This window comes from Oceanihabitans sp. 2_MG-2023, from assembly GCF_030547245.1.
In the GTDB taxonomy this organism is placed as follows: Bacteria; Bacteroidota; Bacteroidia; order Flavobacteriales; family Flavobacteriaceae; genus Oceanihabitans.
The window spans coordinates 115,343-173,013 of sequence record NZ_JAUOQT010000005.1; the positions used below are offsets into that span (position 1 = coordinate 115,343).

Sequence of the window (57,671 nt, forward strand, 5' to 3'; positions counted from 1 at the left end):
ATCTAATCTTGTAGGATCGTTTAATGTTGGTAAATCATATACATAATCGGTATTGTTTCTTGGGTCTGTATAGGTTGGCATGGCATCTAATTGTGTAAGATTAACAATTAGCATGGAAGCAGATAAAAAGTATTCTGGAGTACCAGCAAAATTATTACTTGGTGCGCCTTTATTCGTATTTCCCCCTTGTACTATTAATAGATAAGTGTTTCCAGAACGCTCAAAAATATCTAATCCATTTATGGCGTGATTTTCTTCACAACGCGGCAAACCTCTAATTAAATCTACTTTATCCCACGAGGTACCATTCCATTCTAATTTTGAGAGTATTCCAGAATTGGTATCTAAATTGGTGTCACTACCAGCACCTCCACCTCCAAATAAAAAATCGGAAGAGGTAACATAAAGAATAGGATTTGTTGCAGTTCCAGCAGTTGCTATTCCTGTGATTAAGCGTTGCTGGGTTGTGTTTGAAATTCCAGAATCATCATGATTAACAATACCTGTTTGTATTGTTGTAATTTCTTCTGTATTTGTAATAGTGTAAGTCCCGTTTCCAGATGTAGCAGCATCTCTAATAATAGTATATGCCCAAATTTTACCATCTTGTTGTGCAATATACAGTCTATTGTCTGGACCAAACTCTAGTGAAGTTGGATTAAGTACAGATTCTCCAACTAATCCAGAAGCTCCAAAACTAATTGTTTGAGCTAGTATTTTTGAAGAAAAAAGGACTGCGGAAATTAAGATAAATAGCACAAAATTTCGCTTTAATGCAAGATAAAGCTTCATAATTTTTTTTCGTTTTTTATTAAGTGCTATTAATCGAAAAAAATATAAGAGTTTTTTGTTATTTCTAACAACGAAATAAATTTATGAAATATTGAATAGACTACGTTACATCCTGAAGTATATTCGTTGAAAAGGAATAAAATCGGTTGTTTTGTTTATGGGAAAAAATGTCAATTATAAAGAATTAATTATTCTTCATTTAACTTGTTAATAGCAGCTATTCTTCCAACAAAAAAAGCTGCAATTACAGTGATCATTCCTGTAACAACAGACCAAGTTGGGTGCGACATAGCAAAAGAACCTCCTATTGAACCTATAATAATAATTGCAGAAACAATATATGCAGGAATTAGTGAGGTTTCTGAAACAGCAGTGGAAGCGATCATACCTCCAATAATACCAAAAAAGTGAGCAATAATCACTAAAATCATTGCTCCAGTTGGGATCAAGTGCATATTTTGCTTAATGGATTCCGGATCCATAGGATTTGCTCCTTGTGGAAAGGTGAAAAATTGTGGTCCTAAAATATACAATAAAAACACTACTAATCCAGAAACAACTAGACCTACTGCTATGGCAAACAAATTCCTCATATCTTCAATTTTGGTTAGGTATTTTTAAAGATACAAAAAAATATTTGTTAAAAAATTAAAGATTTATAAGTTAGTGATTGATGTGTGTGCTTTTTATCACTAGTTGTGCCTAATTAAAAAATTCAGTTTCAGAAGATAATTCAGATTAATGATTGTATCAAATGATAGTATCACGAATGAAACCGCCATACGAAATAACAACTTCTATTTTAAAGTTAATAACTTCAATTTCGAAAAAAGTAAAGTATACTACTTACTTACTTACTTACTTACTTACTTACTTACTTACTTTTTGTTTTATGTTATTTACTATATGGCATTATTGAATTCTATTTCTCTGTTAACATTTTGCTTTTATGGATTTCATAGTTTTTTTAAAGGATAATATAAAGTCCAATACACACTATTTAATATAAAAAATCCTGATAGGTTAATATCAGGATTTTTTGTGTGCATTTAAAAATCTATAGACTAATAATAGTCATGTATTTGGTTTCTGTTTTTAAAACATTATTTATTCTTCAATTAAAACCCATTCGCCTTTAGCTATTAAAGGTTCTGCTTGTTTGTATTTTACGGTTTTATTTTCACCACTCATAACGTGTTTAATAGTAACCTTGTCGTTACGTCCAATTTTTGGTTTGTCGCGTACAATAGTTTCAACAACTTCTGGTTGACGTTGTGTGTTACTAGCTGCTCTATTTTGAGCAGAGCGTTCATCTAGGTTAGGAATTTCTTCTTTTTGTGTTTGTAAGTTTTCCTTTTTACGTGTTTCTTTTGCTTCTTGAATGTTAGATTCTTGGGTTGGCAATTCTCCTTTAAATAAGAAAGAAATCACATCTTTATTTACTTGATCGATAGTCGTTTTAAATAATTCGAAAGCTTCAAACTTATAAATTAATAATGGATCTTTTTGTTCATGTACCGCTAATTGAACCGATTGCTTTAACTCATCCATTTTACGTAAATGCGTTTTCCAAGCATCATCAATAATTGCTAGAGTAATGTTTTTTTCGAAATCTGTTATTAATTGTTTCCCTTTTGTTTCATAGGCTTTTTCAAGATCTGTAACTACTTGTAAAGATTTCACACCATCTGTAAATGGTACTACTATTCTTTTAAATTTATCGCGTTGCGTTTCGTATACATTTTTAATAATAGGAAAAGCAATTTCTGCATTGCGTTCCATTTTTGCTCTATAGTGTTCGAAAGCAGCTTTGTAAACTCTTTGCGCAATTTCTTGAACAGGAAGTTTTGTAAATTCAGCTTCGGTAATTGGAGAGCTCATAGAGAAGTAACGAATTAATTCAAATTCAAAATTCTTAAAATCACTAGCAGCTTTGTTTGTTTCTGTGATGTTTTCAGAAGTATCGTAAACCATATTGGCTAAATCTACACGTAGACGTTCGCCAAATAATGCGTGATGTCTACGTTTGTATACTACCTCACGTTGGGAATTCATGACATCATCATATTCTAATAAACGCTTACGAACCCCAAAGTTATTTTCTTCTACTTTTTTCTGTGCTCTTTCAATAGATTTAGAAATCATAGAATGCTGAATCACTTCCCCTTCTTGTAATCCCATTCTATCCATCATTTTAGCAATACGTTCACTACCAAAAAGACGCATCAAATTATCTTCTAACGAAACATAAAATTGAGAGCTACCAACATCTCCTTGACGACCAGCACGACCACGTAATTGTCTGTCTACACGACGAGAATCATGACGTTCTGTACCAATAATAGCTAAACCGCCAGCAGCTTTAACTTCGTCACTTAATTTAATATCTGTCCCACGACCAGCCATGTTAGTAGCAATGGTTACTTGACCAGATCTTCCAGCTTCGTCTACTATTTCTGCTTCTTTTTTATGCTGTTTTGCATTTAATACGTTATGAGGCACTTTTCTAATAGAAAGCATTTTTCCTAAAAGCTCCGAAATTTCTACGTTAGTAGTACCAATTAAAACAGGTCTTCCAGCTTCGGATAGCTTGGTTACTTCATCGATTACAGAATTGTATTTTTCACGTTTCGTTTTGAATACTAAATCTTGTCTATCATCACGTGCTATTGGTTTGTTTGTCGGAATTTCTACAACATCTAATTTGTAAATTTCCCAGAACTCTCCAGCTTCTGTTACAGCAGTACCTGTCATACCAGAAAGTTTTCGGTACATTCTAAAGTAATTTTGTAGTGTTACTGTAGCAAAGGTTTGTGTAGCATCTTCAATTTTTACATTTTCTTTAGCTTCGATTGCTTGGTGTAAACCGTCAGAATAACGACGACCATCCATAATACGACCAGTTTGCTCGTCTACAATCATTACTTTATTATCCATTACTACATATTGCACATCTTTTTCAAAAAGCGCATATGCTTTAAGTAATTGGTTTAGGGTATGTATACGTTCGGATTTGATTCCGAAATCGCGAAATAGTTCTTCTTTTTCTTCTGCTTCCGCTTCTTTACTTAATCCTTTTGCTTCAATTTTTGCAATTTCAATACCAATTTCTGGCATTACAAAAAAGTCTGGATTATCTTTTCCAGAAAGGTATTCAATACCTTTATCTGTAAGTTCTATTTGATTGTTTTTTTCTTCAATTACATAGTACAATTCCGCATCAATTTTAGGCATTTCGCGATTGTTGTCTTGCATGTAAAAGTTTTCTGTTTTTTGAAGTAGTTGTTTTACTCCTTCTTCACTTAAAAACTTAATTAATGCTTTATTTTTGGGAATACCTCTATACACTCGAAGTAATTGAAAGCCTCCTTCTTTTTCATCACCAGAAGCGATTAGTTTTTTTGCTTCGGCTAAAACGCCTGTTAAATATTTTCGTTGTACCGAAACAATGTCATCTACTTTAGGTTTTAAGGCATCAAACTCATGTTGATCTCCTTTTGGTATTGGACCAGAAATAATTAATGGTGTTCTTGCATCATCTACTAAAACCGAATCGACCTCATCGACAATGGCATAATGATGTGGACGTTGCACTAAATCATCTGGATTGTGTGCCATATTATCACGTAAGTAATCGAAACCAAACTCATTGTTTGTACCATAGGTAATGTCTGCATTGTATGCTTTTTTACGCGCTGCAGAATTAGGTTTGTGATAATCTACACAATCTACACTCATACCATGGAACTCGAATATTGGAGCCATCCATGCGCTATCCCTTTTTGCTAGATAATCGTTTACTGTTACTAAATGTACACCACGACCAGCTAAAGCATTAAGATATACAGGTAGTGTTGCTACCAGTGTTTTACCTTCTCCTGTATGCATTTCTGCAATTTTACCTTGGTGCATTGCAATACCTCCAATTAATTGCACATCATAATGAATCATGTCCCAAGTAATAGGTTTACCTGCAGCGTCCCAAGAGTTTGCCCAAGTTGCATTATCTCCTTCTAAAGTTACATAATCATGCTCTCCCGAAATTAGTCTGTCAAACTCATTAGCGGTAACTGTTATAGAAGTATTGTTTGTAAAACGTTTTGCAGTTTCTTTTACTACAGCGAAAGCTTCTGGTAAGATATCGTTTAAAACGTCTTCAGTAATTTTATAGACATCATCTTTTATAGCATCGACTTCTAGGTAGATATCTTCACGTTTGTCAATATCTTCTTCTTTTTCGGCTGCTTCTATAAGTGCGTCTATCTTGTCTTGAAGTGGTTTACGCGCTTCGGCTATTTTTTCTTTAAAGAAAGTAGTTTTTGCTCTAAGTTCATCGTGAGATAAAGCTTCTAAAGCTGTTTCGAAGGTTTTAATTTTATTTACTAAAGGTGTTATGGCTTTTACATCTTGTTTAGACTTGTCGCCAACAAACACTTTTAATACAGAATTTAAAAAACTCATGTGTGGTATGTTTTTTACTTAAGCGACCTCTCGATTGTACTTGAGGTAACAATAAGTTTTTGATTGTTAATGTGTATTTTTTTTTGAAAAAATTAAAGAAATAAAAAAGCTTCTCGTTTTACGAGGATTACAATTTTAGATTGTTGCCTAAAAGCAAAGCCTTTAGGAATCTTTAATTAATATTCAAAGATACGTTATGTTGTTATTTTATTTTAATTATAGCCAATAAAAAAAGCCTCGATAAGAGACTTTTTTATTGGTAATTTTTTGATATTAATACTCGTCCTCATTCCAGAGGTAATCTTCATCTGTTGGATAGTCAGGCCAGATTTCTTCGATGGAGTCGTATGAATCTCCTTCATCTTCAATTGCTTGTAAGTTTTCAACAACTTCTAAAGGCGCTCCTGTTCTGATTGCGTAATCTATAAGTTCGTCCTTTGTTGCTGGCCAAGGTGCATCACTTAAATAGGATGCTAATTCTAATGTCCAATACATTTCTAAATAATTTTATTTTTGCAAAAATAAATTTTTAGTTTAAATAGTCAAGAAAAAAGTGGATTATTTTTTCAATAATTAAAAGAACGTCTACTTTACTGAAACTACTTGATACTAAAGTATTTTGCAGTGTTACTAATTGCAGGTTGTAAAATTATTGCTTTTCAGGAATCCATTTTACTTCGTCTGCCTGTAAATCATAAGACAACTTTCGTGCCAAGACAAAAAGATAGTCGGATAACCTGTTTAAGTACATTAAAGTAGTAGGTTCTATGGTTTCTATATCGTTTAAAGCCGTTGCTAAACGCTCTGCACGTCTACAAACACATCGTGCTATGTGACAGAATGACACGGTTTGGTGACCACCTGGAAGCACAAAGTGCGTCATTTGTGGTAATGCTTCATTCATGCTATCCATTTCTTTTTCTAGAAGTTCGATGTTTTGAGAAGAGATTTTAGGAATATTAAGTCGTTCTTTTCCATTTTTAAGGATGGCCTTTTCTGGATCTGTTGCTAAAACTGCTCCAACTGTAAAAAGGCGATCTTGTATATGTATAAGCACTTCTTTGTATTTGGTGTTTATTTCTTGGTCTCTAATTAATCCAATATGCGAGTTAAGCTCGTCTACAGTGCCATAGCTTTCTATACGAATATGGTGTTTTGGGACTCTTGTGCCCCCAAAAAGCGCTGTGGTGCCTTTATCTCCTGTTTTTGTATATACTTTCATTTTTATAATTGTAAAAGTTTGAAAGTTGAAAGTTAAAAGTTAAAAAGGAGAAGGCAAAAGTTATGTGGTTAAAAAGTTATAAAGTTAATACTTTTGAGGCATCGTGAATTTTAAACGATAACATCAAGCAAAAATATGGTCTATTTATTTGCTATTAAAAAATAACAGTAAGTTGGTGTGTGATAAGGATTGTAATGGTTGCTTTTGGTTTTTTACCAAAAGCAAATTACCCTAATAAAAAAAAATTGACAAGCGCTAAAGAACAATATTCTAAAAGCTAAAACTATCTATTTCTAGTATCGCTTTCTATAAGTCCGTCACGTAAACGAATTACTCGATGTGCATGATCTGCAATTTCTTCTTCGTGCGTAACCATGATTACGGTGTTTCCAGCTTTGTGGATTTCGTCAAATAAGCCCATAATTTCTTCTCCAGTTTTAGAGTCTAGATTTCCTGTAGGCTCATCGGCAAGAATAATGGAAGGCTTATTTACTAATGCTCTACCAACTGCTACACGTTGGCGTTGTCCACCAGAAAGTTGGTTTGGTCTATGGTCCATTCTATCTGCAAGACCAACATTGTCAAGAACTTCGGCAGCACGTGCATGACGCACAGATTTAGATGCTCCTGCATATACCATAGGAAGCGCAACGTTGTCTAATGCTGTAGTACGAGGTAAAAGGTTGAAGGTTTGAAATACGAAGCCTATTTCTTTATTTCTAATATCGGCAAGTTCATCATCACTCATTTTACTAACGTCTTGACCGTTTAGTAAATAGTTTCCTGCTGTTGGTGTGTCTAGGCATCCTAAAAGATTCATGAGTGTAGATTTACCAGAACCTGAAGGTCCCATGATTGCTACATAATCTCCACGTTCTATGTTTAAATCTATTCCTTTTAAAACGTGAACTATTTCTGTTCCTAGTTTAAAATCGCGAATAATATTTTTTATTTCTATAACGTTACTCATAAATTTAAGGTGTAAAATTTTAAGTTATAAGTGCCTTAGTTTGTAAAGGTATTGCAAGGTACATATTTCTAATATAAAGTAAGACGCTAAATAGCTTACGATGTTACAATCTAATTGTAAAATGTTCTTTTTCTTGTTCTTTTCGGAAAAATACAAATCCCCAAAAAAAGGTATCAATAGTTACAGTTACTTTAGGATGCTTTTGGATTAGGCTCCAAGCTTTTGTCATTTGTTGGGACCAATGAATATCATCAAAAATAATGACCGAATCATTATGAACGTTATGAAGTAAGGTTTTAAAGTAATTTAAAGTGGCTTCTTCTTGATGATTTCCATCTATATAGATAAGATCGAATTTTTGATTTTTTATAGCGGTTAATTCGGTTTTAAAATCATTGATTTTTAAGTCTATGTTTTTAATATGAAATGCTTCAAATTGTTGTTTTGCTATTTTACCTGTTTCTGGGCAACCCTCTATAGTTATAATGTTTCCGTTTTTATTTCCTAAACTTAAAGCAGTGGTTGCTAAACCTAAAGAAGTGCCTAATTCAAGGCTGTTTTTTGTTTGAAAATAATTTGCGATTCGGTAGAGTAACTGTGCTCTTTTTTTTGTTATACCTGCCGTTTTTGCGATTTTTGAAACTTGCCTTTGGTTGGTTTTAAAAATGCGACTTCCTGCACCAAAATCGGTTACAGATATTATAGTGTTGTTTTGATAGAGTTTTTCTCTGTGTTGGCTTAAAGTTCTGTAATCTTCTAATTTTGCTTTGTTATACAAGCATTTGGTTACCAAATTATACACAAAAGGAGAATGTACACCATGTTGGTTGGTGGATTTTTTTAAGAATTTTAGGTATTGTTTGGCTTGGTATAGCATTGTTTAGATGAAAAGGTAATAAGACAAAAGGCAAAAGTAGTGAGGTGAAAGTTATGTGGCAAAAGTTATTTTGGGTAATTGGATTGTTGTTCCTAGTGAGTAGTTTTTTAGCGGTGTGTTGTTGGGTGAAAAGTTTAAGGTGTGCTTGTATTTTTTTTATATGATTTTTAGGCAGGCTCGAAAGGATTATGTTTTTAAGAAAAGGATTTTGCTTTCGACTATGTTGGTTTAAGTTATTTCTTTTCTTCTCTTAAAATTTTCTCCATTTTACGGCCTTTAGCTAGCTCGTCGATAAGCTTTTCCATACGACGGCATTGTTTGTAAGTGTAAAATTCATCTTCAATTTCTTCAATGCGATAGCCACAAACCACTCCTTTAATCAGGTGGGCGTTAGGATGAATTGTCGCTTTTTGAAAAAAGGTTCTAAAAGTTACTTTCTCTTCTAAAAGTGTTTCTAACTCTTTATTGTTAAATCCAGTAAGCCATTCTATTACTTGATTTAATTCTTCTTTTGTTCTACCATTTTTCTCTAACCTATTTAAGTAAAGCGGATAAATGGTTGTAAATATCATATTAGCAACTTTTTCGTTTTTTTCAGTTGTAACTTTCATTCTTCATTGATTTAGGATTACTTGGTACTAAGTTAATAAATTACAAAAAAGTTATTCTTCCATTTTTTCCATAAGTTCAAACCATCGTTCTTCTTTGGTTTCCATTTCTGTAATAATATTTTGTAGTTTATCGGAAAGCTCTGTAATCTTTTCTTGTGTAAGTGTTTCGTCTAAAAATTTAGCTTCTAATTCTTTTTTATCGAATTCTAAAGATTTTAATTTGCTTTCAATGTTTTTATATTCTTTTTGTTCGTTGTACGATAGTTTTGTGTTACTATCTTTTTTCCAAGATTTCTTTTCTTTTTTATCTTCTGTATTTTCTGTTATTGCTGGTTGACTGTCTTCGTACGCTCTATAATCGCTATAGTTTCCTGGAAAATCTTCTACAACACCTTCTCCTCTAAAAACAAAAAGGTGGTCTACAATTTTATCCATAAAATATCTGTCGTGCGAAACCACAATTAAGCAACCAGGGAAATCTAATAAAAAACTTTCAAGAACATTAAGCGTTACAATGTCTAAATCGTTAGTAGGTTCATCTAAAATTAAAAAGTTTGGATTTTGAATTAGTACAGTACATAAGTATAGTCTTTTGCGTTCGCCACCGCTTAATTTTTCGACAAAATCATATTGTTTTTTTCTGTCGAATAGAAAACGTTCTAAAAGTTGTTGTGCACTTATTTGTCTTCCTTTTTTAAGAGGAATATAATCTCCAAATTCGCGAACTACATCAATAACTTTTTGGTCTGGTTTTACATCTATTCCGCTTTGGGTGTAATAGCCAAATTTCACGGTTTCACCGATGGTAATTTTACCAGAATCTGGTTGTATTGTTTGTGTTAGTATGTTCAGGAATGTAGATTTTCCTGTTCCGTTTTTACCAATAATTCCTGCACGCTCTCCTTTTTGAAAGTTGTATTCAAATTGATTGAGAATAGTTTTGTTTTTAAAGGATTTTGATATTTTGTGAAGCTCAATAATTTTGCTTCCAAGCCGTTCCATATTTAGCTCTAGCTGCATTTCATGGTCGTTTCTGCGTTGGTGTGCTCTGTGTTTTATTTCGGTAAAATCGTCTATTCTAGATTTCGATTTTGTAGTTCTTGCCTTTGGCTGTCTTCGCATCCAGGTAAGTTCTTTTTTATAGAGTTGTTTTGCTTTCCCAGTTTCTACGGTTTCTATGTTTATACGTTCCTCTCTTTTTTCAAGATAGTACGAATAGTTTCCTTTATATGAAAATAATTCGCCTTGGTCTAATTCTATAATTTCATTGCAAACACGTTCTAAAAAATAACGATCGTGCGTCACCATAAAAAGGGTGATGTTTTCTTTAGCAAAAAAGGTTTCTAGCCACTCAATCATTTCTAAATCTAAATGGTTGGTAGGCTCATCTAAAATAAGTAAATCGGGTTTGTTAATTAATGCATTGGCTAAAGAAAGCCGTTTTTTTTGTCCACCAGAAAGCGCGTTTACTTTTTGGTTTAGGTCTTCTAGATTTAGTTTAAAAAGTATTTGTTTGTATTGCGTTTCAAAATCCCAAGCATTATGCCTGTCCATGTTTTCAAAAGCTTTTTGATATGCTTCGGTATCTTCTGGATTTAATAGCGCTTCTTCATAAGCTTTAATGACTTTTAAAATTTCATTATCCGAACTAAAAATAGTTTCTTCAATGCTAAGGTTTTGGTCTAAATTAGGTTCTTGAGGTAAAAAGGAAACGACAATATCTTTTCTGAAAATTACTTGACCAGCATCTGGCTCATCCAGTTTCGCTAAAATATTTAGAATGGACGTTTTTCCGGTACCGTTTTTAGCTACAAATGCTACTTTTTGATCTTTATGAATACTAAATGAAATGTCTTGGAAGAGTGTTAATTCTCCATACGATTTCGATATGTTTTCTACGTTTAGGTAATTCAAATTTTGTGTTTTTTACAAATAACGTACAAAAAACCAAAAAAAGTTCTATAAGTTTTTATATTCCTATTGAAAACTTATATTTGTTACGTAACATTAAACTTCAAAAATGAAGAAATTATTTTTCGCTCTTTCTTTTATTCTTACTGTATTTGCTAGCTCTTGTATTCCTCATAAAGATACGTTATACATACAAGAAAAGGAATCTACCATAGATTCATTACAAACTATAGTAGAAAAGCAAAAACCATATCGTATTCAAATTAACGACATACTAAATATTCGGGTAAAAGCTTTAGATCAAGAAAACGTACAGATCTTTAACCCAATAGGGGAAGCCGATTTAAATGCTGGTAGTGTTGAACGCTCTTATTTTGATGGTTTTACTGTAGATGTACATGGTAATATACGAATTCCTACTTTAGGTAAAATGAATGTTTTAGGGTATACTACAGAAGAGATAGAGCAAATGATCGAAGAGAAGTTATTAGCAGAAGAATTTAAAGAAACGGCTAATATTTTTGTGACCGTAAAACTTACCGGTTTAAAATATGTAACTACGGGAGAAATAGGGAGTACGGGTACTAAAGTGTTATTTCAAGAACGTGTTAATATTCTAGAAGCAATTGCTAATTCTGGTGATATACCTGTAACTGGAGACAAGAAAGATGTTTTAATAATTAGGCAATATCCACAAGGACAAAAAATTCATCATCTTGACTTAACAGATATAAACGTTATGGATTCTCCTTATTATTATATTCAACCCAATGATATGATTTATGTAAAACCATTAAAACAGAAAGCTTGGGGTACTGGAACCAATGTATTGCAAAATATAGGAGCAGTTGCCACTGTTTTATCATTAATTACAACTACCGTTTTATTATTTCAACGTATATAAGTTATGGCCTACAACGAATTTGATGATATAGAAAATTTAGAATCTAATCATGTTGCTTTTGACTTTAAAGGCTTCCTGTTTAAAGTTATTAATTTATGGAAGTTTGTTCTTCTTTGTATTGGTGCTGCATTAATTATAGCGTATTTACTTAATGTTAGAAAGCAAAATGTTTATAAGTTAGATTCTTTAATAAGTGTAGAAAATGATCAAAACCCTTTTTTTACTGCCAATACTAGTATTTCTTTTAACTGGGGAGGAGTTTCTGGTAAGATGGGGAAAACGATTACGACATTGCAAACTAGGACACATAATGAAAAGGTAGTAGATTCCCTTCAGTTTTATATGGATTACTTAGTAGAAGGGAAGTATCGAAAAATTGATATTTACAAACAGGCACCTTTTTTTGTAGCATTAGACCTCACTAAGCCTCAAGCACATGGTAGATACATAGGTGTGCGTTTTGTTAGTGATACAGCATTTGAAATTTTCACAGAGTTTGAAGGAACTTCAGCAAGAGGGCAACGTTATGATACTAAGGAGTTTGTTTCTATAACAACACCTTCTGGCTCTTTTACAAAGCAATACGCTATAGGAGAACCTATTGCATTGCCTTTTTTTAGTGGAACGATTCTGCTTAGAAAAGATAGAAAAGTTAAACCTCAAACCGAATTTTATATCTTGTTTAAGAATTTTGATGCAGTAGTGAATTCTTATAAAAGCCGTGTAGGAGTTGGAGCTTTTAATAAAACCAATTCTCCAGTTTTAAGACTTTCACTAGCAGGAACTAATAAAGCAAAAATTGTAGATTATTTAAATACTACAGCAGCCATTTTAAGTAGAACCGAGTTAGAGCGTAAAAACTTATATGCAACCAATACTATTAAGTTTATTGATAGTAGTTTAGCTGAAGTAGATACTAGTTTGAAGGATTTTACAAAAGAAATGAATGCCTTTAGAAAAAAAAATAGGGTGTTTGATGTTGGAGCAGAAATGACCGATATCTCGTCTAGATTAAAAGGTTTTGAAAGCCAAAAAGAGGTAGAACAAACAAAACTTAATTATTTAAATAGACTAGAAACTTATTTAAGAACCAAAACAGACTACACCAATATAGCAGCTCCTACTTCGGTGGGAATTTCTGAAGGGAATATTTTAAGCAGTGTTGGTAAAATCACCAATTTAGCGATAGAAAGAAGGAGTTTAGAATATACCACTCGTGAGGAATCGGAAATATTTAAAAATATTGACAGGCAAATCGATGCCGAAAAAAATGTATTGTTAGAAACTATAAAGTCTACTATTAGTACTATTAATACTCAACTGAATACCATTAATAGGAATATTGCTAATATGGATGCAAAGTTGAGTGGGCTTCCAGAAGATCAACAAGAGTACTTGAAAATTCAACGAAAATTAGACATTAGCCAAGAAGCTTACGATGTGTATATGAACAAACGTAGTGAAGCAGCTATTGTTAAAGCAGCTAATATTTCGGATATCACAATAGTAGATGAGGCAAAAGATATTGGAGGAGGAAAGATAGGACCAAATAAGTCTTTAAATTATATGATGGGCCTTATGTTAGGTTTCTTTATTCCTTTATTTCTAATTTTCATTATTTTTCTTTTAGATAATACCATACACGGGTCAGATGAGGTAGAACAATTATCAAGTATTCCAATTCTTGGGTTAATAGGTAAATATAAATATCATAATAATTTAGTAGTTTTCGAAAAACCTAAATCGGCTGTTGCCGAGTCTTTTAGAGCTATACGTTCTAGTTTGCAGTTTTTTTACAAAAATAAGCTAAAGGATGAAAAAGAAGGAGGTAAGACTATAATGGTTACCTCATCGGTGAGTGGGGAAGGAAAAACTTTTTGTTCTATAAATATTGCTACGGTATATGCATTGTCTGGAAAGAAAACTATTTTATTAGGATTAGATTTACGGAAACCAAAAATATTTGATGATTTTAATTTGACTAATGAAGTCGGAATAGTAAATTATTTTATAGGGGATAGTACTTTTGATGAAGTGGTTAACAATACCAATATCGAAAATTTAGATGTAGTTACCTCAGGGCCAATACCGCCAAATCCTTCAGAGCTTTTAATGAGTGATAAAATGGCGCCATTGATTCAAGAACTAAGAAAGAAGTATGACATGATTGTACTCGATACACCTCCTTTAGGTTTAGTAACCGATGCTTTAGAATTGGTACAATATGCAGATGCTTCTATTTTTATGGTACGTTTAGACTATACTAAAAAAGGGATGTTGCAATTAATTAATGCAAAATATAGAGCAGGAGAAGTCAAGAATATTAGTATTGTACTTAACTTTTACAAACATAAAACCAACCATAATTATGGATATGGTTATGGCTATGGTTACGGCTATGGTTACGGGGTTTACGGAAATGCCTACCATGAAGACTCTAATAAGTCATTATTTAAAAAAGTTAAAGCATTTATTAAAAGTATTTAATATATTCGTTACCGCTATTAATCAATAAAATACATAATGAAAATGCATAAGATAACCGTTATTGGTTTAGGCTATGTTGGCTTGCCATTAGCTTCCGAATTTGCAAAAAAATATCCAGTAATAGGATTTGATATTAATACGCTTCGTGTAACAGAATTACAACAAGGAATAGATAAAACTTTAGAGGTCGAATCCGAAGAGTTACAAAAAGTGCTGGTAGACACTAACACTACTCAAAAAGGGCTGTATATAACCAATACGCCAGAAGACTTAGCAGCTTCTAATGTGTTTATTATCACTGTTCCTACACCAACAGATAGTTTAAATAAACCCGTTTTTACTCCTTTAATAAAAGCCAGTGAAACGGTTGCGAAAGTTTTAAAAAAAGGCGATATCGTTATTTATGAATCTACAGTTTACCCTGGTGTTACCGAAGATATTTGTGTCCCTATTTTAGAGGAGCAATCTGGATTAAAATTTAATACAGATTTTTTTGCTGGTTATTCGCCAGAACGAATTAACCCTGGAGATAAAAAACATACCGTAACCAAAATATTAAAAGTTACTTCTGGTTCTACACCAGAAATAGCAACTGTTATAGACGATTTGTATAAGTCAATTATAACGGCGGGAACACACAAAGCTTCATCAATAAAAGTTGCTGAAGCTGCAAAAGTTATAGAAAACTCACAACGCGATATTAATATTGCTTTTGTAAATGAATTATCTAAAATTTTTAGAATATTAGATATAGATACTAAAGCAGTTTTAGAAGCTGCAGGAACCAAATGGAACTTCATTAATTTTACGCCAGGATTAGTTGGAGGGCACTGTATAGGAGTAGATCCGTATTACTTAGCTCAAAAAGCAATAGAGTCTGGTTACAACCCTGAAATTATTTTAGCAGGACGTAAAATGAATGATAGCATGGGAAGCTATGTAGCGCAAGAAACGGTAAAGTTAATGATTAATAAAGGTGCTACCATTAAAGGTGCTAAAGCATTGGTTTTAGGAATTACCTTTAAAGAAAATTGTCCAGACATTAGAAACTCTAGAGTAATAGACATTATTAAAGAATTAGAAACCTATCACGTAGATGTAGATGTTTTTGATCCTTGGGCTTCTTCAGAAGAAGTAAAGCATGAATACGGTTTTGATTTATTATGTTCTAAAACTGAAATAAGCGATAATTATGATGCTATTATTTTAGCAGTAAGTCATAACGAATTTCTTAAAATAGATATCGAAAAATTAAAATCGCCTATAGGTGTTATTTTTGATGTGAAGTCCTTATTACCTAAGGAAATGGTAAATGGTAGGCTTTAACGTTTTTTAGATGCCGCGTTTCGAAAATCAAAGTACAGCAAACAAAAGTTATAATATTGGGGCATGGCGAACGCAGTGAAGCAATCTCATGAAGCATCCAATAAATAATTAACAGATTGCTGGAACGCTGCACTCCTCGTAATGGCCTATAAATTTAAAAATTATGTATACAAAACCATATCACAAACAAGATTTAGCTAATTTCAGTTTTCTAGTAACAGGAGGAGCAGGCTTTATAGGCTCTAACCTTGTTGAATATTTGTTGAAGTTTGGAGCAAAAAAAGTTCGAGTACTGGATAATTTTTCTAATGGATATAGAGAAAATTTAAGTGAATTTGAAGATAATCCTGCTTTCGAATTACTAGAAGGGGATATTCGAGATTTAGAAACCTGTAAAAAGGCGATGTTGAATATAGACTATGTTTCGCATCAAGCTGCATTAGGTTCTGTACCGCGTTCTATAAACGACCCAGTAACAACCAACGCTGTTAATATTAGTGGGTTTTTAAACATGCTTATCGCTGTAAAAGAAAGCAAAACCGTTAAGCGAATGGTGTATGCAGCATCTAGTTCTACCTATGGAGATAGTAAAGCATTACCAAAAGTAGAAGAAAATATTGGCAGTCCACTATCACCTTATGCGGTAACTAAGTACGTTAATGAGCTGTATGCTGATGTTTTTGGTAAAACCTATAATACCGATGTTATTGGTTTTCGCTATTTTAATATTTTCGGACCAAAACAAAGTCCAAATGGCGCTTATGCAGCAGTAATACCATTATTTATGCAAGCACTTAAAGATAATAAAGCACCAAATATTCATGGCGATGGCGAACAAACCAGAGATTTTACTTTTGTAGATAATGCAGTACAAGCCAATGTAAAAGGGATGTTTGCTTCAAAGGAAGCAGCTAATCAGGTATTTAATATTGCTTGTGGCGATCGTATAAGTGTTAATTACTTATGGAATTCTCTAAACCAAGCAGCAAATAAGAAACTAAAAGCGATACATGGACCTACACGTCAAGGCGATGTTAGAGATTCTTTAGCAGATATTTCTAAAGCTGAAAAATTCTTGGGGTATGCACCGCAATTTACTGTTGGTGAAGGGTTGAGAATTACTTGGGATGCTTTTAATAAATAGTATGTTTTGATATGATAACACTTTTTAACATTTACATTAGCTAAGTACTTTTAAACTTTTAATGTCTTTATATTATAGAAGATTTACTATTTCATAAATAAGTTTAACTTTGAAAATTATAGGGTTATTATTAGGCTAAAATGAAGTTCAAATTAGAAAAATTAGAACAGACATGGATTAATAAAAATTCAGACAGGTAGTTTATACTTGTTGTAGGGTAAGTGTTTATCGAATTGTTTTTACATGGCTTATCTGTTATTAAAAAATATTAAAACATTAAAAAAAATTGAGTAAAAGTAAGAATCCTGTCGTTAGTATTTGTATGATAACTTATGGTCATGAAGCTTTTATTAAACAAGCTATTGAAAGTGTATTAATGCAACATACTAATTTTGATTTTGAATTAATTATTGCTGATGATTGCTCTCCAGATAACACAAAACGAGTTGTTGAAGAGATTCAAAATTCTAATAATAAAGGAGATTGTATAGTATATTATAGACATTTGAAAAATAAAGGAGTGATGGCCAATTTTGCATTTGCTTTAAATAAATGCCAAGGGAAATATATTGCTCTTTTAGAAGGTGATGATTATTGGGTAGATGAATTGAAATTACAAAAACAATTTGATTTTTTAGAACATAATACAGATTATGTTTTGTCTTGCCATAATGCTAGTGTTTTAGATGAAAACGGACTGGTTATAAATGACTCTCTGTTAGAAGCTAATAGGCAATTAGATTTTACAGGCGAAGAACTTATGATAGGAAGACATATAGTTACATTGTCTATGTGTTTTAGAAATGTAATAAAAGAATTTCCAGAAAGTTTTTTGAAATGTATAAATGGAGATACTTTGTTAGTATCTATGCTTGGTGAGTACGGTGGTTCAAAATTTCAAAGCGAATTAAAAAATGGGGTATATAGAATACACGCTGGAGGTGTCTGGAGTGCTATGCAAGAATCAAAAAGAATTAAAGAAAAAAATAAAACATTCTATTATCAATTTAAATATTTTAAATCTAAAGGAAACAAAAAAGTAAAAAATACTTTATTTAAAAAATATTTTAGCGCCAGTAAAAGTTTAATGAAATTATTGTGGGATTCAAATGCTTACTTACAGGCTATAAAGTTATATCTTAAAATATATTTTAACTGTATTAGAAATGGTTACATTAGAAAATCATTTCAGATAACTAAGTTTTTTTTTACTACAACATTAAAAATATAAATCATCATATGAAATCAATTGTTTCTAAAAAAACAAACAAACTATGGGTGTAATTAATTTTCGAAAGATTAAAGATGTTAACTTTGTGCTATAATGAAAAATTTTATAATAAAACACCTGCCAGAAGTTCTTGTCGATTTCATTAAATTAAAACGTAAAGCTTCAAAGAAAAAAAAACAATCCGCAAAAGAGGTTTTTACTAATATAAAAGATTCAAACCATTGGAGTAGTGTAGAAAGTGTTTCTGGTGATGGTTCAGAGTTGTCAGTAACTATTGATTTAAGAAATGGACTAGAGGAAATAATTAAAGAAAAGAAAATAAAATCCATATTAGATATTCCATGTGGAGATTTTAATTGGATGAAAGAAGTAGATCTTCATGGTGTTAATTATACGGGAGGTGATATTGTATCTTCTCTCATATTAAAAAATAAGGAACAATTTTCTAAAAGTAATATCACATTTGCAGATTTAGATTTAATTACTAGTCAATTGCCGCAAGTAGATTTAGTTTTTTGTAGAGATTGTTTAGTACATTTATCCTATAAGGATATTTATAAAGCTTTAAAAAATATAAAGAGTAGTAAAAGTAAATATGTTTTACTAACCTCATTTGTAAAAACAGAAAAAAATAAAGATATTTTAACTGGTGAATGGCGGAAATTAAACTTAGAAGCTGCACCATTTTTTTTAGGAGAACCATTACATATTATTGATGAAAAGTATTTTAAAAAGGAAATGAAATATGCAGATAAATCGATGTGTCTTTGGCGAGTAGAAGACATTAAATTACCATTTATGCTTAGATGCTATTCTTGGATTATTTAATACAAGCTTATTTTTGAATAAAATTAAAACATTTCAGCTTTTTGAAACGTATGGTGAACAATATCAACCATACATACCTCCTGTAATAGAAGCTTTAAAGCAAAATAAAATGTTAGATGTATCTGTGGTAGCTTTTAATAAGTCTTCCACAACTGCAGATATCATTATTCCGTCTTATAGAGAAAGAAGATTTAAAGAAAAACTATATGCTTTAACAAATCGGTCAAAATTAAATTATTTAGAAATTATAAGCTTAAAACAAAAGGTTGATATTATTCATATTCAACAATCTTATATGTTCTCTAAGGTGTATAATATATTGCAATTACCAAAAGAGAATAGGCCAAAAATTGTTATTACGCTTCGCGGAGGAGATACTTATGTAAAACCTTGGTATATAAAAAAATGGCAAGATTTTTATACTCACTATGGCAAATTAATAGATGCATTTGTAGTTATGAGTATTCATCAAAAAGAATATTTGCACACAAAATGGAAAATACCATTAAATAATATTCATGTTATTCCAATATCTTTTGGTGAAGCTTTTCCTGTTTCCGAAAAAAAAACAGAAACTACTATTTTAAAAGTAGTCTCGGCTTATAGGATGTGTTGGGAAAAAAATATAGAAGGCAATTTAAGGGTTGTTAAACTTTTAAAAGAACAACAAATACCGGTGCAATATGAGATTTATGGAGGAGGAGCAGATACAGGTCAGGTTTACTATTTAATAGATAAATATAATTTAAGCGATTGTGTAACCTACTTTGGTAGTGTGCGTAATAAGGAACTCAAAAAACGTTTAATTGCAAATGATTTCTATTTACAATTAAGTCATTCCGAATCTTTAGGAATGTCTGTTATTGAAGCTCAAGCTCAGGGACTTCCTGCCGTTGTTTCTAATAGTGATGGTTTACCAGAGGTTGTTTTAGATGCTAAAACAGGATTTTGTGTTTCACCTAATGATATAGCATCAGCAGCATCGCATCTTATTTATTTATGGAAACATCCTAAAATATATAAAGAGTTTTCAAAAGAAGCAATTCTTTATAGTCATAAAAACTTCAATATTAACAAAGAAGTGAAAAGTCTTAAGGGGCTGTATTGTAGTTTGTTGTAGGTTTTAACTAAGGCTTATAAATACTTTGGTTAGTATTGACTAATACTGATGCCACGAGAAATAAAAAGGAATCTATTAATGCAGTTAGATAATTTTAATTCTTTTCTTAAAAAACTTATCGATTTCTTATATTAGCCCTAATCAAAAAAAATAGACATTGGGTAAATTAAATGATGATAAATGGCTCTATACCATTTCGTCTAAGCGTAAATTAATAGATTTCAATTTTAAAGAAATTTGGCGTTATAGAGATTTGTTAGTGCTATTTGTAAAACGAGATGTAATTACCGTATATAAGCAAACGATATTGGGGCCTTTATGGTATCTTATTCAGCCACTATTTACAGCTATTACATTTACATTAATATTTAATAAAGTTGCTAATATTGAAACAGGAACAGTTCCTCCATTTTTGTTCAATCTAGCTGGAATTTCTATTTGGGGTTATTTTAATTCCTGTTTAAATGCTACTTCCGATACATTTAAAAGCAATGCAGGTATTTTTGGAAAAGTATATTTTCCACGAATTATTGTACCTCTTTCTGTTATTATCTCTAATTTAGTGAAGTTTGGAATTCAATTAATAATTTTTATTGTTTTTTATATATATTATTATTTTAACGACGCAGCAATACACTTCGATTCTAGTATTGTGTTTTTTCCTTTATTAGTAATTCTTATGGGGTTATTTGGTCTAGGAATAGGAATGATTATCTCTAGCTTGGTAACTAAATATCGAGACTTAAAGTTTTTAGTTGGTTTTGGTTTACAACTATTAATGTATATTTCTGCTGTAATGTATCCTTTAGCTTTAATGCGTGAAAAACTACCTAGAATAGCTTGGCTTGTAGAGTATAATCCACTAGCTTATATTATTGAAACAGCACGTTTTATGCTTTTAGGGACAGGAACATTTAGTTGGTTTGGTATATTATATACAATAGTTATGACCTTTTTAATTTTGTTTTTTGGTATTATTATTTTTAACCGAACAGAAAAAACATTCATAGATACGGTTTAGTTAGTGAATAGTGAATAGTGAATAGTGAAAATGGGAGAAGTGAAAAGTGAAAAGTGATTAGTAGTTTCACACCTCACAATTTGCAACTCACAAAAATAATAAAGAATGAGTGTCATTTTAAAAGCTGAAAATATAAGTAAACAGTACCGACTAGGCCTTGTAGGTACAGGGACATTAAGTCATGATTTAAATCGTTGGTGGCATCGTGTTAGAGGTAAAGAAGATCCGTTTTTAAAAGTAGGAGCTCTCAACGATAGAAGCATTAAAGCAGATAGTGATTATGTTTGGGCGTTACAAGACATTAACTTTAAGGTTAAGGAAGGTGAGGTTTTAGGTATTATAGGGAAAAATGGAGCAGGAAAATCAACACTACTAAAAATTCTATCAAGAGTTACTGCTCCAACAACAGGAGAGATAAAAACAAAAGGACGAATTGCTTCTTTATTGGAAGTAGGAACTGGTTTTCATCCAGAACTAACAGGACGAGAAAATATATATCTAAATGGTGCTATTTTAGGAATGAATAAAGCCGAAATAAAAGCCAAAGAAGAAGAAATTATCGAATTTTCTGGTTGTGCTCGTTATGTAGATACACCTGTAAAACGCTATAGTTCTGGTATGCGTGTGCGCTTGGCCTTTGCCGTTGCGGCCTTTTTAGAACCTGATATTTTAGTGATTGATGAGGTTTTGGCCGTTGGAGATGCCGAATTTCAAAAAAAAGCTATAGGTAAAATGCAAGATATAAGTAAAGGGGATGGTAGAACTGTTTTGTTTGTTAGTCATAATATGGCTGCAGTAAAAAGTTTATGCACAAGAGCTATTGTGTTAGAAAATGGAACTTCCGTTTTTGAAGGCAATACAGACCAAGCAATACAGTTTTATTTAACTGCAGATAATCAAAAAGGATCTAGTTGTATTCGTTATTTTGATTCTTCTAATTTTGATACAGAAAAATGCTTAGTAAAGCATATAGGGGTAAAGGCTAAAATAAAAGATTTTAATGCACCAATTACTAGAGAAGATGTCATTCTTTTTCAAACAGAAATAGAAAAATTTGATACTAGTTACATAACAGTTGTATTTATGATTAAAAATGAAGCAGGTGAAATCGTTCTGGTTACTAATTCCGAATTAGGAGAAAAAACACTTAACTTTAAAGGAAATAAAAAACTGGAAATGCAAATACCTTCCCATTTTTTTAATGAAGGTGTTTTCTATGTAGATATGATGGTAACAGACACAAAAAAACCATTGTTTCATGAAAAAGATGTCATTAATTTTTCAATCATACAAGAAGAAAAGAATTTAGGAGATTGGATGGGAAAATCTCCAGGTTATTTTAAACCTAAGTTTATATGGAAGGGTTAAAAAAAATAATAAATAAAAACGAAGCTAAGGTTTTTTGTATAGGATTTAATAAAACAGGAACCACATCTTTAGAAGCTGTTTTAAAAGGTTTTGGTTATAATATTGGTGACCAAACTATAGGAGAAACTTTAATAAAAAGTTGGTATCATAGAGATTTTAAAGATATTATCAAACTATCAAAAACAGCTACAGCTTTTCAAGACGTACCTTACTCTCTACCTTATACCTACCTGTTTTTAGATAGGTATTTTAAAAACGCAAAATTTATATTAACAGAAAGAGATAGTGCAGAACAATGGTATAAATCGATTGTTAAATACCATTCCAAATTATGGTCAAACGGTGTTAAAGCACCAACAACAGAGCAATTAAAAAATGGAAACTATAGATATAAGGGGTTTGCTTACGATTATATGCGATTTGTATATGGTGAAATTGTAGAAACCAACCCTTATCATAAAGAAACTTTAATAGAAGCCTATACAAACCATAACCAAAGTGTAAAAGCCTATTTTGAAAGTCGTCCAGAAAAATTATTAACCATAAATATTTCTAATGCTTCAGATTATGGTAAATTATGTGCGTTTTTAAATAAACCGCAAAGTAGAGAAGATTTTCCATGGGAGAATAAAACAACCATTTTATGATTCATGTAACCAAAACATTTTTACCACCACAAAAAGAGTATCAAGATATTTTGCATCGTGCTTGGCAAACAGGTTGGATGACTAACAGAGGTGTTTTAGTGAAAGAATTAGAAGCATCCCTAAAACAGTATTTAAATACACCAAATATTATAGCAATGACTAATGGCACATTGCCATTACAAATAGCCATAAAAGCTTTGGGACTAAAAGGTGAAATTATTACGACTCCTTTTAGTTATGTAGCTACAACCTCTAGTATTGTTTGGGAAAATTGCACACCAATTTTTGTAGATATTCATCCCGAGTATTTAACAATAGACGAATCCAAAATTGAAGCAGCAATTACACCAAATACTTCAGGGATACTAGCAACCCATGTTTTTGGCAATCCATGCCATGTGGAAGCCATAGAAAAAATAGCATTTAAACACAACTTAAAAGTTATTTACGATGCAGCGCATTGTTTTGGTATGCAATACAAAGGAGAATCTATATTTAATTTGGGAGATGTAAGTACTTGTAGTTTTCACGCTACAAAATTATTTCATACCGGAGAAGGTGGTGCTTTGTTTTGTAAAGAAACCTATTTTAAGAAAATGTATTCACACCATAATTTTGGTCATGATGGTCCCGAGAACTTTCATAGTTTGGGTGTAAATGCTAAAATGAGTGAGCCTCAAGCAGCAATGGGTTTGGCTGTTTTACCTTATATGGAAACAATAATTAATTCAAGAAAAAAAGTAGTAGATGTTTACAATAAAGCATTTAAAAATTCAAGTTTACAAGTACTTAGAATAAGGGAGCATACCAAATGGAATTATAGTTATTTTCCAGTAATTTTTGAAAGCGAAACCCAATTATTAAAAGTAATAGAAGCGTTAAATAATCATTCAGTTTTTCCGAGACGTTATTTTTTCCCTTCTTTAAATACGCTTCCATATGTTAATAGTGAGTCTATGCCCATTTCAGAAAGTATCGCTTCAAGAATTATTTGTTTGCCATTATTTGTAGGTTTACAAGAGAAAGATTTAGAAACTATTATTAATGTAATACAAACAAATTTATGATAGTAATAGGAGCTAAAGGATTTGCAAAAGAAGTATTAGAAGTTCTATACCATCAAGAAATTATACCATTAAAGGATTTGATTTTTTTTGATAATGTCACACAAAATGGACCAGATTTACTATATAATACATACCCAATCTTAAAATCATATTTAGAAGTGAGTACGTATTTTAAAAACACGAATAATACTTTTACTATTGGAATTGGAAATCCATATTTAAGAAATAAACTAGCTGTAAAATTTAAGGAACTAGGAGGCGAATTAGTTTCTACAATTAGTGCTAAAGCAGAAATAGGAAGGCATAATGTGATCATTGGTAAAGGTTGTAATATTTTATGTCAAAGTGTGATATCTAATGATGTTACTATAGGTGAAGGAGTTATTATATATTTCAATGCTTTAATTACACATGATGTTACGATTGGGGACTATGTTGAAGTTTCACCAAATGCTGTGCTTTTAGGGCATTGTGAAATTGGTGATTTTTCTCAGATTGGTAGTGGAGCAACTATTTTAAATGGTGTTAAAATAGGTAAAGGCGTTGTCGTTGCAGCAGGAGCTGTTGTAACAAAAAATGTTCCTAACAACTGTATGGTAGCGGGTGTGCCAGCTGTAATAAAAAAAATGTTTAATTAGATATGAGCAATTTACCAGTTGTGAGTATTTGTATGATTGTTTATAATCAGGAACAATATATTATTCAAGCGATTCAAGGTGTTTTAAATCAGGAAGTTGATTTTAATATAGAATTAATTATAGCAAATGATTGTTCTACAGACAATACAGATGAAAAAATTTCTGAAATAATTAAACAACATCCTAAAAGTAATCTAATAAAATATTTTAATCACGAAAATAATTTAGGCATGATGCCAAATTTTGCTTTTGCATTACAACAATGTAAAGGAAAATTTATTGCGCTATGTGAAGGAGATGATTATTGGACAGATCCTTTAAAACTTAAAAAGCAAGTAGATTTTTTAAACACTAATAAAGAGATCAATATTTGTTTTCATAGAGCTAATGTTTTAAAAAGGGATGCCAAATATATCCATCCTATTCCTGAGCCATATCAAGAAAAAAAATTTCAGTTTATAGAATTATTAAAACATTATAATTTTATTACAACAGCAAGTGTTGTATTTAGAAAGCCAGAAAAATTGGAGTTTCCAAAATGGTTTTATAGAGTCCCTTTTGGTGATTTAAGCTTATACAAATTACTTTCTAAAGAGGCAGATATAATGTGCATAAACCAAGTAATGAGTGTGTATAGAAAACATGAAAAAGGCGCATATTCTGGTATAGATAAATTGAAAGTAAAACAAAATTTTTTAAAATTTTATACAATAATCTACCCTTTTTTAAATAAAAAAGAACAAGAAGTTGTAATCGCCAAAAAAAGAAGTACTCAAATAAATATTTCGAAATTAAAGTTTCCAAATAAACCTTTTTTACGGAAAGCCTATATTATGTATCTTCGCTATATACAATTAGACTAATTAAATATTTTCATATTAGCATTATAAATTAAATGCTCAAAAATTTAAATGAAGAATCCAACCAGTTTTTTAAAAAAAGCCCTAAAAAAACCATATCATTTTGTTAGAAAACAATACTATACAAAATTAGGTCTAGATAAAGATTTAATTTTAGTCTATACGCTTAGTAAAGTTGGTTCGTCTTCGGTTTATTATTCTTTAAAAAAGAAATTTCCGTATAAAGAAATTCATCATGTACACTTTTTAGGAGATACTTGGTTAAATAAGCTTAAAAACGATCATGAAATTTTTCAAAACAATATAAAAACAGCTAATAGGTTATTTAAATTATTCAAGAAAAAACAATGGAATATAAAAATTATATCCCTTACAAGAGATCCTATAGCAAGAGATATATCTGGAATTTTTCAAGCATGGCAACATATATTTAATGTAGACGATATCACTAAAGTATCTGCAGAAAGCATTCTAGATTATTTAAATAATAACGATTTTTCATATTCTGAAAATTGGTTTGAAACCGATTTTTTAGAATTTACAGGATGTAATGTTTTTGAGGAAACATTTAATACAGAAACAGGATTTCAAACCTATACATCGAATAATATACCAATATTAATCCTGCAATTAGAGCAATTAAATACGGTGTATAATGAAGCAATGAATGTGTTTTTAGGAAAAGATAATTACGTCTTACATCAAGAAAATATAACCTCTTCTAGAGCATCTGGAGCGCTTAATAAAAAGATTAAAAGCGCGTTAAGTATTCCCGATAAAAAATTAGATACAATATATACTTCAAAATATATGAAGACCTTTTATAATGCTTCACAAATTAAAGCTTTTAAAAAGAGATGGACGAAGCAGTAAATGGTGTAAGTGTAATACTTTGTTGCTATAATAGTGTAAATAGGTTGCCAGAAACCTTAAAGCATCTAGCACACCAAAACGTAGAGAATACGGTTTCTTGGGAAATTATTTTAGTAAATAATAACTCTTCAGATGCAACAGCTAAAGAAGCTATTTCTATATGGAAAAAACTTGGAGATCCTGTTCCTTTAACGGTGGTAAACGAAAAGAATCCAGGTTTGTCGTTTGCAAGAGAAAAAGGCATGGCTGTAGCGAATTATAATGTTTTTCTATTTTGTGATGACGATAATTGGTTGCAAAACGATTATGTAAAAATAGTTTTTAATACCTTCCAAATAAATCCAGAAATAGGAGCGGTAGGAGGTTGGTGTGAAGCCGTTTTTGAAGCTGATAAACCAGAATGGTTTGATGCTTTTGCTGGTAATTTTGCGGTTGGTAAACCAGCAACAGAAACGGGCTGTATAAATAACACCAATCAGTATATTTATGGTGCAGGTATGGCATTGCGTAAAAGCACAATTAAAAGTTTAAAACAAAAAGGTTTTAAAAACATTCTTACCGACAGAAAAGGAAAACAATTATCTAGTGGTGGAGACGTAGAGTTAATTTATGGCTTAAAACTAATTAATGTAAAAGTGATGTTTCAGGATGCTTTGTTTTTTCATCATTTTATGCCTAAAAATAGAATGCAATGGGAATATTTGTTAAAATTAAGAACCTCTATGTATTGGTCTAATTTTGTATTACATATATACTTAGATGCTTTAAAAAATAAAAAGGTGACCTTTAAATTTATGCTTAATAAAATAAAGAAGTCTTTGGTTTATATTTATACTAAAAGCAAGGCATTAAATAAATTAGAACCCAATAAAGGTTTGTTTTTAAAAAACCAAATAGAAGTAAAAAAAATGTTTTTAACGCATACTTACTTTTATTATAAAACTAGAATTGCTCTAAAAAAAATACAGAATGGTTAAAGGAATTTCTATCGTACTTTGTACCTACAATGGTAAAAAAAGACTAGAGCAAACATTGCAGCACATCGCTGCACAAAAAATTACGGTTCCTTGCGAAATTATTTTTGTAGATAATGCATCTACAGATGACACAAAAGAATATGCAGATACTTGGTGGAAAACGCATGGAGCTTCTCAAATAGAATATTATTCTTTTATACAGCCAATTCCTGGAAAATCGTACGCACAAGATTTAGGCTACGAAAAAGCACAGTACGAATATATTTTGGTGTGCGACGATGATAACTGGTTATGTGATATCTATGTAGAAACTGCTTATCAAATAATGACAGAAAACACCAGTATTGGTGCATTAGGAGGTTGGTGTGATGCTGTTTTTGAGTTGGAAAAACCAGCCTGGTTTAGTACCTATTCCAAATATTTCGCAGTATCTAAACAAGGCAAACAAAGTGGCGATATAACAAACCAAAAAGGATGTTTGTATGGTGCAGGAATGGTTTTACGTAAATCGCATTGGCTGCAGTTAAAAACATTAGGTTTTAACCATTTGTTAAGCTGTAGAAAAGGAGATAGTTTAAGTTCTGGAGGAGATACAGAATATAGTTATGCATTACGTTTATTAGGATATAAAATTTGGTATGACGAACGTTTGTATTTTAAACATTTTATGACAGATGGAAGATTAAACCTAAACTATTTATCTCGTTTACGAAAAGCAATGGTATATTCGAATCATATTTTATGGCCGTATCAAGACCTTTTAAAAGGAAAAGAGCGAACAGCACTAGATTTTAAAAAGGAGGTGTTTCAGCATGTTCCAATATATTTTACAAAAAAAATACTGAACTTGTGTATTGGTAATTTTGAAAAAAAAGAAATTTCAAAAAAATACCTAATCAATAGTAAGTATAAACTTTTTAATTATGCTACTTATAAACAGAATTTACAATCCATAAAAGCGTGGTTGCCAAACAAATTTTAATCTCTAAGCGTACGTAAATTGATTTTTTGAGCAAACAAGACAAACATATAGCCATAGTAGTAAAATACTTTCCTACTGTTTCCGAAACCTTTATCGTTAATCAAATTAACGGATTGTTAGATGCTGGTTGCAAAGTAGATTTGTATGCGTATGTAGCAATAGAAAATGCATTAATTCATAAGAGTTTAAAAAAATATAATTTATTAGAAAAGGTAAAGTATTTTATTTCTCCACCAACATTAAAGAGGAAACGTTTTATCGTTTTTTTAAATTGGATTTTTGAAAATTTTTTTAGTATTAAATGGAACTTATTATTTAAAACGCTCCATTTTTTTAAATACGGAAAAGAAGCTTATACCTTAAAACTTTTTTTTGAAGCACAATGGTTTTTAGTGCCAAATACTGTAGATATTATACATACGCATTTTGGAATGACTGGAAACCGAATTGCAAAATTAAAAGCCATTGGTATTATACCAAGTTCTGTAAAGCTTATTAATACTTTTCATGGTTATGATTTGTCTCCAGAAAAGCTTCCATTGTATAAAAAAAAATACCACGATTTGTTTCATCAAGCAGATGTATTTACCGTAAATACGCCATATTTAGAAGGAGTATTAAAACAAGTGAATACCAATAATAAACCCTGTTATATATTACCAGTAGGATTAGATACCTCCTATTTTAAAAAGGAGCAAGAAAAAGAAAATACAGGTTTTTTTGATATTGTTTTTTGCGGCAGGCTAATTCCTTTAAAAGCACCAGATTTAGCAGTTGCAATTATAAAACAAGTAATACTTGCTGGTTACCATAATGTACGTTTACATATTATAGGAGATGGCCCAATGAAAGCACAATTGCAAGAAACAATTAAAGAGAATAAGCTAAAGGAGTACGTTTCTATTTATGGGCAACTATCTCAAGAAGCAATAAAACAAAAGATGCAACTGTCGGATATGTTTTTATTACCAGGAAGATATGAAGCACATACAGGTCGCGCAGAAACGCAAGGTTTGGTTATACAAGAAGCACAAGCAATGTGTTTACCAGTAATAGTAAGTGATGTTGGAGGTATGCAATATGGTGTACTGCCAAATAAAACAGGATATATAATTGCAGAAAACGATATAAACGGATTTGTTACTGCTATAGAACAACTAATTTTAAAACCAGATTTAAAGGTAGAACTAGGAAATAATGGTAGAGATTTTGTAGTTAAGAATTATGATAATAAAGTGTTAACAGATGCGCTTTTAGTAATTTATGACAAGATTATTTAGCTTTGTTTAAGTTTGCTAATAACTTTTCACCAACCACAATCGAAAAAAGTCTAGATCCTTTATTATTTAAATGATAAAAATCGAAAGAGGCGTCTTTTCCATAAAGATTCGTATGGTCTTTGTATGAAGATAAATCTATAATATTATTTTTTGGTAACAAGTTCACAATAGGTAAAAGTGCTTTGTAATATTCTAAGTTTAACTTTGGAGGTAAAACATATATAACGTCTATTCCTTTTTCTTTAGATAGTTTTATGATTTGAATAAGATGCTTTAAATGCGAATTGTTTACCGTTAGTTTTGAAACATCTAGGTTGTCCCTTAGTTTTGCTGTTTGAACAAGTTTTTTGTAATTTGAAATATCCAAATTAAATTTTTTATAATATTCTAAAATACTTTCCAAGTTACTGGTTTTATCAGCTACTTCCTGCTGCAAAGAATAATAACCATTATTATTATTATTATTAAATGTGTTCTTAGTTTTAAAAAAATCTTTAATGGAAGTAAAATCTAAAACTCGATATATAAAGCTTAATAATATAGTTTTTTTTAGTCTATTCTTTTTCTTTTTAGAGTAGTGAGAATCATTAATTAAACTTATGCAATGTGACATGTTTGAAGTAGTGTTCCAATAATTACCCTTGATAGTTTTTGCATTATTCTTAAATAGTTCTAAATGCTGTAATTCAATAATTGCATACTTTATTTTTTTAGAATCGTTTTCTTCAATAAAGTTTTCATATAAATAAGTAGACTCTGGGTAAAACGTAGCAGGAGAAGCAAAATTAAATGTTTTAATATTATAGTCTGTTGTTATGGAGTCTATTATTCTAGGATTTAATTGTCTATAAAGTCTACTGGACCCAAAAAGAACAGTATTAAAAGGTGTTTTTGTTTTTTCAAAATAAGCTATTTTTGAAGCATAAATATCATTTCCATAATAATATGGAAGTATCCAAAAACGTAAGGAAATTAGTACCAAAAGGAATAAACAAAAAGTAAGCGTTTTTTTTATAAATAAATTCATAGCTTAAAATTGAAAATAAATAAACGTTTGTTCATTTTTACTAAACCAAAAAATGAGTATCATAATAAAATAATAGAAAGTGATTCTAATTGGTCGTTTATAACGACAAAATAATGTTTCTAAAGCATATTTATTCGTTCTTCCCAGCCATTCTATAATTAAAAAAAACACAAGTAATATAAATAAATAGGTTGGTCTTATTTCTGGAATAGCAAATAAAGAAAGACTGCAAATTCCAAATAGATATTGTAATGCATGGGCTACACTTTCTGCTCTAAAAAACACCCAAGCAAGTGTGGTGATACCAAAGGTTAATAAGATTTTTAAAACAGCTTTTAGCGAAGGGTAGCTTTTGTCGTGTGCTACAATTTCTATATGGTTTCGATTATTATTGGTTAGCAGTAGTGGTATAAAGTATAAAGCATTTAAAGCGCCCCAAATAATAAAAGTCCAGTTAGCGCCATGCCAAAAACCGCTAACTAAAAATATTATAAAAACATTTCGTATTTGTTGTTTTTTAGAACCTCGAGAGCCTCCTAAGGGTATGTATAAATAATCTCTAAACCAGGTAGAAAGCGAAATATGCCATCGCCTCCAAAACTCTGCGATGTCTCTAGAAAAATAAGGGAACGCAAAATTTTGCATAAGGTTAAAACCAAATAATCTTGAAGTACCAATAGCAATATCCGAATATCCAGAAAAATCACCATAAATTTGAAAAGCAAAAAAGATAGCTCCTAATACTAAAGTACTTCCAGAATATTCTTGATGATTATCAAAAATAATATTTACAAAAACAGCACAATTATCTGCTATTACCACTTTTTTAAATAAACCCCAAAGTATTTGCCTAAGACCATCTACAGCTTTAGTATAATTAAATACTCTTTTGGTATAAAATTGCGGTAATAAATTGCTAGCTCTTTCAATAGGTCCAGCAACTAATTGCGGAAAAAAGCTTACAAAAGCAGCAAATGCAACAAAGTCTTTAGTAGGTTTTAATTTATTACGATATACATCAATAGTATAACTCAAGGTTTGAAAAGTATAAAAGCTAATACCAACAGGTAGAATAATGTGTAAAGCCCTTCCAGAAACTGGAACTCCCATCCAAGTAAAAGCTTGTATAAAATTATCTAAGAAAAAATTATAGTATTTAAAGAAACCTAAAAAGCCTAAGTTTGTTACTATACTTATCCACAAATACACCTTTCGTTTGTTTAAAGTGTTTTCTTTGGCTAAAAATCGCCCAATAGAGTAATCGACTATAGTACTAAATAATATGAGACTCAAAAATCGCCAATCCCACCAACCATAAAAAACATAACTAGCAACCACCAAAAAGGCATTTTGTAGTTTTAAGTTTTTATTTGTTATAAACCAATAAATAATAAATACTATTGGCAAATAAATAGCAAAATCTATAGAGTTAAATAGCATTTTAATAATTTAATGGAAAGCTAAACTAAAATAAAAATTAGAAAAGCGCATTTAAAAAATAGTATTATTTCTAGTATAAAAGATATAGAATCCTATATCTATGCTTTATAAGAAAGTAAAGGCGTAAAATACAAAAGCAAAGTTATTTGTTATAGCAATAGAAAATTTTATATTGCAGTAAATTAATTTACAAATCTATGTGTGGCTTTTTAGGAGAAATTTCTAGTACATTATTAGAGCCAACTGCATTTAAATCCTTGTTAGATTTAAGTAAACAACGAGGTCCAGATCAACAAGGTCTCTGGAAAGATCAAATTTGCCAACTAGGTTTTAATCGTCTAGCAATACTGGATGTTTCAGAGGCTGGTAAACAACCAATATTAAGCCCTTCTGGACGCTATGCTTTGGTTTTTAATGGGGAAATTTATAACTATAAGAAATTACAAGTAACATATAATATAAGCGCATCTAATTTACGTTCTTCTTCCGATACAGAAGTATTAGCACATATCTTAGATAAGGATTCTATTCCAGAAATAGCGAAACAACTTAATGGTATGTTTGCTATCTCTATTTGGGATACGGTTTTAAAACAACTTACTTTAATTCGTGATTTTTCTGGTATAAAACCTTTGTATTATGGTATGAAGCAAGAGCAAATAATCTTTGCTTCGCAATTTGACCAAGTGTTTAAGCATTCCCTTTTTGCTAAAAAAGAATTGCGGCCAGATGCTATGAAAAGTTTTTTTGGTCTAGGTTATATGCATGCTCCAGATACCGTTTTTAAGGATATATTTCAAGTAGAGCCAGGAGCGTTAGTAGTTTGGGATTTTAATTTAAAACAGATTGTAAATAAAGAATACTATTATAAATGGCAAGTAAAAGAAGAACTTTTAGATACAGCTTCTAAAACAAAAGAAGTCTTTAAGTCTAGTATGCATGAAGTGATTAAAGGGCAACTCCAAGCAGATGTGCCATTAGGTACTTTTTTAAGTTCTGGTTTTGATAGCTCCTTGATTTCGGCGTTTGCCAAAGAAGAAAACCCTTTAATTAAAGCTTTTACTTTTGGTGTAGATAGTCATGGAAAATATGATGAACGTCAAGATGCGGAGGCTTATGCTGCTATATTAAATTTAAATCATGAAACAGCGACAGTACAAGAAGCAGATTTATTGGCTATTATAGATGCGCATTTTAAAGCAATGCCAGAACCTTTTGGAGATTATAGCTCCATACCAACCTATGTTATTTGTCAAAAAGCACGAAAATTTGCTACAGTGATGTTATCTGGAGATGGCGGAGATGAACTTTTTTGGGGATATCCTCGTTTTAGAACATCTTTAAATCAAGCACATTGGTTTCAGTATCCGCTTTGGTCACGAAAAATAATACTACCTATTTTAAGACGGTTAAAACAAAAACTGCCCTGGGGAGTACAAATGTTTCCGCGTTTTTCGGATTGGATATTAAATAAGCAAGTACATTTTAGTGACATTCATCGTTTTATGCCAAAAACAAATTTTACAGATTCCGTTTATAAATCGTATCAGTATAATAGTTCTCTTAAAAAAGAAGAAGTTTTACAGTATCTTAAAAAGAACGAATTTCATGCACACATGCAACGTGTATTAAAAAAGGTAGATTTAGCCAGTATGTCGCATAGTTTAGAAGTGCGCGTTCCTTTTTTAGACAAAGAAATGATAGCATTTAGCAATCGTATAAAATCGGGCTTTACGATCGATCATGACGAAACTAAAATAATATTAAAAAGTAGTCTCTATGATTATATACCTAAAGAGATTGTTAATAAAGAGAAGAAAGGTTTTTCTGTTCCTATAGCGTCTTGGTTACATGAGGAGTTAAAAGAAGATTTTAAACATACTATTTTAGAAAGACCATTTTATGGAGCAGAACATGTAGATTTAAAGTTTTTAAAAATAACGATAGCATCCTTTTTTAATAAAAATTCTTCAGTTGATGTTTGGGGATTATGGCACGTATATGCCTGGCAAAAATGGGCTATTCATCATGAATTGGTTTGATTTTAACAATTGAAAATTTTAAATAATGTCCCTAAGTATTATTACACCACATTATAATGATTTTGAAGGTTTAAAAAGAATTTATTCGCATCTTCAAGAGCAAACTCACTCCGCTTGGGATTGGGTAATTGTGGATGATAAATCTGATGCCAATACTCAAGATAATATTGTTAAATGGCACGAAAATCTTCCAGATTCTAAAGTACAGTTATATTTAAATACCGAAAAAACAAACGCTTCCGTATGTAGAAATCTTGGAGCTGATTTAGCTAAATCTAATACTTTAGTTTTTTTAGATTCAGATGATAAAATAGCACCAGATTTTGTAGCCAATAGAAACGTGAAATTTACTCATTTTGCTGTTTTTAAAAATTATTATATCCTAAACGAAAATGAAGAAAAAATTATAAAAAAAGTTAATCATGCTAATTATTTAGATTGTTTTCTAGCAGCAAATTTTATTTGGCAAACATCTTGTGTTTTATGGAATCGTGTTTTTTTTAAGGAAGTTGGACGATTTAATCCGAAACTAAAAAGGTTACAAGATATAGAGTTGTCTGTTAGGGCGATCCAGCATAGTACTAAATACTCAGTTATTGATAATACAATTGACTTTTATTATAAAACCAAGCCAATTAGTGAACGTAAAAATTTTGTACTTCCAGTATGTAATGCTGTACACTTGTTTATTTCTAAATTACTAGAAACAGATAATTTAAACAAACACCAACTCTCATTAATTTCTGGTTACTATTTTTTATGTGTTCGTTATTTTGAACGTTCAGGCAGCAAAGAAAATATACGTTTGGTGCAAAAAAATCTAAGTCTTTTTTATAAAAAAAAGCACATAAGTGTTAAAAATTTTATCTTGGGTTATTTGCTATTAAAACTATATAACTATAATATACTGTCGGCAAAAAAATTTGTAAGAGGGAATAGATATTTATTTAAACCAAAACAGATACAGAACTAACCAAAAATAAAGTTATATTTTAAGATTAATATACTATTAAAATGTCCAAAAAAATCCATATACTTTATACCATTCCAAATTTTGATACTGCAGGAAGTGGTAAAGTGGTTTACGATTTGGCCAATCATTTAGATAAAAAACGTTTTAAAGTTTCTATAGCATGTAATAATAATGGAGGGCTTTTTTTTAAAGAAGTGGAAGCTTTAGACTTACCAATTCATATTATCTTATTAACCAAACCTATAAGACCATATTATACATTAATTAGTCGCTTAAAACCGTTTAGAAAATTTTTAAAGAAAGAAAAAATAGACCTAGTGCATTCTTGGAACTATACTAGTGATTGGACAGAGCCTTTAGCGTGTAAATTAGTAGGAGTCCCTTTTATATATACTAAAAAGGCAATGAGTTGGGGAAATAAGCACTGGAAAATTAGAAGTTATTTGAGTGCTTTTATTATTACTGTTAATACCCAAATGCAAGCTTTTTTTCCTAATAAAAAACAACAAGCGCTTATTCCTTTTGGCTTAGATACTTCTTATTACCATTTAGAAAAATTTAATGTTACCAAAAACACTTCCGTTTTTAAAATAATTACAGTTGCAAATTTGGTTGCCGTAAAAAATATTGAATTACTGCTTGAAGCAATGTATACCATTAAATATTTACCAATTCATTTAGATATTGTTGGAGATATGCAAAATGAGTATGTAAATAAACTGCAACATATTGTAAATGAATTGCAATTAGAAACACAGGTTTCTTTTTTAGGAAAGCATTTAGATGTAAGACCTTTATTAGCACAAGCAGATGTATATGTAATACCAAGTAAAAAAGAAGGTATGCCTATGGCATTAGTGGAAGCAATGGCAATGCAATTACCAGTTTTAGGGGCTAATATTCCTGGTATTTCCTATGTACTTCAAGAGTTTCCAGATTTATTATTTCCTTTATCTGATGCTACTCTTTTAGCAACTAAAATAGAATCGATATATAATTTACCAATACAACAACAACAAAAATTAGGATTACGTTTACGTAATTACTGTGTAAAACATTTTTCGATGGCCGCTTTTATTAAGCAACACGAAGACTTATATTTGAAAATCGTAAAGCAGTAAATATAAATGAAAATTACTACAGGTATTATTCCAATACAACAGCAGTTTGTAGGTACGCCTCAAGAATTAGACTATGAGGCTATTTGTGTATTTGTAGCAACTGGTTTTTTTTTAGATACAGATACCTACTATAAAGGGCTAAAAGTTTTAAAACCAGGAAGAAATTATTTGTTAGATGACGAAAAAACCAAAATACTTTCTGAAAAAGCCTATTTTAAATGGCATTACACTCCTAAAGAGCGTCCTTTAAAACAGATAGTAGCAGAATTTGCAGAAATTTTTGAAACTGTAATTAAAGAACAAACTGCAGGTAAAAAAGTTATTTTACCACTTTCGGGAGGATTAGATAGCAGAACTCAAGCTGTAGCTTTACAGCATTTAAATATTCCTGTACAATCTTATAGCTATGCTTTTACTGGCGGTCATGATGAAACAAAATATAGTAAGCGTATTGCCGAAGTTTGTGGTTTTTCATTTCAAGATTTTAAAGTTCCTAACGGCTATTTGTGGAATGTTATAGATGCTTTAGCTGAAATAAATAATTGTTATTCCGAGTTTACGCATCCACGTCAAATGGCATTTAAAGAAGATTATGCTGCAATGGGAGATGTTTTTTCTTTAGGACATTGGGGAGATGTGCTTTTTGATGATATGGCAGTCCACGATAATATGAACACAGAAGAACAAGTAAGTGTTTTGTTAAAAAAGATAGTAAAAAAAGACGGATTACTTTTAGCCGAAAGTATATGGGAATCACAAGGCTTTGCAGGAGATTTTATTACTTATTTTAAACAACGTATTACCAATTTATTAGTGGCTATAAATATTCCAAATAGTGCAAATGCGCAAATTAGGGCATTTAAAAGTTTGTATTGGGCACCTCGTTGGACAAGTGTGAATCTATCTGTTTTTCAATCTGAAAGACCAATAACACTTCCGTATTACGATGCACGTATTTGTAACTTCATTTGTAGTGTGCCTGAAAAATTTTTAGCAGGAAGACAAATTCAAATAGAATATATTAAACTTCGTTTACCAGCTTTAGCAAAAATAACTTGGCAAGCAAAACGTCCTTTTAATTTATATAATTACCAGTATAATAAAACCCCTTGGAATCTCCCATATCGAGTAATCAATAAATTACAACGTATAACCGCAGCTACACCTTATGTACAACGTAATTGGGAATTACAGTTTATTGGTATGCAAAATGATAAAGCATTACAAGGTTGGTTGTTTCAGGATTTTAAAGGAGAAGAATTTGTTAATCTAGATATTAGAAAACAATTTTATACATTGTTTAAAGAAACTGATGGGGTTTTTTATGCACATTCTGTAAGTATGTTATTAACGCTTGCTTTGTTTTTTAAACAGATACAACCAGTGCAAATACAACAAAAAGACTGAAAACACCTTGTAGCTCTAAAAGATTATTAACTTTAGATTTTAAACCAATTTTATTTTTTTGAAAAAAGCATTAAAAATAGCTGTGTATTCTGGAGATATCCCATCTACCACTTTTATAGAAAGGCTAATTAATGGTTTATCTAATGAGGTTTGTGAAATTTACCTTTTTGGTTTCCGAAAACGAAAAGTGTCTTATAATAAAAACGTATCTGTTTTTGCATATCGTAATACTAGAATAAGGAAAGCCATTTTTCTTTTAAAATACAGTTTTTTGTTATTCTTTTTTAAATCTAAGGAAAAACAAAAACTAGATCTAATTCTAAAAAAACAATCTAAAAATCTGCTTCTAGATAAAGTAAAAAGCTATCCAGTGTTATGGCATAAACCAGATGTTTTTCATTTACAATGGGCAAAAGGACTGGCAGATTGGGTTTGGGTTAAAGAGTTTGACATAAAACTAATATTAAGCTTACGAGGTGCACATATTAATTATTCGCCAATTGCCGATACAGCTTTAGCAGCAATGTATCGTGAAAATTTTCCCAAAGTAAATGCTTTTCATGCCGTCTCTAAAGCTATAGGATTAGAAGCTGAAAAATATGGAGCAGCTAAAGAAAAAATACAAGTAGTCTATAGCGGATTGCCAGAAGTTACTGTAGCTATTAAAAATAAAAAACCAAACGCAGTCTTTCAAATTATTTCAGTAGGAAGAGCGCATTGGAAAAAAGGATATACCTATGCTTTAGATGCTTGTAAAATACTAAAAGATAATAATGTAAAGTTTCATTATACTATAATTGGAGGGGCCAAGGATGTAGAATACGCATATCAATTGCACGATCTCGACCTACTAGACGTTGTCACTTTATTGGATAATGTAACCTATCCCAAAGTACAAAGCTTAATGCAAGATTCGGATTTGCTTTTATTACCAAGTGTAGAAGAAGGTATCGCAAATGTAGTTTTAGAAGCAATGCAGCATAAAACCTTAGTACTAACCACTAACTGTGGAGGTATGGACGAAGTAATTGTAGATGGCGTAAACGGTTTTATAGTACCTATTCGTGATTCCGAAGCAATTGCAAAAAAAATACAAGAGATACAAACTATAGACGAAGCGGAAAGAGAAGCCATTTGTAATAAAGCATTAGCTCATCTTGAAGAAAAACACCAAGAACAAAAAATGGTAAGCAGTATGCTAGCCTTATACCAAAGGATACAAAATAATGAAGCATAAAACAGAAAGCTTAACCATTGGTATTGTATTATCTACAGTGCCTAAATATTCGGAAACCTTTTTTAGAAATAAGATAAAAGGGTTGCAAGATCGTGGTTTTCGTGTCATTCTGTTTGTAGATTATGTACATGTAGATGATGCAGATTTTTCATGTAAAGTAGTTACTGGAAATAATTTTAATGGAAGCATTTTTAAAACAGTATGGTATAGTATTTTGGCCTTAATAACTGCGTTTTGTATGCATCCAAAGAGAAGTTTTACTTTATATGCATTAAATAAAAAAGACGGAATGTCTTTAAAAAAAAATATTAGAAGCGTTATACTTAATCAGTTCTTACTTAAAGAACAAATAGATTGGTTGCATTTTGGGTTTGGTATGTTGGCTGTAACGAGAGAAAATGTAGCAGCAGCCATGCGAGCAAAAATGGCAGTAAGTTTTAGAGGCTATGATTTGTATTTATCCCCTTTAAAGCATCCAGGTTGTTATGATGTGTTGTTTACTAAAGAAGTGCAATATCATGTGTTGTCGCAAGAAATGAAACAAGCATTAGAAAGTCTAAAAATCCCATCCAATAAAATACAAGTAATTACACCAGCAATCGATACGCAATTTTTTAAATCAAATAGTCAGATTCAAAAACAGGACTGTATTCAATTTGCAACTGTTGCTCGTTTACACTGGAAAAAAGGACTAGAATATACCTTAGAAGCTTTAGCGCTTTTAAAAAAAGAAGGACTAAACTTTCATTACACCATTATTGGTGCGGGAAGTGAAAAGGAAAGACTTGTTTTTGCAGCTCATCAATTAGGAATTCTTGAAACGCTTAGCTTTACTGGTAAAATGCCACAAACGGAAGTGAAAAAACAATTAGAAAAAGCAAGCATATACATACAGTATAGTATTCAGGAAGGATTTTGTAATGCGGTTTTAGAAGCACAAGCTCTAGGATTACTATGTGTGGTTTCTAATGCCGAAGGATTGGCCGAAAATGTTCTAGATGGTACAACAGGATGGGTAGTGCCAAAACGGAAGCCAGAGTTATTAGCTAGTAAATTGAAAAGTGTTATTAAGCTTGATGATATAGAAAAAACAACCATAAAAGAAAATGCTATTGCTAGAGTAAATAAGGAATTTGGATTAAAAAAACAACAGGAAGAATTTGTAGCTTTTTATACTTCGAACTAACAAACAAAAGCTTTATTTATTAGTGTAAAGATTATGGTTTTTTAATACATAATATCTATTATTGTAAAACAATTAAAATTAAAACACACTATCTTACAAAATTATGACGCAATATGAATTTATGCGATGGTTTACTTTTTCTATAATGCCTACGCATTTAGTAACGGTACGTAATAATTTAAAACAATTAGTAAAGCAACTTAAACCAGGTGTAAATACTCCTTCCGTTTTAGATGTTGGCGGACGTAAATCTCCATACACTATAAACTTGCCTGTAGCAATTACTTTGCTAGATGTACCTCAAGAAGAAGGAACTCGGGAAGCGCTTAATTTAGGATTTACGAAAGATATTTTAACCACGATACAAAAAAAACGTAGTAATATTAAAGATGTTATTATTGAAGATATGACAGCGTCTACTTTACCAGATGCATCTTATGATGCAGTAACTTGCATTGAAGTTATAGAACATGTAGAGGCGGATGACATTTTTGTAAAAAACATAGCCAAAGTTATAAAGACAGGAGGTTGGGCATATTTTACCACACCAAATGGCGATTATATTAAAAATGAAGGCCCTAATAAAAATCCAGATCATGTTAGACATTACAAAAGATTGGAGCTACAAACACTTTTAGAAAAATATTTTGATAAAGTAGATGTGCATTATGGTGTAAAAACCGGTAAATATAGAGTGCAAGGCTTAAAAAGTTATAGTTTAAAAAGACCAATACAAACCATGCGATCTATTTTTTCTAATATAATTAATAGGTTGCAATCTAAAGGAGTAAAAAACACTTCGGAAGAAACAGCACATTTAATTGCTATTGGGTATAAATAATTTATGATAAAGAATAAATTCTAAAGAAATGTTAAGAAAACATCTGAGTAATATATATGGATTTGTAAGGAATAAGTTTTTAGATATTAGGGATGGTTTAGATTGTCTTAACGCAAAAGTTCATAATAGAAAAATAGTGTATAGTTTATATGCAAGAGTGAATAATTTTGGAGACCAATTTAATAAAGACTTGCTAAGATACTTTGAGAGAGAGTTAATATATGTGAAATCAGCAGAAAAAAGCCAGGCCGTTTTTACTGGATCTATTTTAGGTAATTTTCCAGTTGAATACTCTGGATACATATTAGGAGCAGGATTTTTATTAGAAAGGTACAAAAGATTAAACAATAATTGGAATATTTTAATCCTTAGAGGGCCTTTAAGTGCTATGCAATGTGGAGAAAAAAATGCTTTATATGCAGACCCAGGAATTTTGGCATCCAATATATATAAAGAGAATGTAGCGAAACGTTATGACCTTGGTATAATCCCTAATGGTAGAGAGAAAGACATCGTTTTAAACTTGAAATTTGGTGAAAATGTATTACTGATTAACCCACATCGAAATGCTAAAGAGGTTATAAAAGATATAAAATCTTGTAAGTGTATCGCATCATCATCTTTGCATGGTTTAATTTTTGCAGATTCTTTTAGAATACCAAATATACACCTTTACTTTAGTGATAAAGTACTTGGAGGATATCATAAATTTATAGATTATTACTTGGGGATGGATACTGAACATCAAGTGGTTAAGTATAATCCGGTTATGTCATCAAAAGATATAATTGGTCATTGTAAATTACATTATACTCAAGAGTACCTTAGTAATAAACAGAAGGAAGTTATTCAAGTTTATAATCGTATTTTAGAAAAAATATAAAACTAAAAGGAAATGATTTTTGTAATATTGGTTTTCATTACAAAGATAACGCTTCTATTATATTTAGTTTTTTAAGGAAGAATTTACTGTTTATTGTATAGATAAAATGTATTAAAAGAAAAAAATAAACGATTGAAAATCCTATTATTTCATACTTATAATCAAGGCTATCTTTCTAGCTTTTTTCACGAGTTATCTGTAAAGTTAATTCAAGAAGGACATGAAGTGGTAAGTTTTTCATGGAAAGCTTCAGTAAGCGAGCAAATAATAGAAGGTGTAAAAGTAATTGTTAAAAGAAAAGAAGGATATTTAATTAATTATCGTAACGTCTATAATGTTATTAAAAAAGAAAGGCCAGAGGTTATAGTATCTAATTTTAGTTATGTAAATCCTGCATTATTATTCGGGAAAATTTTTAAAGTAAAAAAAAATATAGTCTGGTTTCATTCATTGAATAAGCAAATAAATTCTAGTGCAACGAAAATTTTTATTAAGAGACAGTTTTTAAAGCTAACAGATGCAGTTATAGCTAACTCTTATTTAACAAAAAAAGAACTTAATAAGTTGTATCATGTACCTGAATACAAAATTCAAGCAATACCATTTTGGACGACTATTTCTGAACAAAAAAAACAACCCTCTAGTATTTCTTTTTTTAAGGATGAAAATGTAATTAATATTGGTTGTCCTGGTAGAATAGCAATAGATAAAAACCAAAAGGTAATTCTTGAAGCGCTTTCTACACTAAAGCATACCTATAATAAATTTCATCTATACTTCGCAGGAGTAGGAGAAGGGCTTTCTGATCTAGAAAAACAAGTTGAAATATTAAATCTAACCAACGAAGTTACTTTTTTAAAACACTTATCAGCAAACGATATGTTACATTTTTATAAGTCACAAGACGTCGTTGTTTTACCAAGTTTACATGAAGCTTTTGGCTTGGTTTTTATCGAAGCTATTTCTTTAGGAACTCCAGTTATTGTTTCATCTCAATTTGGAGCATTATCTTTTGTAAATGATAATAATAAAATGTTTTCTAAGTTTGTTTTTAACCCGAATTCAGAAAAAGATCTTCAAGAAAAATTAAAACCATTTCTAGAAAAAAAAGGCTTAACTAAAGCCTTTTATAAAGCGCTTTATCAAGATAATTTTAATAAAGATTTGATTTTTAAAAAATTTCTAGAAAGCATTCAAATATCATAAAAAAATGAGTTTATACAATAAGTTTGGTGTTTTTCTACTATGTACATTTAATAACACGAATACCTATTTAAACCCTCTAAATATTTAATTTGAAAATTTTAATTCTATATACTTATAACCAAGGCTTGCTTTCTAATTTTTTTCAAGAACTTTCTGAAAAACTATACCATGATGGTTACGAGGTGATTAATTTTTATTTAAAGCATCGGGAAGATTACTTTCTTCAAAACGGTGTTCGTATTTATGGAGAAAAAAAACGCGGGTATTTTAAAAATTACTATCGCATTTATACGTTTATTAAAAAGGAGAAACCAGATGTTGTAATTTCTAACTTTAGCTATATTAATCCCGCTGTTTTAGCAGGACGCTTATTAGGTGTGAAATCTAATATTGCATGGTTTCATACTGCTTATGGGCATACAAAACCTAGTTTCATTAAAGTATATAATAAAACCTTGTACTTAAACATGGCTAATTTAGTACTAGCTAATTCTAAAAACCTGCAAAAGGAAATGCATACGGTTTATAAAGTGCCTAGAAATCGTACAAAACGTGTTCCTTTTTGGACTAATATCACTAATTATGAGCCTTGTACTAAGACGTTAAATAATTTACAAAAAACAGGAGCTTTTAAAATTGGCTGTCCTGGACGTTTAGTTTCAGATAAAAACCACCAAATAGTTATAGAAGCGGTAAATGCCTTAAAAACAAATAAACCTATAGAATTGTTTATTGCAGGAAATGGAGCTTATAAACAGGATTTAGAAACTTTGGTAGAAGACTTAAATTTAAAAAACCAAGTTATATTTTTAGGTAATTTATCGCTAACAGAAATGGTTGCCTTTTATAAAAGTATGGATGTTGTAGTACTACCCAGTTATCATGAAGCTTTTGGATTGGTATTTATTGAAGCTATTGCTTTGGGTACACCTGTTATTGTTTCTTCTAAATTTGGTGCTTTAGACTTTATTGATACCCAAGAATTTTTATTAGAAACCTTTACGTTTAATCCAAATTCCGTCTCCGAATTAATTAATCATTTACAAAGCTATATTAATAAGAATGGTATGCCTAGTAATTATTTTAAAGATTTATACACGAAAACTTTTGATAAAGAGTTAATTTACCAAACCATAAAAGACATTGTTACAAATCCAAAAACTTTAAATTAAAATACTTTTATTCGTTTATATGTTATTTTCATTTTTAAAATATTTACAACCAACGCATTATTTTCAGCTGTTTACAAAAACAAATGCTTCCGTATTTCCTGAGGTTAAAAGTTTACCAGAAAGTATTTTAAAGCAATTAACAGTAGATAAAACCTACCAATCTAAAATAGCACAAGATTATGATTTATCCTGGCAAGCAGTGCAAAAAGGATATATTGGTAAAGCTCCAACCTATTCTAATTTTGATAAAATAGCATTACAAGATAATTATCATTTTGTTCGTAAGTATTTTAATAAAGCTTGGGTTTTCTATATTTTACTACTGCGAATATTTTCGTTTTATAACCCTCTTAAAGAAGTCCGCGCTTGGTTAAAAACAAGTAAAGTAAATAGAGTTGCAATTGGTAATAGTCCTATTCTTTATACCGATTGGAACTCCTTTGATTCCATGTTAATTAAAGAAAACCCTAAAGTAAGCGTAGTTATACCAACCTTGAATCGTTACGAATATTTAAAGGATGTTTTAAAAGATTTAGAACAACAAGAATACACTAATTTTGAAGTGATTGTTGTAGATCAATCGGAACCCTTTAAAGCCGATTTTTATGCCGATTATACATTAGATATAAACCTTGTAAAACAAGAAGAAAAAGCACTTTGGTTAGCCAGAAATACAGCAATTAAAAATGCTACAGGAACACTCATTGCTTTATCGGAAGATGATGTACGTATAAAACCAGATTGGATTTCAAGTCATTTAAAATGTTTAGATTTTTTTAAAGCTGAAGTTTCTGCAGGAGTTTTTTACCCCGAAGGCAAACAAATTCCTAAAGAGAGAGCTTTTTTTGCAATAGCCTCACAATTTGCAACCGGAAATGCCATGCTATATAAAAGCGTTTTTGAAACGGTAGGCTTATTTGATAGGCAGTTTGAAAAACAACGTATGGGAGATGGTGAGTTTGGTATGCGAGTGTATTTACAAGATATAAAAAGTGTGTCTAATCCAATAGCATCTTGTATTGATGTAAAAGCAGGAACAGGAGGATTACGCGAAATGGGAAGTTGGGATGCCTTTAGACCTTCTAATTTTTTTGCACCAAGACCAATTCCAAGTGTATTGTATTTTTTTAGACGTTATTTTGGTGAAAAAGCATCTAGATTAGCCATGTTGCGTATGGTGCCATTATCTATTTTTCCGTATCAATTCAAAAAAAACAAACCCCTATTATTATTGGGCGTTTTTTTAACCATATTAATTCTTCCAATTGTATTTTATCAAGTTTTTAAATCTTGGCGTTTGGCAAGTAAAAAAATAAAAGAAGGACCATTAATTGAAACATTATAATGCCTTCAGAAAAAAAACATATACTAATTGTTACCTCCGAATTCCCTCCACAACCTGGCGGAATTGGTAATCATGCATTGCATCTAGCAAGTTGTTTAAGTAAAGAGAATTATAGGGTTCAAGTTATTGCAGATCAGCGTTCTTTAACAGGAGAAGACGAAATGCTATTTGATACGATATTGCCTTTTACTGTTGTTCGAATTAAACGATCTAGATATCGCTATAAAATGTATATGCAACGTATTATTGCCACCAATAAAAGTTTTAAAAATGCATCACATGTAATCGCAACAGGGAAGTTTTCGTTGTGGAATGTTGCTTTTATTAGTCTGTTTAAAAAACGAAAAACACTAGCTGTAATTCATGGTAGTGAGGTTAATTTTAAATCCTTTATATTAAAAAAATCCATTGATGCTTCTTTAAAAAAATTTGATAAAATAATTGCAGTATCCAAGTATACAAAAGGTTTAATTTCGTATCTCCATAAAGATGTTGTGGTCATACCTAATGGTATTCAACTAGAAAATTGGAATGTAGAAAACCTTCCTGAAATAGTTTTGCAAGGAAACCCAGTTTTTACTACAGTTGGTAGAGTGAGTACTAGAAAAGGCCAATTGCAAGTAATTAAACAATTACCTATGCTTTTAAAAAAATATCCAACGTTGCATTATCATTGTGTTGGTATTCCTTCGGAAGCTTCCGATTTTAAGGAAAAAGCAAAAGCCTTAGAAGTAGAAAAACATATTACTTTTCATGGTAGTGTTAGCGATACTATTTTAAAACAAGTACTTTTAAAAACCGATGTGTTTGTTATGTTAAGTACCGAAAGTAAAACAGGAGACGTTGAAGGCTTTGGTATTGCTATTTTAGAAGCAAATGCGTTGGGTATTCCAGCAATTGGATCCGTAAATTGTGGTATCGAAGACGCTATAAAACCTAATGTTTCTGGGATTTTAATAGATGGGAGCAATGCAGAGCAGTTTTTGCAAGCTATAGCTACAATATTAAATTCTAAAGCAAGTTTTTCTGCTGAAGCAAGAGAATGGGCAATACAACACGATTGGTCTAATGTTATACAACAATATATAGCTCTATTAAGATGAAAACTCTAACTATTATTTCGCATACAGAGCATTATAAAAAACCGGATGGAACTATTGTTGGTTTAGGTTCTACAGTAACAGAAATTAATAATTTAATTACAGTTTTTGATGCGGTAATACATGTTGCTATGCTACATCAAGTAGCTGCGCCACCAAGCGCCTTGCCATATACATCCAGTAAAATTTCATTCGAAGCATTACCAGCAGTAGGAGGACAAAAACTTGTCGATAAGCTGGCAATTATATCTTCAGCTCCCAAAACAATTCGTATAATAAAAAAAGCAATTAATAAAACCGATTGTTTTCAATTTAGAGCACCAACAGGAATAGGAGTATTTGTAATTCCGTATTTGATGCTTTTTAGTTCTAAAAAAGGCTGGTTTAAATATGCCGGAAACTGGAAGCAAGAACAAGCGCCATTAGCATATAGCTTTCAGCGTTGGTTATTAAAAAATCAAAAAAGAAAAGTTACCATAAATGGAAGCTGGCCAAACCAACCCAAACAATGCCTCACTTTTGAAAATCCATGCTTAACGGAAGGGGAGGTTGCCCAAGGAAAAAGTATCATTTCAACTAAAGTATTTTCTCAAAAAGATATAACATTTTGTTTTGTAGGAAGACTAGAAAAAGAAAAAGGAGTTGGTTTGTTAATTGAAGCATTTAAAAAATTAACAAAAGAGGAAAAATTAAAAATTAATGCTATTCATATAGTTGGAGACGGAAAAGCAAAACAGAAATATATAGATAGCACCAAAAATAGTGGTTTGCCATTTGTATTTCATGGGTTTCTATCTCGTAAAGATGTGCATGAAATATATAAAACATCGCATGCTATAATATTGCCATCTGCATCCGAAGGGTTTCCAAAAGTGATTGCAGAAGCTATGAATTTTGGGTGCTTACCAATAGTATCTAACGTGTCCTCTATTGGGCATTATGTGAAATCGGAAATTAATGGGTTTTTATTGGATGCTATTACCGAAGAGGCACTTGTTTTTGAAATACATAAGATATTACAATTAAGTCCTTCGGTATTTGTTAAAATGATCCAGATGCAAAGTGAAACACAAAAAAAGTTTACATATTCGTATTATAATCATAGAATTGTTAATCTGTTAAAGTATTGAAAAAGAAGCGTATAGTGCAGTGTGTTTATAATTACAATATATTTTAGTACGTTATACTTGGTTAATTTATAAAACATTAGGCTTAACAAAAAAAAAATTTTACATTTATCGCAAGCTATATAATTAATTTATCTGAATGATTTTAAAAAAAGTGTCTTGGTTCTTTAAACGACACCATTTTCTATATATAACACGCTTTAAGCTACTTTCAAAAAACGCAAGTCTTACAGGAATAGAGAATTGCTCCTATAATCAATACAATCTAATAAAAGATATTCCTAATAGCTTTAAAGAAGTAAATACAATTGTTTTTAATGCTAAAAAGGCAACTACAGATTTTGAATTAGTAAAACAATTAAGTATTTGGTTACAAAACAATATTAAAGGAGGCCCTGGACTGAGTGAACCATCGGACACAGCCTTACAAATTATGCTAGCAGGAAAAGGAGGTGTTTGTAGTGATATGGCTCAAATTTTTAATAATTTTTGTGTAGTTAACGATATTAAAGTTCGAGAATGGGGAACTACAAGAGCTCCTTTTAATAAAGAATTTGGTGGGCATTCTTTTAATGAGATTTATAGTCGAGAATGGAATAAATGGATACTTATAGATGTATATAATAGCTTGTTGTTTTATAATCTGGAGAAAAAACCTTTGTCTGTAATAGAACTCTTTCAATTAATACGAACAAATAAGGAAGTTAAATTTGAAACTTTTAATCCTTTAAAACCAATAGAATTAGCGAGTGTAAAAAGAAATTATTTAGAAACTAACACGATTCCTTTTTTAATTTGTAATTATTCTAATAAAACCTATGATACTTATTTAAGGTTTTTTCGACCATACCTTCCGGTTTTTATTATCCACTTTATATTATTTCTTTTTCGAAAAAGTTACCATTATCGCTTTCCTATAGATAATTATAAGAAAATGTTTTCTTGAATTATTATTTTAAAGCTATTTAGTTAGCAATTGGATTGGATATCTTATTTTTACCTCAATAATTAAAATAATTTAAAATAATTTTTTGAAGACTAATATTACATATGTTTCTGTTATTGTAATGCATATATTCATTGGAATAATAATATATTTAAATGAGTCTTTGGCAAAGCTATATTTCTTTATGGCTTTATTTTATTTTTTGCATCAAATAATTACAGCTCCTAATCATTTAAAAACTTTTGAAATTCTTAAAGCTTGTGCTTATTTCGTTGGAGCTGAGATTTTATTGCGTATGACAAAGGGTTCCATTTCTTATGAAGCTGGAAAATACCTCGTTATTGTACTCATGATTATGGGGATGTTTTATAAAGGTTTATCTGGAAAAGGGTACCCCTATTTTATATATTTAATGTTTTTAGTACCATCTATATTTGTTGCTTCTACCACTTTGAGTTTTGATGCGAATTTTAGAACTAATATTGCCTTTGTGTTGAGTGGTCCTGTATGTTTAGGGATTGCTGCGCTTTATTGTTATGATAAGAAAGTAAATATAAGACAGCTTCATAAAATATTATTATTTATGGTATTGCCTATAATTGCGAATACGGCATATATTTTTGTTTATAATCCAAGTGTTAGAGACGTTTTGTCAGGCACAGGTTCTAATCGTTCGGCATCTGGAGGTTGGGGAGCAAACCAGGTTTCTACAATTTTGGGATTAGGTATGTTTATTATGGCAATTCGTTTATTTACAAAATCACCATCTTTAGGGTTGAAAATTTTGAATTTAGCAATTTTTTCCGCTATTTCTTTTCGTGCAATTGTGACTTTTAGTCGTGGAGGAGTAATTACTGCCGTAATTGCTATATTAGCCTTTTTAGGAATGTATTATCTAAAAGTATCTAAAAAAAGGAAAAGTGAAATTATAAAAATTAGTTTACTATTCTTGTTTACCATTGTAGCAACTTGGGTAATAAGTTCTTCACAAACCGATGGTTATGTAGACTTGAGATACGCAAATAAAGATCATTTAGGACGTGAAAAAAGTGATGTAACAACAGGTCGAGGACAGTTGTTTGAAGAAGAATTAGCTGGTTTTTTATCGAATCCATTTTTTGGTATTGGTTCTAGTAGAGCAAAAGACCAACGTATTGAAATTGATGGACAAGGGGTTACCTCGCATAGTGAAACTAGTAGATTGCTGGCAGAGCATGGTATGTTTGGTGTTATCATTTTACTAATACTACTATTTAAGCCTCTAGAGTTTCGATCAAGGAATAAAAAAAGTTATTTTTTCTATGCCTTTTTATGTTTTTGGTTTGCAACGATTAATCATTCTTCTATGCGAATTGCTGCACCAGCTTTTATTTATGCACTAGCTTTATTAAATGTGACTTATGAAAAAAATCCTTTACATAGGAAACAACTTAAATAACAAGAAATCTAATACTTCTTCTATACAAGTATTAGGAACTTTATTAGAAACGGAAGGATTCGAAATGCATTATGCTTCTTCTAAAAATAATAAAGTTTTAAGATTATTCGATATGGTTTGGAACTGTATAACCATGTCTAAAAAAATAGATTATGTACTTATAGATACCTATAGTACTACTAATTTTTATTATGCATTAGTTGTAAGTCAGTTGTGTAGCCTTCTAAAACTTAAATATATACCAATACTACATGGTGGTAATTTGCCAGATCGATTAAAACAAAGCCCGAAGCTATCGAAAATGATATTTCACAATGCTCACAAAAATGTTTCTCCTTCTTTATATTTATTAGAAACCTTTAAAAATAACGGTTATCTAAATGTGGATTTTATTCCTAATGCAATAGAAATGGATAGTTATACATTTAAAGAACGAAACTTTAAAAACATAAACCTACTTTGGGTACGATCTTTTTCTAAAATATATAATCCCAAATTAGCTGTTAAAGTTTTAAAAGGGTTACAGGTAGAAGGCTTCCATGCTACACTTTGTATGGTAGGCCCAGATAGTGATGGTAGTTTGTTAGAAGTTATGCAACTAGCTAAAAGTTTGCACGTAGATGTTACTTTTACAGGTAAATTAACTAAGGAAGCTTGGATTACGCTTTCTAAAGATTTTAATATATTTATTAATACTACAAATTTTGATAATATGCCAGTTAGTGTTATAGAGGCAATGGCATTAGGTTTGCCAGTAATTTCCACAAATGTTGGCGGGTTACCTTTTTTAATAGCAAATAATATAGATGGAGTATTAGTAGCTAAGGACCATGAAGAAGGCTTTGTAAAAGCTGTAAAAAGTATAGTTAATAATCCTGAAAAAACAAAAATAATGACTAATAAAGCCAGAGAAAAAGTGATAGCGTTTGACTGGGAATTAGTAAAAACAAAATGGTTTCAAGTACTTGAGTAAAAACTTGTAATATTATCTTAACTTATTATCTTTACATTAACACTTTTAAAAATATATGGCAAAAAAAAAAGACATCCATTTTGATATTTCTGAAAGAAAAATACTACTACGTATTTTTGATCTTGTCTTTATTTTTGTTTCTCTTTATGGTGTAGGTCATTTTTTTGAATTTGATTATTTTTATATTGATAATAATAATTGGGCTTGGATTATAATATTAGCCTTGTATATCAGCGTTTTTGGAACAGTATTCGAATTATACGATCTACAAAAAGCAAGTAAGCCAGATTCTGTACTTGCTAATATTGTATTAACCGTATCTGTTACCGTTTTATTTTATTTGTTAACGCCTTATTTTACTCCTTTTTTACCAGAGAATAGGTTGCAGATTTTTTATTTTTATTTAGCCATTACTTTAGCTTTAGTTGTTTGGCGGTTAGCATATATTAATTTTATTACCTCTCCAAGATTTTATAAAAAAGCCCTCATTGTTGGTGAGGTTTCTAATATTCAACCAATAATAGATGCTTTTAAGGGTTCGGATCCTAATTATAAAATAGTTGGATTTATTAATTGTGAAGATAGAAACTATGATGCCATTAAGATTAATGGTATTGAAGAATTTCAGCCAAATCAAATGCATGCAATTATAGCTAAAGAAAATATTTCAGAAATTGTAGTAGCTAGTTATAACTCGGAAACTATAACTTCAGACATATATCACGATTTAATAACGCTTCTAGAAAGAGGTTTTCCTATTAAAGAATACACACAAGTATACGAAGACATGACGTATCGAGTACCTGTTCAATTTGTAGGTAAAGATTTTTATAAATATTTTCCTTTTAGTCGAAGTAATCAAAATAAACTCTACCTATTCTTTCATCGTTTTTTTGATATGTTTTTCTCTATTATAGGAATTTTAATAGGTGCAGTTATTCTGCCTTTTATTTTACTTGGAAATATAGTAGCTAATAGAGGCTCTTTATTTTACACACAAGAGCGTGTAGGTAAAAATGGTAAAACCTTCAATATTATTAAGTTTCGTACCATGATAAAAAATGCAGAAACTAATGGCGCTGTTTGGGCTACTAAAAATGATTCTAGAATAACTTTTTTTGGTAAGTTTTTACGGAAATCTAGGCTGGATGAGATACCGCAGTTTATAAATATTCTTAAAGGGGAAATGAGTCTAATTGGCCCTAGACCCGAAAGACCTTATTTTGTAGAGGAGTTGTCGCAAGTCATTCCTTTTTACGAAACTAGACATATTGTTAAACCTGGACTTACTGGTTGGGCACAGGTAAAAGTTAGATATGGCTCTAGTGTGGATGATAGCTTACTAAAGCTGCAATATGACTTATATTATATAAAACACAGAAGTTTCTTTTTAGACGCAAATATTATTATTAAGACTTTGAGTACCATGATTTTTTTTAGAGGTCAGTAGTAGTTTAAATTACAAATTGCCCGAAAAAAACTAAACTTAAAAAGGAAACTTAAATTGGTTATTTTGTTTTTGTATAACAATGCACTAGGTATAAATACCTAATCACTAATGCAATAAGAAGTGGTAATAGAGCAAAAGCAAATCTTTGCACGCCCATTATCCAATGAAATACCAATAAACACATAAGAATAATTAACAGTTTAATGTATTTTACTAACCAAACTTTTGGTTGTGTTTTTAGTACTTGATTAACTAAAAAAAGATTTATAGCAAAAGCCCAAAGTAGATTGTAATTGTTAGCAGTTGCAGTATGATCTGTAGCAAACCATAGTAATAGAATAAAAACACCAATTATTCCAGTAACTAAAAAGATACTAAAGTCTAACCACTTGCTTCTTTTTCCCGTTTTATAGTTTTTAAAGGTAATCCAAAGTATAAAAGCACCCAACAAACCAAGAATAAAAATGGGGCTATTAAAATAGTTTTGCTGTTGTTTGGTTTGGGTTTTATTGTATAAAGTTTGTAGCTTTTTTACTAATTTATTATTTGTACTTTTTAAAGTAGCGTTTTCGAAAAAACGATGTATATATTTAGGTAAAAACATATACTCATAAGGAGTTGCTTGTTTATCTATTATCGACCCTAAAGCGATGTCTATACCAAGGCTACCCCAAGAATTCCAATATAAATTTTCCTGTATTAAATCTCTAAAGGTTTTTTCTTTTAAATCTTCAGGAGTGTTAAAAACTATATTATTATTTGTAATTTCTTCAGCAATATCTCTAATTTTTGTTGCGCAATTATCGTAAAAGAAATCGTATAAATAATCTTTGTTTTGTGGTAATGCATTGGTTTCTAGAAAAGCATGTATGTCTTGTTTTTCTTTTGTTGTTAAATCTAAAACTTGCTCTCTAATGGTTCTATTCTGACTTGTGTAAAAATCGAGAACAGGATATGTTTTACTAACTCCTTGAGAATATAATAGTTTTCCTCTAGCAAAATTTAAGTAAAAATTGGGGTCGTTAAACGGAAACCTTCCGTAGTCGTAAACTACATCACTAAATGGTGTTTTTACTCGTATACCATTGTGTCCAAAAGCATCGTTTAAAGAAGTTCCTGGCCCTATGGTTAAAATACTAATTTCGGTTTTTTGGTAAGTGTCTTGCGCTTGTGTAAATACAAAGGAGAAAAAGAATAAAAGGAATAATAATCTTTTCATTACTAAATTATCTAAAGATACCTAAATCCATTTTTAGTGAAAAGACGTTAGAATAAAGAGCAACACTTTGGTCTCCAATGTCTGTAAATGCATAATCTACTTGAATGCCTTTGTATTTAAAGCCTAGACCAATACTTGGTTGAAAGCTAGTTTTTTCAGAATTATCTAATTGTAATTCATTTTGAAAATTACCAACACCACCTCTTAAGTAAATCATGTCTATATATCCAACTTCAAAACCAAAGGAAGGACTAATACTTGCTACAGAAGTCGAAATAATGTCATTGTTTTCTTCAAATCGAATATTTAAATCTAACTCTGTAAGTATAGAAAAATCGTAACGATAGATGAATTTTTTAGCAATACCAAACTGTAATTTAGGTATGGTAAGCTCTGTGGTTTCCGGTAATTCTTGATTTTGCCCTTCGACAGCATCTTGTACTTTAGCAAACTCATCCTCATCAATAGCCCAAGCATTAAATGTCGTTGTAATGTCTCTAGCCATTAGTCCGAATTTCCACTCATTTTTAGTTTCAAATTGCACAGCAGCATCTAAACCAAATCCCCAAGAATTAGCAAAATCTCCAATAACACGTCGTATTACCTTTGCGTTAATACCATAATTAAAACCAGGAATAGGTAGTTTTCTAGAATAAGAAAATGTTACACCATAATCTGCAGTAGAAAATAAGCTAACTCTATCGTAGTTTATATTTCCATCGTCGTCAATTAATTGTGTTGTATTTAAAATGTCATCTACAGCAAAACGTATTAATGAAACACCAATAGCACTGTTATTATCTAAAGGCATTGCAAAAGCAGCATAATCATAGCTTGCAATGTTTGCAAAGTAGCTAGAGTGCATTAAAGCGAGTTGTTTGTCTTCAATATTAACTAGTCCGGCAGGATTCCAGTAGCCAGAGTTTACATCATTAGAGTAAGCTGTTACTGCATTACTCATTCCTAAAGCTGCCGCATCCACTCCAATATTCATAAATTCATTAGAATATTTTCTAACTGTTTGCGCCGAAATAGAGACACAAAAAGTTAATAGTAGTATTGTTAGTGTTTTTTTCAAGAATAATTTTTTTACAAATATGCCATTATTTTTCAACATATTAAACTTGAAAAAGCAATAGATATTGTACTATTTTTGTTTTAGACGAAAATAGTTTGCTATTTTTACAGCTTATAAGAAATTATGCAACTTAAAAGCTACATTCCAAACTTTATCACTTTACTGAATTTATTCTGTGGAAGCATTGCTGTAATTTTAGCCGTAAATAATTTATTTTTGGCATCTGTTATCTTTGTTTTTTTAGGAATTTTCTTTGATTTCTTTGACGGTTTTTTTGCTAGAAAACTACAAGTGCAAAGTGCATTAGGAATCCAGTTAGATTCGCTAGCAGATATGGTTACAAGTGGTTTAGTTCCTGGTATAATAATGTTTAAATTATTGTCTTTATCTGCAGATGGGCCAAGTATTAATGTGTCTTCTTGGAGTACATTTATGCAATGGGAAGGATTTAAACTTAATCCTATTGCATTATTGGGTTTGTGTATCACATTAGCTTCTGCTTACAGATTGGCCGTTTTTAATTTAGACGAAGAGCAACAAAGCTACTTTAAAGGCTTGCCAACGCCAGCAAATACATTACTAATTGTTTCTTTACCTCTTATCTTAGAATTTCAAAATAGTGACGCTATGAATTCTATTATTTTAAATAAATGGTTTTTATTAGCGGTGACTTTTTTAAGCTGTTACCTATTAAATAGTAATATTAAACTATTTGCATTAAAGTTTAAAAACTATGGTTTTAAAGACAATGCTATTCGCTATACCTTTATTTTATTAAGCCTAGTAATATTGGTCGTGTTGCAATTTGCAGCAATTCCTTTAATTATCTTAATCTACATTATATTATCTCTATTAAACACTAAAAATATTTAATCCATGGCAGGAATTATTTTCACTCTTTTAATGCTAATTATGCTACAAGCAGTATTAGGATTTGATAACCTTTTATATATTTCTTTAGAATCTAAAAAAGCGCCAGAATCGGAGCAAAAACGGGTTAGAAAAGTAGGAATACTTATCGCTATCGTTTTGCGTATTGTTTTGTTATTTGTATTAGTTTCAATTATTGACTTCTTTCAAGAACCTTTTTCTTTTTTAACAGGTGAAATAAAAGATATTATAAAGTTTGCCTTTAACGGCCATAGTATAATTGTATTGGCTGGAGGTGCATTTATTATTTATACTGCAATTAAAGAAATTTGGCACATGATTTCTACAACAGGATTAGAGGTTTCAGAAATGGCAACAGGAAAAAGTACCAAGTCAGCTAATGCAGTTGTAACAAGTATTGTAATTATGAATCTGGTTTTTTCTTTTGATTCTATTTTAGCAGCAATAGGTTTAACTAGTGAAATAGAGAGTAGTACTACTGCATTTATTGTAATGGCAATAGCTATAGTTATAAGTGGTTTATTGATGCTTTTTATGGCAGATAAAATTTCTACCTTTTTATCTAAAAATAGAATGTACGAAGTACTAGGTCTTTTTATTTTATTTATTGTAGGAATTATGCTAATTACCGAAGGAGGACATTTGGCGCATTTAAAACTTTTTGGAAATGAAATTGTACCAATGAGTAAAACAACGTTCTATTTTGTTCTAGCTATTCTTATTATAGTAGATGTTGTTCAAGGAAGATATCAAAAAAGATTAACTGCAGAAAAAGCTTTACAAGAAGCTAAGAAAGCAAAAGATCTTTAATCTTTTGCATCTGTATTTCTTTTTTTAGGATTTCTCTTTGCCTTTTTTAGGCTTTCATTAAGCATCCATTCAATTTGACCATTAGTGCTGCGGAATTCATCCGCAGCCCATTTTTCAATTGCTTTGATCATATCTTCATTGATTCGTAATGCAAAAGCCTTTTTCTTAGCCATTTAAATTTTTAATTTTCTTTTTTGATTTTTTTTGTAAAGGTATTGATTATTGGTTTAATGTACCTGTGTTTAAAACAGGAGATGCATCTTTATCACCACAAAGTATTACCATAAGGTTACTAACCATTGCTGCTTTTCGTTCATCATCTAGATCTACAATATTCTTTTTTCCTAGCTCATCTAGCGCCATTTCTACCATGCTTACTGCACCTTCTACAATTTTATGTCTAGCAGCAACTATTGCTGTTGCTTGTTGTCTTTTAAGCATGGCACTAGCAATTTCTTGTGCATAGGCTAAATAACCTATTCTTGCTTCTAATACTTCAATTCCAGCAATAGATAAACGCTCTTCAATTTCTTTTTCAAGAGCTTCACTAACTTCGTTTACACTAGAACGTAAGGTGATGTCTTCTACATGACCTTCGTCTGCAAAATTATCATACGGATACATGCTGGCTAGTTTTCTAACAGCAGCATCTGTTTGTACTCTTACAAAGTTCTCGTAATTATCTACATCAAAAGATGCTTTGTAGGTATTTGTTACGCGCCAAACTAGAATGGTGCTAATCATTACAGGGTTTCCTAGTTTGTCGTTCACTTTTAAACGCTCACTATCAAAGTTGCTAGCTCTTAAAGAGATGGTCTTTTTATTATATAACGGATTTACCCAAAATAAACCGTTAGACTTTATACTACCTATATATTTTCCGAATAGTAATAAAACTCTGGAGTTATTAGGGTTTACAAGTGTAAAACCTTTAAATAGTATAATAGCAATTATTAATAATAAAGCATATTCAGGATTCTCTTTTGCAAAAGTTAAGTAAATGCTAGCTATAATTAAAGCAATGGTTATTGCTAAAATGAAATAGCCATTAATTGGTTTGATTATTTTTTCTTGATTCATAGGATTGAATTTAAAATGATATTATTTTGATATCATAAAGATATATAAAATTTTGATATAAATAATATAAAAAAAAGAAAAG

The 57,671-nt window shown here is 30.7% G+C and carries 51 protein-coding genes (1 of these 51 cut by a window edge); 36 read left to right on the forward strand and 15 right to left on the reverse strand.

The genetic code is table 11. The features are described 5' to 3' along the window. From Q4512_RS12100 to Q4512_RS12140, 9 genes are all read right to left on the reverse strand, one after another. Positions 1-792, reverse strand: the beginning of a protein-coding gene (locus Q4512_RS12100) for a malectin domain-containing carbohydrate-binding protein (protein WP_303424947.1). 3,780 nt of this gene lie to the left of the window's left edge; the window shows 792 of its 4,572 coding nt (coding positions 1-792); it begins with the start codon at positions 790-792; the stop codon falls past the left edge of the window. 188 nt (positions 793-980) lie between these two features. After that, complete coding sequence (locus Q4512_RS12105) at positions 981-1,385, reverse strand: hypothetical protein (protein ID WP_303424950.1); 405 nt, start codon at positions 1,383-1,385, stop codon at positions 981-983. A 514-nt stretch (positions 1,386-1,899) separates the two neighbouring features. Then, positions 1,900-5,253 carry a preprotein translocase subunit SecA gene (gene secA / locus Q4512_RS12110; protein WP_303424951.1) on the reverse strand — a complete coding sequence of 1,118 codons (3,354 nt, stop codon included), beginning with the start codon at positions 5,251-5,253 and terminating at the stop codon, positions 1,900-1,902. A gap of 273 nt (positions 5,254-5,526) precedes the next feature. Further along, the gene (locus Q4512_RS12115; protein ID WP_008272287.1) at positions 5,527-5,748 is read right to left on the reverse strand and encodes a DUF2795 domain-containing protein; all 222 of its coding nucleotides are present in this window, start codon (positions 5,746-5,748) and stop codon (positions 5,527-5,529) included. A gap of 154 nt (positions 5,749-5,902) precedes the next feature. Continuing rightward, positions 5,903-6,475, reverse strand: a complete 573-nt coding sequence (locus tag Q4512_RS12120) for a cob(I)yrinic acid a,c-diamide adenosyltransferase (RefSeq protein ID WP_303425016.1) — start codon at positions 6,473-6,475, stop codon at positions 5,903-5,905. A 283-nt stretch (positions 6,476-6,758) separates the two neighbouring features. Then, positions 6,759-7,445 carry an ABC transporter ATP-binding protein gene (locus Q4512_RS12125; protein ID WP_303425020.1) on the reverse strand — a complete coding sequence of 229 codons (687 nt, stop codon included), beginning with the start codon at positions 7,443-7,445 and terminating at the stop codon, positions 6,759-6,761. Positions 7,446-7,548: 103 nt separating this feature from the next. Further along, positions 7,549-8,322 carry an O-methyltransferase gene (locus tag Q4512_RS12130; RefSeq protein ID WP_303425023.1) on the reverse strand — a complete coding sequence of 258 codons (774 nt, stop codon included), beginning with the start codon at positions 8,320-8,322 and terminating at the stop codon, positions 7,549-7,551. Positions 8,323-8,555: 233 nt separating this feature from the next. Further along, positions 8,556-8,933 carry a DUF2200 domain-containing protein gene (locus tag Q4512_RS12135; protein WP_303425026.1) on the reverse strand — a complete coding sequence of 126 codons (378 nt, stop codon included), beginning with the start codon at positions 8,931-8,933 and terminating at the stop codon, positions 8,556-8,558. Positions 8,934-8,984: 51 nt separating this feature from the next. Beyond that, the gene (locus tag Q4512_RS12140; protein ID WP_303425029.1) at positions 8,985-10,847 is read right to left on the reverse strand and encodes an ABC-F family ATP-binding cassette domain-containing protein; all 1,863 of its coding nucleotides are present in this window, start codon (positions 10,845-10,847) and stop codon (positions 8,985-8,987) included. Positions 10,848-10,953: 106 nt separating this feature from the next. Between Q4512_RS12140 and Q4512_RS12145 the strand changes: the two genes are divergently transcribed. From Q4512_RS12145 to Q4512_RS12225, 17 genes are all read left to right on the forward strand, one after another. Further along, positions 10,954-11,748 carry a polysaccharide biosynthesis/export family protein gene (locus Q4512_RS12145; protein ID WP_303425032.1) on the forward strand — a complete coding sequence of 265 codons (795 nt, stop codon included), beginning with the start codon at positions 10,954-10,956 and terminating at the stop codon, positions 11,746-11,748. Between the two features lie 3 nt (positions 11,749-11,751). After that, complete coding sequence (locus Q4512_RS12150; RefSeq protein WP_303425035.1) at positions 11,752-14,235, forward strand: polysaccharide biosynthesis tyrosine autokinase; 2,484 nt, start codon at positions 11,752-11,754, stop codon at positions 14,233-14,235. 36 nt (positions 14,236-14,271) lie between these two features. Next, the gene (locus tag Q4512_RS12155) at positions 14,272-15,561 is read left to right on the forward strand and encodes a nucleotide sugar dehydrogenase (protein ID WP_303425036.1); all 1,290 of its coding nucleotides are present in this window, start codon (positions 14,272-14,274) and stop codon (positions 15,559-15,561) included. Positions 15,562-15,724: 163 nt separating this feature from the next. After that, on the forward strand, positions 15,725-16,705 hold the full coding sequence (locus Q4512_RS12160; RefSeq protein ID WP_303425038.1) for an SDR family oxidoreductase: 981 nt from the start codon (positions 15,725-15,727) through the stop codon (positions 16,703-16,705). Positions 16,706-16,991: 286 nt separating this feature from the next. After that, positions 16,992-17,936: a glycosyltransferase gene (locus Q4512_RS12165; RefSeq protein ID WP_303425040.1), complete on the forward strand. Its 945-nt coding sequence runs from the start codon at positions 16,992-16,994 to the stop codon at positions 17,934-17,936. Positions 17,937-18,029: 93 nt separating this feature from the next. Next, positions 18,030-18,764, forward strand: coding sequence for a class I SAM-dependent methyltransferase (locus Q4512_RS12170; RefSeq protein ID WP_303425042.1), 735 nt, complete (start codon positions 18,030-18,032; stop codon positions 18,762-18,764). Positions 18,765-18,777: 13 nt separating this feature from the next. Then, on the forward strand, positions 18,778-19,884 hold the full coding sequence (locus Q4512_RS12175; RefSeq protein WP_303425044.1) for a glycosyltransferase family 4 protein: 1,107 nt from the start codon (positions 18,778-18,780) through the stop codon (positions 19,882-19,884). A 157-nt stretch (positions 19,885-20,041) separates the two neighbouring features. Beyond that, on the forward strand, positions 20,042-20,905 hold the full coding sequence (locus tag Q4512_RS12180; RefSeq protein WP_303425045.1) for an ABC transporter permease: 864 nt from the start codon (positions 20,042-20,044) through the stop codon (positions 20,903-20,905). A gap of 105 nt (positions 20,906-21,010) precedes the next feature. After that, positions 21,011-22,273 (forward strand): ABC transporter ATP-binding protein, encoded by a 1,263-nt coding sequence (locus Q4512_RS12185; RefSeq protein WP_303425048.1) that lies wholly within the window; start codon positions 21,011-21,013, stop codon positions 22,271-22,273. Then, positions 22,261-22,920: a sulfotransferase gene (locus Q4512_RS12190; protein ID WP_303425051.1), complete on the forward strand. Its 660-nt coding sequence runs from the start codon at positions 22,261-22,263 to the stop codon at positions 22,918-22,920. Before Q4512_RS12185 ends, Q4512_RS12190 begins: the two co-directional genes overlap by 13 nt. Next, complete coding sequence (locus Q4512_RS12195) at positions 22,917-23,987, forward strand: DegT/DnrJ/EryC1/StrS aminotransferase family protein (protein ID WP_303425054.1); 1,071 nt, start codon at positions 22,917-22,919, stop codon at positions 23,985-23,987. The genes Q4512_RS12190 and Q4512_RS12195 overlap by 4 nt, the downstream gene beginning before the upstream one ends. Further along, positions 23,984-24,625 (forward strand): NeuD/PglB/VioB family sugar acetyltransferase, encoded by a 642-nt coding sequence (locus Q4512_RS12200; RefSeq protein ID WP_303425057.1) that lies wholly within the window; start codon positions 23,984-23,986, stop codon positions 24,623-24,625. Before Q4512_RS12195 ends, Q4512_RS12200 begins: the two co-directional genes overlap by 4 nt. Positions 24,626-24,627: 2 nt before the next feature. Beyond that, positions 24,628-25,488 carry a glycosyltransferase gene (locus Q4512_RS12205; RefSeq protein ID WP_303425060.1) on the forward strand — a complete coding sequence of 287 codons (861 nt, stop codon included), beginning with the start codon at positions 24,628-24,630 and terminating at the stop codon, positions 25,486-25,488. Between the two features lie 48 nt (positions 25,489-25,536). Next, on the forward strand, positions 25,537-26,358 hold the full coding sequence (locus Q4512_RS12210; protein WP_303425063.1) for a putative capsular polysaccharide synthesis family protein: 822 nt from the start codon (positions 25,537-25,539) through the stop codon (positions 26,356-26,358). After that, positions 26,343-27,335 carry a glycosyltransferase gene (locus Q4512_RS12215; RefSeq protein ID WP_303425065.1) on the forward strand — a complete coding sequence of 331 codons (993 nt, stop codon included), beginning with the start codon at positions 26,343-26,345 and terminating at the stop codon, positions 27,333-27,335. The genes Q4512_RS12210 and Q4512_RS12215 overlap by 16 nt, the downstream gene beginning before the upstream one ends. Beyond that, positions 27,328-28,317, forward strand: coding sequence for a glycosyltransferase (locus tag Q4512_RS12220; RefSeq protein WP_303425067.1), 990 nt, complete (start codon positions 27,328-27,330; stop codon positions 28,315-28,317). Before Q4512_RS12215 ends, Q4512_RS12220 begins: the two co-directional genes overlap by 8 nt. A gap of 26 nt (positions 28,318-28,343) precedes the next feature. Further along, on the forward strand, positions 28,344-29,597 hold the full coding sequence (locus Q4512_RS12225) for a glycosyltransferase (RefSeq protein ID WP_303425069.1): 1,254 nt from the start codon (positions 28,344-28,346) through the stop codon (positions 29,595-29,597). On the opposite strand, the gene Q4512_RS12230 is transcribed toward Q4512_RS12225, so the two are convergent. Both Q4512_RS12230 and Q4512_RS12235 read right to left on the reverse strand, forming a co-directional pair. Next, a complete protein-coding gene (locus Q4512_RS12230) occupies positions 29,590-30,624 on the reverse strand; it encodes a hypothetical protein (RefSeq protein ID WP_303425070.1) in 1,035 nt (344 codons plus the stop codon). The genes Q4512_RS12225 and Q4512_RS12230 overlap by 8 nt on opposite strands. Positions 30,625-30,627: 3 nt before the next feature. Further along, complete coding sequence (locus tag Q4512_RS12235) at positions 30,628-32,064, reverse strand: MBOAT family protein (RefSeq protein ID WP_303425071.1); 1,437 nt, start codon at positions 32,062-32,064, stop codon at positions 30,628-30,630. A gap of 197 nt (positions 32,065-32,261) precedes the next feature. Here Q4512_RS12235 and asnB point away from each other — a divergent pair, with 197 nt between their 5' ends. From asnB to Q4512_RS12320, 17 genes are all read left to right on the forward strand, one after another. After that, the gene (asnB, locus tag Q4512_RS12240) at positions 32,262-34,106 is read left to right on the forward strand and encodes an asparagine synthase (glutamine-hydrolyzing) (RefSeq protein WP_303425073.1); all 1,845 of its coding nucleotides are present in this window, start codon (positions 32,262-32,264) and stop codon (positions 34,104-34,106) included. A 25-nt stretch (positions 34,107-34,131) separates the two neighbouring features. After that, complete coding sequence (locus tag Q4512_RS12245) at positions 34,132-35,079, forward strand: glycosyltransferase family A protein (RefSeq protein ID WP_303425075.1); 948 nt, start codon at positions 34,132-34,134, stop codon at positions 35,077-35,079. Between the two features lie 41 nt (positions 35,080-35,120). After that, complete coding sequence (locus tag Q4512_RS12250; RefSeq protein ID WP_303425078.1) at positions 35,121-36,200, forward strand: glycosyltransferase; 1,080 nt, start codon at positions 35,121-35,123, stop codon at positions 36,198-36,200. Positions 36,201-36,206: 6 nt separating this feature from the next. After that, the gene (locus Q4512_RS12255; RefSeq protein ID WP_303425080.1) at positions 36,207-37,607 is read left to right on the forward strand and encodes an asparagine synthase-related protein; all 1,401 of its coding nucleotides are present in this window, start codon (positions 36,207-36,209) and stop codon (positions 37,605-37,607) included. Positions 37,608-37,665: 58 nt separating this feature from the next. Next, the gene (locus tag Q4512_RS12260) at positions 37,666-38,844 is read left to right on the forward strand and encodes a glycosyltransferase family 4 protein (protein WP_303425083.1); all 1,179 of its coding nucleotides are present in this window, start codon (positions 37,666-37,668) and stop codon (positions 38,842-38,844) included. Then, positions 38,834-40,030, forward strand: a complete 1,197-nt coding sequence (locus Q4512_RS12265) for a glycosyltransferase family 4 protein (protein ID WP_303425085.1) — start codon at positions 38,834-38,836, stop codon at positions 40,028-40,030. The genes Q4512_RS12260 and Q4512_RS12265 overlap by 11 nt, the downstream gene beginning before the upstream one ends. A 103-nt stretch (positions 40,031-40,133) precedes the next feature. After that, positions 40,134-40,871: a methyltransferase domain-containing protein gene (locus tag Q4512_RS12270; RefSeq protein WP_303425087.1), complete on the forward strand. Its 738-nt coding sequence runs from the start codon at positions 40,134-40,136 to the stop codon at positions 40,869-40,871. 28 nt (positions 40,872-40,899) lie between these two features. Further along, positions 40,900-41,754 carry a polysaccharide pyruvyl transferase family protein gene (locus tag Q4512_RS12275; protein WP_303425089.1) on the forward strand — a complete coding sequence of 285 codons (855 nt, stop codon included), beginning with the start codon at positions 40,900-40,902 and terminating at the stop codon, positions 41,752-41,754. 132 nt (positions 41,755-41,886) lie between these two features. Further along, positions 41,887-42,960, forward strand: a complete 1,074-nt coding sequence (locus tag Q4512_RS12280; RefSeq protein WP_303425091.1) for a glycosyltransferase family 4 protein — start codon at positions 41,887-41,889, stop codon at positions 42,958-42,960. A gap of 89 nt (positions 42,961-43,049) precedes the next feature. After that, entirely contained in the window at positions 43,050-44,132 is a 1,083-nt protein-coding gene (locus tag Q4512_RS12285) for a glycosyltransferase family 4 protein (protein ID WP_303425093.1), read from the forward strand. 19 nt (positions 44,133-44,151) lie between these two features. Beyond that, a complete protein-coding gene (locus tag Q4512_RS12290) occupies positions 44,152-45,477 on the forward strand; it encodes a glycosyltransferase family 2 protein (RefSeq protein ID WP_303425096.1) in 1,326 nt (441 codons plus the stop codon). Then, a complete protein-coding gene (locus Q4512_RS12295; RefSeq protein WP_303425099.1) occupies positions 45,477-46,580 on the forward strand; it encodes a glycosyltransferase family 4 protein in 1,104 nt (367 codons plus the stop codon). Before Q4512_RS12290 ends, Q4512_RS12295 begins: the two co-directional genes overlap by 1 nt. Beyond that, positions 46,577-47,707 carry a glycosyltransferase gene (locus tag Q4512_RS12300; protein ID WP_303425101.1) on the forward strand — a complete coding sequence of 377 codons (1,131 nt, stop codon included), beginning with the start codon at positions 46,577-46,579 and terminating at the stop codon, positions 47,705-47,707. Before Q4512_RS12295 ends, Q4512_RS12300 begins: the two co-directional genes overlap by 4 nt. Positions 47,708-47,843: 136 nt before the next feature. Further along, positions 47,844-48,650 carry a transglutaminase-like domain-containing protein gene (locus tag Q4512_RS12305; protein ID WP_303425104.1) on the forward strand — a complete coding sequence of 269 codons (807 nt, stop codon included), beginning with the start codon at positions 47,844-47,846 and terminating at the stop codon, positions 48,648-48,650. Positions 48,651-48,834: 184 nt separating this feature from the next. After that, the gene (locus tag Q4512_RS12310; RefSeq protein ID WP_303425107.1) at positions 48,835-50,088 is read left to right on the forward strand and encodes an O-antigen ligase; all 1,254 of its coding nucleotides are present in this window, start codon (positions 48,835-48,837) and stop codon (positions 50,086-50,088) included. Continuing rightward, positions 50,051-51,061, forward strand: coding sequence for a glycosyltransferase family 4 protein (locus tag Q4512_RS12315; protein ID WP_303425110.1), 1,011 nt, complete (start codon positions 50,051-50,053; stop codon positions 51,059-51,061). Before Q4512_RS12310 ends, Q4512_RS12315 begins: the two co-directional genes overlap by 38 nt. A 55-nt stretch (positions 51,062-51,116) precedes the next feature. Continuing rightward, positions 51,117-52,511, forward strand: a complete 1,395-nt coding sequence (locus Q4512_RS12320; protein ID WP_303425113.1) for a sugar transferase — start codon at positions 51,117-51,119, stop codon at positions 52,509-52,511. 58 nt (positions 52,512-52,569) lie between these two features. Here the strand turns inward: Q4512_RS12320 and Q4512_RS12325 are convergent, their stop codons facing one another. Together Q4512_RS12325 and Q4512_RS12330 are read right to left on the reverse strand one after the other, a co-directional pair. Then, positions 52,570-53,730, reverse strand: a complete 1,161-nt coding sequence (locus tag Q4512_RS12325) for a DUF4105 domain-containing protein (protein WP_303425116.1) — start codon at positions 53,728-53,730, stop codon at positions 52,570-52,572. 7 nt (positions 53,731-53,737) lie between these two features. Further along, positions 53,738-54,808, reverse strand: coding sequence for a PorV/PorQ family protein (locus tag Q4512_RS12330; protein ID WP_303425119.1), 1,071 nt, complete (start codon positions 54,806-54,808; stop codon positions 53,738-53,740). A gap of 123 nt (positions 54,809-54,931) precedes the next feature. Between Q4512_RS12330 and Q4512_RS12335 the strand changes: the two genes are divergently transcribed. Both Q4512_RS12335 and Q4512_RS12340 read left to right on the forward strand, forming a co-directional pair. Continuing rightward, positions 54,932-55,681, forward strand: a complete 750-nt coding sequence (locus Q4512_RS12335) for a phosphatidylcholine/phosphatidylserine synthase (protein ID WP_303425122.1) — start codon at positions 54,932-54,934, stop codon at positions 55,679-55,681. A 3-nt stretch (positions 55,682-55,684) separates the two neighbouring features. Continuing rightward, a complete protein-coding gene (locus tag Q4512_RS12340; protein ID WP_303425124.1) occupies positions 55,685-56,509 on the forward strand; it encodes a TerC family protein in 825 nt (274 codons plus the stop codon). On the opposite strand, the gene Q4512_RS12345 is transcribed toward Q4512_RS12340, so the two are convergent. Next, positions 56,506-56,682: an Arc family DNA binding domain-containing protein gene (locus Q4512_RS12345; RefSeq protein ID WP_303425126.1), complete on the reverse strand. Its 177-nt coding sequence runs from the start codon at positions 56,680-56,682 to the stop codon at positions 56,506-56,508. The genes Q4512_RS12340 and Q4512_RS12345 overlap by 4 nt on opposite strands. A gap of 46 nt (positions 56,683-56,728) precedes the next feature. Then, positions 56,729-57,589, reverse strand: coding sequence for an SPFH domain-containing protein (locus Q4512_RS12350; RefSeq protein ID WP_303425128.1), 861 nt, complete (start codon positions 57,587-57,589; stop codon positions 56,729-56,731). Positions 57,590-57,671 lie beyond the last annotated feature (82 nt).

Bases quoted from the DNA above. Each gene is read 5' to 3' on its own strand.
- Q4512_RS12105 (WP_303424950.1), bottom strand. From the start codon at position 1,385: ATGAGGAATTTGTTTGCCATAGCAGTAGGTCTAGTTGTTTCTGGATTA.
- secA (WP_303424951.1), bottom strand. From the start codon at position 5,253: ATGAGTTTTTTAAATTCTGTATTAAAAGTGTTTGTTGGCGACAAGTCT.
- Q4512_RS12115 (WP_008272287.1), bottom strand. From the start codon at position 5,748: ATGTATTGGACATTAGAATTAGCATCCTATTTAAGTGATGCACCTTGG.
- Q4512_RS12120 (WP_303425016.1), bottom strand. From the start codon at position 6,475: ATGAAAGTATATACAAAAACAGGAGATAAAGGCACCACAGCGCTTTTT.
- Q4512_RS12125 (WP_303425020.1), bottom strand. From the start codon at position 7,445: ATGAGTAACGTTATAGAAATAAAAAATATTATTCGCGATTTTAAACTA.
- Q4512_RS12130 (WP_303425023.1), bottom strand. From the start codon at position 8,322: ATGCTATACCAAGCCAAACAATACCTAAAATTCTTAAAAAAATCCACC.
- Q4512_RS12135 (WP_303425026.1), bottom strand. From the start codon at position 8,933: ATGAAAGTTACAACTGAAAAAAACGAAAAAGTTGCTAATATGATATTT.
- Q4512_RS12145 (WP_303425032.1), top strand. From the start codon at position 10,954: ATGAAGAAATTATTTTTCGCTCTTTCTTTTATTCTTACTGTATTTGCT.
- Q4512_RS12150 (WP_303425035.1), top strand. From the start codon at position 11,752: ATGGCCTACAACGAATTTGATGATATAGAAAATTTAGAATCTAATCAT.
- Q4512_RS12155 (WP_303425036.1), top strand. From the start codon at position 14,272: ATGAAAATGCATAAGATAACCGTTATTGGTTTAGGCTATGTTGGCTTG.
- Q4512_RS12160 (WP_303425038.1), top strand. From the start codon at position 15,725: ATGTATACAAAACCATATCACAAACAAGATTTAGCTAATTTCAGTTTT.
- Q4512_RS12170 (WP_303425042.1), top strand. From the start codon at position 18,030: ATGAAAAATTTTATAATAAAACACCTGCCAGAAGTTCTTGTCGATTTC.
- Q4512_RS12185 (WP_303425048.1), top strand. From the start codon at position 21,011: ATGAGTGTCATTTTAAAAGCTGAAAATATAAGTAAACAGTACCGACTA.
- Q4512_RS12190 (WP_303425051.1), top strand. From the start codon at position 22,261: ATGGAAGGGTTAAAAAAAATAATAAATAAAAACGAAGCTAAGGTTTTT.
- Q4512_RS12195 (WP_303425054.1), top strand. From the start codon at position 22,917: ATGATTCATGTAACCAAAACATTTTTACCACCACAAAAAGAGTATCAA.
- Q4512_RS12200 (WP_303425057.1), top strand. From the start codon at position 23,984: ATGATAGTAATAGGAGCTAAAGGATTTGCAAAAGAAGTATTAGAAGTT.
- Q4512_RS12205 (WP_303425060.1), top strand. From the start codon at position 24,628: ATGAGCAATTTACCAGTTGTGAGTATTTGTATGATTGTTTATAATCAG.
- Q4512_RS12210 (WP_303425063.1), top strand. From the start codon at position 25,537: ATGAAGAATCCAACCAGTTTTTTAAAAAAAGCCCTAAAAAAACCATAT.
- Q4512_RS12215 (WP_303425065.1), top strand. From the start codon at position 26,343: ATGGACGAAGCAGTAAATGGTGTAAGTGTAATACTTTGTTGCTATAAT.
- Q4512_RS12220 (WP_303425067.1), top strand. From the start codon at position 27,328: ATGGTTAAAGGAATTTCTATCGTACTTTGTACCTACAATGGTAAAAAA.
- Q4512_RS12230 (WP_303425070.1), bottom strand. From the start codon at position 30,624: ATGAATTTATTTATAAAAAAAACGCTTACTTTTTGTTTATTCCTTTTG.
- Q4512_RS12235 (WP_303425071.1), bottom strand. From the start codon at position 32,064: ATGCTATTTAACTCTATAGATTTTGCTATTTATTTGCCAATAGTATTT.
- asnB (WP_303425073.1), top strand. From the start codon at position 32,262: ATGTGTGGCTTTTTAGGAGAAATTTCTAGTACATTATTAGAGCCAACT.
- Q4512_RS12245 (WP_303425075.1), top strand. From the start codon at position 34,132: ATGTCCCTAAGTATTATTACACCACATTATAATGATTTTGAAGGTTTA.
- Q4512_RS12250 (WP_303425078.1), top strand. From the start codon at position 35,121: ATGTCCAAAAAAATCCATATACTTTATACCATTCCAAATTTTGATACT.
- Q4512_RS12255 (WP_303425080.1), top strand. From the start codon at position 36,207: ATGAAAATTACTACAGGTATTATTCCAATACAACAGCAGTTTGTAGGT.
- Q4512_RS12265 (WP_303425085.1), top strand. From the start codon at position 38,834: ATGAAGCATAAAACAGAAAGCTTAACCATTGGTATTGTATTATCTACA.
- Q4512_RS12270 (WP_303425087.1), top strand. From the start codon at position 40,134: ATGACGCAATATGAATTTATGCGATGGTTTACTTTTTCTATAATGCCT.
- Q4512_RS12275 (WP_303425089.1), top strand. From the start codon at position 40,900: ATGTTAAGAAAACATCTGAGTAATATATATGGATTTGTAAGGAATAAG.
- Q4512_RS12290 (WP_303425096.1), top strand. From the start codon at position 44,152: ATGTTATTTTCATTTTTAAAATATTTACAACCAACGCATTATTTTCAG.
- Q4512_RS12295 (WP_303425099.1), top strand. From the start codon at position 45,477: ATGCCTTCAGAAAAAAAACATATACTAATTGTTACCTCCGAATTCCCT.
- Q4512_RS12300 (WP_303425101.1), top strand. From the start codon at position 46,577: ATGAAAACTCTAACTATTATTTCGCATACAGAGCATTATAAAAAACCG.
- Q4512_RS12305 (WP_303425104.1), top strand. From the start codon at position 47,844: ATGATTTTAAAAAAAGTGTCTTGGTTCTTTAAACGACACCATTTTCTA.
- Q4512_RS12310 (WP_303425107.1), top strand. From the start codon at position 48,835: ATGGCTTTATTTTATTTTTTGCATCAAATAATTACAGCTCCTAATCAT.
- Q4512_RS12315 (WP_303425110.1), top strand. From the start codon at position 50,051: ATGAAAAAAATCCTTTACATAGGAAACAACTTAAATAACAAGAAATCT.
- Q4512_RS12320 (WP_303425113.1), top strand. From the start codon at position 51,117: ATGGCAAAAAAAAAAGACATCCATTTTGATATTTCTGAAAGAAAAATA.
- Q4512_RS12325 (WP_303425116.1), bottom strand. From the start codon at position 53,730: ATGAAAAGATTATTATTCCTTTTATTCTTTTTCTCCTTTGTATTTACA.
- Q4512_RS12335 (WP_303425122.1), top strand. From the start codon at position 54,932: ATGCAACTTAAAAGCTACATTCCAAACTTTATCACTTTACTGAATTTA.
- Q4512_RS12340 (WP_303425124.1), top strand. From the start codon at position 55,685: ATGGCAGGAATTATTTTCACTCTTTTAATGCTAATTATGCTACAAGCA.
- Q4512_RS12345 (WP_303425126.1), bottom strand. From the start codon at position 56,682: ATGGCTAAGAAAAAGGCTTTTGCATTACGAATCAATGAAGATATGATC.
- Q4512_RS12350 (WP_303425128.1), bottom strand. From the start codon at position 57,589: ATGAATCAAGAAAAAATAATCAAACCAATTAATGGCTATTTCATTTTA.